This window comes from Sphingosinicella sp. BN140058, from assembly GCF_004135585.1.
Taxonomy (GTDB): domain Bacteria; phylum Pseudomonadota; class Alphaproteobacteria; order Sphingomonadales; family Sphingomonadaceae; genus Allosphingosinicella.
Genome location: NZ_CP035501.1, coordinates 3134797 through 3191159, shown reverse-complemented (window position 1 = coordinate 3191159; position 56363 = coordinate 3134797). Strand labels below are relative to the sequence as shown.

Annotated in this window: 55 protein-coding genes and 1 riboswitch (2 of these 56 only partly in view); of the genes, 35 read left to right on the top strand and 20 right to left on the bottom strand. The window is 66.9% G+C overall.

The features are described 5' to 3' along the window. Both ETR14_RS14360 and ETR14_RS14355 read left to right on the top strand, forming a co-directional pair. Positions 1-681 carry the 3' portion of a copper resistance protein B gene (locus ETR14_RS14360; RefSeq protein WP_129385608.1) on the top strand. It extends 231 nt beyond the left edge of the window, so the window shows 681 of its 912 coding nt (coding positions 232-912); the start codon falls outside the window, past its left edge; its stop codon occupies positions 679-681. Between the two features lie 80 nt (positions 682-761). Then, the gene (locus ETR14_RS14355) at positions 762-2099 is read left to right on the top strand and encodes a methyl-accepting chemotaxis protein (RefSeq protein ID WP_129385606.1); all 1338 of its coding nucleotides are present in this window, start codon (positions 762-764) and stop codon (positions 2097-2099) included. Between the two features lie 142 nt (positions 2100-2241). On the opposite strand, the gene ETR14_RS14350 is transcribed toward ETR14_RS14355, so the two are convergent. The 6 genes from ETR14_RS14350 to ETR14_RS14325 form a co-directional block, all read right to left on the bottom strand. Continuing rightward, the gene (locus ETR14_RS14350) at positions 2242-3867 is read right to left on the bottom strand and encodes an alkaline phosphatase (protein ID WP_129385604.1); all 1626 of its coding nucleotides are present in this window, start codon (positions 3865-3867) and stop codon (positions 2242-2244) included. A 14-nt stretch (positions 3868-3881) separates the two neighbouring features. After that, positions 3882-6152: a TonB-dependent receptor gene (locus tag ETR14_RS14345; protein WP_371416676.1), complete on the bottom strand. Its 2271-nt coding sequence runs from the start codon at positions 6150-6152 to the stop codon at positions 3882-3884. Between the two features lie 117 nt (positions 6153-6269). Next, positions 6270-7151 (bottom strand): aspartyl protease family protein, encoded by an 882-nt coding sequence (locus ETR14_RS14340; RefSeq protein WP_165356451.1) that lies wholly within the window; start codon positions 7149-7151, stop codon positions 6270-6272. A gap of 302 nt (positions 7152-7453) precedes the next feature. Further along, positions 7454-7900: a pseudoazurin gene (locus tag ETR14_RS14335; RefSeq protein WP_129385600.1), complete on the bottom strand. Its 447-nt coding sequence runs from the start codon at positions 7898-7900 to the stop codon at positions 7454-7456. 69 nt (positions 7901-7969) lie between these two features. Further along, positions 7970-9652, bottom strand: a complete 1683-nt coding sequence (locus tag ETR14_RS14330) for a GMC oxidoreductase (RefSeq protein ID WP_129385598.1) — start codon at positions 9650-9652, stop codon at positions 7970-7972. A 47-nt stretch (positions 9653-9699) separates the two neighbouring features. Continuing rightward, positions 9700-10248: a gluconate 2-dehydrogenase subunit 3 family protein gene (locus ETR14_RS14325; protein ID WP_165356450.1), complete on the bottom strand. Its 549-nt coding sequence runs from the start codon at positions 10246-10248 to the stop codon at positions 9700-9702. 151 nt (positions 10249-10399) lie between these two features. Between ETR14_RS14325 and ETR14_RS14320 the strand changes: the two genes are divergently transcribed. Then, positions 10400-11182 carry a ThuA domain-containing protein gene (locus tag ETR14_RS14320; protein ID WP_129385594.1) on the top strand — a complete coding sequence of 261 codons (783 nt, stop codon included), beginning with the start codon at positions 10400-10402 and terminating at the stop codon, positions 11180-11182. Between the two features lie 77 nt (positions 11183-11259). Here ETR14_RS14320 and ETR14_RS14315 read toward each other — a convergent pair whose 3' ends face one another. Further along, on the bottom strand, positions 11260-12435 hold the full coding sequence (locus ETR14_RS14315) for an alpha/beta hydrolase-fold protein (RefSeq protein WP_129385592.1): 1176 nt from the start codon (positions 12433-12435) through the stop codon (positions 11260-11262). Positions 12436-12681: 246 nt separating this feature from the next. Between ETR14_RS14315 and ETR14_RS14310 the strand changes: the two genes are divergently transcribed. From ETR14_RS14310 to ETR14_RS14300, 3 genes are all read left to right on the top strand, one after another. Then, positions 12682-13095, top strand: coding sequence for a DUF2946 family protein (locus ETR14_RS14310; RefSeq protein WP_129385590.1), 414 nt, complete (start codon positions 12682-12684; stop codon positions 13093-13095). 139 nt (positions 13096-13234) lie between these two features. After that, positions 13235-14476: a PepSY domain-containing protein gene (locus tag ETR14_RS14305; RefSeq protein WP_129385588.1), complete on the top strand. Its 1242-nt coding sequence runs from the start codon at positions 13235-13237 to the stop codon at positions 14474-14476. After that, positions 14473-16617 carry a TonB-dependent siderophore receptor gene (locus ETR14_RS14300; RefSeq protein ID WP_206185839.1) on the top strand — a complete coding sequence of 715 codons (2145 nt, stop codon included), beginning with the start codon at positions 14473-14475 and terminating at the stop codon, positions 16615-16617. The genes ETR14_RS14305 and ETR14_RS14300 overlap by 4 nt, the downstream gene beginning before the upstream one ends. Here the strand turns inward: ETR14_RS14300 and ETR14_RS14295 are convergent, their stop codons facing one another. Beyond that, positions 16618-17007: a nuclear transport factor 2 family protein gene (locus ETR14_RS14295; protein WP_129385584.1), complete on the bottom strand. Its 390-nt coding sequence runs from the start codon at positions 17005-17007 to the stop codon at positions 16618-16620. A gap of 137 nt (positions 17008-17144) precedes the next feature. Here ETR14_RS14295 and ETR14_RS14290 point away from each other — a divergent pair, with 137 nt between their 5' ends. Both ETR14_RS14290 and ETR14_RS14285 read left to right on the top strand, forming a co-directional pair. Then, the gene (locus tag ETR14_RS14290) at positions 17145-18689 is read left to right on the top strand and encodes a cryptochrome/photolyase family protein (protein WP_129385582.1); all 1545 of its coding nucleotides are present in this window, start codon (positions 17145-17147) and stop codon (positions 18687-18689) included. A 124-nt stretch (positions 18690-18813) separates the two neighbouring features. Further along, the gene (locus ETR14_RS14285; RefSeq protein ID WP_129385580.1) at positions 18814-19347 is read left to right on the top strand and encodes a GNAT family N-acetyltransferase; all 534 of its coding nucleotides are present in this window, start codon (positions 18814-18816) and stop codon (positions 19345-19347) included. On the opposite strand, the gene ETR14_RS14280 is transcribed toward ETR14_RS14285, so the two are convergent. Then, positions 19310-20302, bottom strand: coding sequence for a GlxA family transcriptional regulator (locus ETR14_RS14280; protein ID WP_129385578.1), 993 nt, complete (start codon positions 20300-20302; stop codon positions 19310-19312). The two genes, ETR14_RS14285 and ETR14_RS14280, sit on opposite strands and share 38 nt — an antisense overlap. Before the next feature lie 177 nt (positions 20303-20479). On the opposite strand from ETR14_RS14280, the gene ETR14_RS14275 reads away from it, so the two are divergent. After that, positions 20480-20920: a DUF6010 family protein gene (locus tag ETR14_RS14275; protein ID WP_129385576.1), complete on the top strand. Its 441-nt coding sequence runs from the start codon at positions 20480-20482 to the stop codon at positions 20918-20920. Further along, positions 20917-21246, top strand: coding sequence for a DUF3817 domain-containing protein (locus tag ETR14_RS14270; protein ID WP_206185838.1), 330 nt, complete (start codon positions 20917-20919; stop codon positions 21244-21246). Before ETR14_RS14275 ends, ETR14_RS14270 begins: the two co-directional genes overlap by 4 nt. Before the next feature lie 21 nt (positions 21247-21267). Here ETR14_RS14270 and ETR14_RS14265 read toward each other — a convergent pair whose 3' ends face one another. Next, the gene (locus ETR14_RS14265; protein ID WP_129385574.1) at positions 21268-22368 is read right to left on the bottom strand and encodes an endonuclease/exonuclease/phosphatase family protein; all 1101 of its coding nucleotides are present in this window, start codon (positions 22366-22368) and stop codon (positions 21268-21270) included. 73 nt (positions 22369-22441) lie between these two features. Between ETR14_RS14265 and mprF the strand changes: the two genes are divergently transcribed. The 9 genes from mprF to ETR14_RS14225 all read left to right on the top strand — a co-directional run bounded on the left by mprF (position 22442) and on the right by ETR14_RS14225 (position 30221). Then, positions 22442-25243 carry a bifunctional lysylphosphatidylglycerol flippase/synthetase MprF gene (mprF, locus tag ETR14_RS14260; protein ID WP_129385572.1) on the top strand — a complete coding sequence of 934 codons (2802 nt, stop codon included), beginning with the start codon at positions 22442-22444 and terminating at the stop codon, positions 25241-25243. Positions 25244-25315: 72 nt separating this feature from the next. Next, on the top strand, positions 25316-25846 hold the full coding sequence (locus ETR14_RS14255) for a DUF488 family protein (RefSeq protein ID WP_129385570.1): 531 nt from the start codon (positions 25316-25318) through the stop codon (positions 25844-25846). Between the two features lie 298 nt (positions 25847-26144). Further along, entirely contained in the window at positions 26145-26492 is a 348-nt protein-coding gene (locus tag ETR14_RS29750; RefSeq protein WP_371416675.1) for a DUF6491 family protein, read from the top strand. Positions 26493-26722: 230 nt separating this feature from the next. Then, a complete protein-coding gene (locus ETR14_RS14250; RefSeq protein ID WP_129385568.1) occupies positions 26723-26929 on the top strand; it encodes a cold-shock protein in 207 nt (68 codons plus the stop codon). Between the two features lie 86 nt (positions 26930-27015). Continuing rightward, positions 27016-27216, top strand: coding sequence for a hypothetical protein (locus ETR14_RS14245; RefSeq protein ID WP_129385566.1), 201 nt, complete (start codon positions 27016-27018; stop codon positions 27214-27216). A gap of 74 nt (positions 27217-27290) precedes the next feature. Beyond that, positions 27291-27500, top strand: a complete 210-nt coding sequence (locus ETR14_RS14240) for a hypothetical protein (protein WP_129385565.1) — start codon at positions 27291-27293, stop codon at positions 27498-27500. A gap of 130 nt (positions 27501-27630) precedes the next feature. Then, positions 27631-29238 carry a GNAT family N-acetyltransferase gene (locus tag ETR14_RS14235; protein ID WP_129385563.1) on the top strand — a complete coding sequence of 536 codons (1608 nt, stop codon included), beginning with the start codon at positions 27631-27633 and terminating at the stop codon, positions 29236-29238. A gap of 80 nt (positions 29239-29318) precedes the next feature. After that, the gene (locus ETR14_RS14230; RefSeq protein ID WP_129385561.1) at positions 29319-29504 is read left to right on the top strand and encodes a hypothetical protein; all 186 of its coding nucleotides are present in this window, start codon (positions 29319-29321) and stop codon (positions 29502-29504) included. Between the two features lie 99 nt (positions 29505-29603). Next, positions 29604-30221, top strand: a complete 618-nt coding sequence (locus ETR14_RS14225) for a hypothetical protein (protein ID WP_129385559.1) — start codon at positions 29604-29606, stop codon at positions 30219-30221. A 69-nt stretch (positions 30222-30290) separates the two neighbouring features. On the opposite strand, the gene ETR14_RS14220 is transcribed toward ETR14_RS14225, so the two are convergent. Next, a complete protein-coding gene (locus ETR14_RS14220; protein ID WP_129385557.1) occupies positions 30291-31298 on the bottom strand; it encodes a D-cysteine desulfhydrase family protein in 1008 nt (335 codons plus the stop codon). 132 nt (positions 31299-31430) lie between these two features. Here ETR14_RS14220 and map point away from each other — a divergent pair, with 132 nt between their 5' ends. The 4 genes from map (at position 31431) to ETR14_RS14200 (ending at position 36034) form a co-directional block, all read left to right on the top strand. Beyond that, positions 31431-32261, top strand: coding sequence for a type I methionyl aminopeptidase (gene map, locus ETR14_RS14215; protein WP_129385555.1), 831 nt, complete (start codon positions 31431-31433; stop codon positions 32259-32261). Between the two features lie 76 nt (positions 32262-32337). Continuing rightward, a complete protein-coding gene (locus ETR14_RS14210; protein ID WP_129385553.1) occupies positions 32338-33105 on the top strand; it encodes a ThuA domain-containing protein in 768 nt (255 codons plus the stop codon). 8 nt (positions 33106-33113) lie between these two features. Next, entirely contained in the window at positions 33114-33560 is a 447-nt protein-coding gene (locus ETR14_RS14205) for a cytochrome c family protein (protein WP_129385551.1), read from the top strand. 140 nt (positions 33561-33700) lie between these two features. Beyond that, positions 33701-36034 (top strand): glycoside hydrolase family 31 protein, encoded by a 2334-nt coding sequence (locus tag ETR14_RS14200; RefSeq protein ID WP_129385549.1) that lies wholly within the window; start codon positions 33701-33703, stop codon positions 36032-36034. Positions 36035-36058: 24 nt separating this feature from the next. Here the strand turns inward: ETR14_RS14200 and ETR14_RS14195 are convergent, their stop codons facing one another. From ETR14_RS14195 to ETR14_RS14185, 3 genes are all read right to left on the bottom strand, one after another. Beyond that, the gene (locus ETR14_RS14195) at positions 36059-38437 is read right to left on the bottom strand and encodes a hypothetical protein (protein WP_129385547.1); all 2379 of its coding nucleotides are present in this window, start codon (positions 38435-38437) and stop codon (positions 36059-36061) included. Between the two features lie 66 nt (positions 38438-38503). Then, positions 38504-39748, bottom strand: a complete 1245-nt coding sequence (gene nhaA, locus ETR14_RS14190; RefSeq protein ID WP_129385545.1) for a Na+/H+ antiporter NhaA — start codon at positions 39746-39748, stop codon at positions 38504-38506. A 71-nt stretch (positions 39749-39819) separates the two neighbouring features. After that, on the bottom strand, positions 39820-40215 hold the full coding sequence (locus ETR14_RS14185) for a cupin domain-containing protein (RefSeq protein ID WP_129385543.1): 396 nt from the start codon (positions 40213-40215) through the stop codon (positions 39820-39822). Between the two features lie 284 nt (positions 40216-40499). Here ETR14_RS14185 and ETR14_RS14180 point away from each other — a divergent pair, with 284 nt between their 5' ends. From ETR14_RS14180 to ETR14_RS14140, 10 genes are all read left to right on the top strand, one after another. After that, positions 40500-41489, top strand: a complete 990-nt coding sequence (locus ETR14_RS14180; protein ID WP_129385541.1) for a TerC family protein — start codon at positions 40500-40502, stop codon at positions 41487-41489. An 84-nt stretch (positions 41490-41573) separates the two neighbouring features. Further along, positions 41574-42188 (top strand): cob(I)yrinic acid a,c-diamide adenosyltransferase, encoded by a 615-nt coding sequence (gene cobO / locus ETR14_RS14175; RefSeq protein WP_129385539.1) that lies wholly within the window; start codon positions 41574-41576, stop codon positions 42186-42188. Next, positions 42185-42763 (top strand): hypothetical protein, encoded by a 579-nt coding sequence (locus tag ETR14_RS29745; RefSeq protein ID WP_371416674.1) that lies wholly within the window; start codon positions 42185-42187, stop codon positions 42761-42763. Before cobO ends, ETR14_RS29745 begins: the two co-directional genes overlap by 4 nt. A 15-nt stretch (positions 42764-42778) precedes the next feature. After that, positions 42779-43501 (top strand): hypothetical protein, encoded by a 723-nt coding sequence (locus ETR14_RS29740; RefSeq protein ID WP_371416673.1) that lies wholly within the window; start codon positions 42779-42781, stop codon positions 43499-43501. 12 nt (positions 43502-43513) lie between these two features. After that, a riboswitch (cobalamin riboswitch) is annotated at positions 43514-43705 on the top strand. Positions 43706-43845: 140 nt separating this feature from the next. Next, complete coding sequence (locus ETR14_RS14165) at positions 43846-45795, top strand: TonB-dependent siderophore receptor (RefSeq protein WP_129385537.1); 1950 nt, start codon at positions 43846-43848, stop codon at positions 45793-45795. Between the two features lie 16 nt (positions 45796-45811). Continuing rightward, entirely contained in the window at positions 45812-46348 is a 537-nt protein-coding gene (locus tag ETR14_RS14160; protein WP_129385535.1) for a hypothetical protein, read from the top strand. Next, entirely contained in the window at positions 46348-46755 is a 408-nt protein-coding gene (locus tag ETR14_RS14155) for a DUF1636 domain-containing protein (protein ID WP_129385533.1), read from the top strand. Before ETR14_RS14160 ends, ETR14_RS14155 begins: the two co-directional genes overlap by 1 nt. Continuing rightward, positions 46752-47768 (top strand): nicotinate-nucleotide--dimethylbenzimidazole phosphoribosyltransferase, encoded by a 1017-nt coding sequence (gene cobT, locus ETR14_RS14150; protein WP_129385531.1) that lies wholly within the window; start codon positions 46752-46754, stop codon positions 47766-47768. Before ETR14_RS14155 ends, cobT begins: the two co-directional genes overlap by 4 nt. Further along, entirely contained in the window at positions 47765-48334 is a 570-nt protein-coding gene (locus ETR14_RS14145; protein ID WP_129385529.1) for a histidine phosphatase family protein, read from the top strand. Before cobT ends, ETR14_RS14145 begins: the two co-directional genes overlap by 4 nt. Beyond that, positions 48331-49044, top strand: coding sequence for an adenosylcobinamide-GDP ribazoletransferase (locus ETR14_RS14140; protein WP_129385521.1), 714 nt, complete (start codon positions 48331-48333; stop codon positions 49042-49044). The genes ETR14_RS14145 and ETR14_RS14140 overlap by 4 nt, the downstream gene beginning before the upstream one ends. Here ETR14_RS14140 and ETR14_RS14135 read toward each other — a convergent pair. The 3 genes from ETR14_RS14135 to ETR14_RS14125 are packed head-to-tail and all read right to left on the bottom strand — an operon-like array spanning position 49018 to position 52386. Next, positions 49018-50484, bottom strand: coding sequence for a cobyric acid synthase (locus tag ETR14_RS14135; protein WP_129385519.1), 1467 nt, complete (start codon positions 50482-50484; stop codon positions 49018-49020). The genes ETR14_RS14140 and ETR14_RS14135 overlap by 27 nt on opposite strands. Then, entirely contained in the window at positions 50472-51410 is a 939-nt protein-coding gene (cbiB, locus tag ETR14_RS14130) for an adenosylcobinamide-phosphate synthase CbiB (RefSeq protein WP_243455521.1), read from the bottom strand. Before cbiB ends, ETR14_RS14135 begins: the two co-directional genes overlap by 13 nt. Further along, positions 51403-52386, bottom strand: a complete 984-nt coding sequence (locus tag ETR14_RS14125; RefSeq protein ID WP_129385515.1) for an aminotransferase class I/II-fold pyridoxal phosphate-dependent enzyme — start codon at positions 52384-52386, stop codon at positions 51403-51405. Before ETR14_RS14125 ends, cbiB begins: the two co-directional genes overlap by 8 nt. A gap of 85 nt (positions 52387-52471) precedes the next feature. Between ETR14_RS14125 and cobU the strand changes: the two genes are divergently transcribed. Then, positions 52472-52984: a bifunctional adenosylcobinamide kinase/adenosylcobinamide-phosphate guanylyltransferase gene (gene cobU / locus ETR14_RS14120; RefSeq protein ID WP_129385513.1), complete on the top strand. Its 513-nt coding sequence runs from the start codon at positions 52472-52474 to the stop codon at positions 52982-52984. Then, a complete protein-coding gene (locus ETR14_RS14115) occupies positions 52981-53790 on the top strand; it encodes a phosphotransferase (RefSeq protein ID WP_129385511.1) in 810 nt (269 codons plus the stop codon). The genes cobU and ETR14_RS14115 overlap by 4 nt, the downstream gene beginning before the upstream one ends. On the opposite strand, the gene ETR14_RS14110 is transcribed toward ETR14_RS14115, so the two are convergent. The 3 genes in view from ETR14_RS14110 to ETR14_RS14100 are tightly spaced (at most 3 nt apart) and all read right to left on the bottom strand, a layout consistent with a single transcriptional unit that may run on beyond the window. Beyond that, positions 53686-54303, bottom strand: coding sequence for a molybdenum cofactor guanylyltransferase (locus ETR14_RS14110; protein WP_129385509.1), 618 nt, complete (start codon positions 54301-54303; stop codon positions 53686-53688). The genes ETR14_RS14115 and ETR14_RS14110 overlap by 105 nt on opposite strands. 3 nt (positions 54304-54306) lie before the next feature. After that, complete coding sequence (locus ETR14_RS14105) at positions 54307-55551, bottom strand: molybdopterin molybdotransferase MoeA (RefSeq protein ID WP_129385507.1); 1245 nt, start codon at positions 55549-55551, stop codon at positions 54307-54309. After that, a protein-coding gene (locus ETR14_RS14100; protein ID WP_129385505.1) for a nitrate reductase crosses the window boundary here: on the bottom strand, positions 55544-56363 show its end. Its footprint extends 1769 nt past the window's final position; only the last 820 of its 2589 coding nucleotides appear in the window; its start codon lies off the right edge, out of view — the gene reads right to left on this strand; its stop codon occupies positions 55544-55546. The genes ETR14_RS14105 and ETR14_RS14100 overlap by 8 nt, the downstream gene beginning before the upstream one ends.

Sequence of the window (56363 nt, the reverse complement as noted above, 5' to 3'; positions counted from 1 at the left end):
GACCAGGTTTGGGGCACGGAAGGGATGGCCCCGTCACGCGCGACCCTGCGTGGCGAGCATGGCGGCATGGCGGTCGGCAAGATCCTGATCGACCGTGCCGAATATCGTAGCGGCGGCGGCTACGCCTGGGAGGTCCAGGCCTGGCACGGCGGCGACGCCGACAAGCTTTGGCTGAAAAGCGAGGGTGAAGGCGACGGCCGCCTCGATCGCGGCGAGGTTCAGGCGCTGTGGAGCCATGCGATCGGCCCCTGGTTCGACCTTCAGGCCGGGTTGCGGCAGGATTTCGGCCGTGGCCCGGATCGCACCCATGCCGTGCTCACCGTCCAGGGTCTCGCGCCTTATTGGTTCGAGATCGAGGCGGCCGCCTTCGTCTCGAACAAGGGCGAGCTCAGCGCCCGCGCCGAAGCCGATTATGATCTGCGCCTCACCCAGCGCCTGATCCTGCAGCCCCGCATCGAGGCGGACGTGCAGGCGCAGGACGTGCCGCGCCTGCGCCTCGGCTCCGGGCTCAGCCGCGGCGAGATCGGCCTGCGGCTGCGCTACCAGTTCGTGCCGGAGTTCGCGCCTTATGTCGGCGTCGCCTACGAGCGGGCGTTCGGCGACACCGCGCGGCTGCGGCGGGCGGCCGGCGAGGCGCGCGGCGGATGGAGCATGCTGCTCGGGGTGCGCGCCTGGTTCTGAGCGGCTGTCACGCCAGTGTCACCAAATCCTAACGGCGCCTTTACCAGCGACAGCTAGCTGCGGCGGCGAAGGAGCAGCCGGTGACCGCCAATGTCGTGCCAATCGATCGTCGCAGGAATGAGAGTGTGGAGACGGTCGAGCCGCCGACGATTGCCAGCCTGGTCTCGGCACGGGAGTCGGTCGCCGCGTCGGCGCCGTTGATCGAGGCGGTCGAACGCTTCCGAACGGCGCCGGTTCTCCGCCTGATCGCGGTGCTCGACGAGTGCGGCCGCCCAGTGGGCGCAATCTTCGAGCGCGAGATGCGGACGATCCTGTTCAATCCTTACGGCTACGCCCTGCTCAAGAATCCGAGCTTCGGCGGCTCGCTCGCGGCGCATATCCGTCCCTACCCGACGATCGAGGCCGAGGCGCCGCTCGATGCCTTGCTCGAAGTCCATGCGCGCCATGACGCCCGGGTCGAAGGCGTGATCGTCACGCGCGCCGGACACTTCGTCGGCATCGTCACCGACGAGGCTCTGCTCCGCATCGCCGCCGCGCGCCAGGTCGAGGTGGCGCTTCAGCGTGCCCGCCGCGCCGAGCGGATCGAGCAGGCAAGCGCCGAATTCCAGACCGACGCCGGGCGCCTCGGCACCGACCTGTCCGACCTCTCCGGGTCGCTCGGCGAGGCCGCCGCGCGGATGATCGTTCGCGCTGCTGCGAACCGCGAGGCCGCGGTGGGGGTCGCCGGCGCCTCGACCCAGGCGGCTGCCAACATGGACGAGGTCGCCCGGCGCGCCCATGCTCTGGCCGGAAGCCTGCACCGGGTGGAGGCGCGGTCCGGCGCGGCGAGCGCAGCAGCGCGCGATGCCGTTGCGCTGGCCGAACGCGGTGGCGACAGGATGCGCAGGCTCGCCGGCTCGGCCGAGGAGATCGTCGACGTCACCGAGCTGATCGACGACATCGCCCGCCGCACGCGGATGCTGGCGATCAATGCCAGCATCGAGGCGGCGCGGGCAGGCGAGGCCGGTCGCGGCTTCACCATCGTCGCCGGCGAGGTCAAGGCGCTGGCTGCGCAGACCCGCAACGCGGCGGCGACGATCAAGGATCGGGTGCAGCAGATCGGCACCGCGATCGGCGACGTCGCCGAGGGACAAAGCGGAATCGAGGCGGTGATTCACGCCGCCGAAGCGGTCTCGGCCTCGCTCCACGACGCGATGCAGGAACAGCGCCTCGCGACCCAGGAAATCGCCCGCAATCTCGAGGAGGCCGGCAAGGCGACCGAGGAGATCGAGCGCAATGCCGCCCGGATCAACGCCAGCGCCGCCGCCGCCGCCGACGCCGCCGGATCGATGCAGGACATCGCCGCCGGGCTTTCGGACCAGGGTCAGCGGGTCGGACGCCGGCTGGGCGAGTTCCTCGATGTGGTGCGGACGGCCTGATTACGTCGAACGTGGTGCGATCACATCCGTTCGGGCTGAGCCTGTCGAAGCCCCTTCCTTCCTTACCAGCCCGAAGGAAAAGAGGGCTTCGACAAGCTCAGCCCGAACGGGTTTGCTCGACGGAGAAGGGTGAGCCTCTCCGTCAGGCTTCCGCCAGCACCCGCGCGCCGTGCTTGACCGAGAAGCGCCTGGTCTCGGCCAGCGTCGTCCCCCGCTCCCGGATCCCCGACAGGAAGTGGAAGGCGCCGGTGACCTGGTCGGCGGTCAGCTCCAGGGATACGTAGCCGCGGCGGCTGGTGTCGGCGAAAGCGAGGCCGGGATTGGCCGCGCGCAGGCCGGCGGCGATCGTCGCCGGCGGCACCTCGGGCGCGTAGGCCTCGAAGCCCGGCGAGGTGACGCTGTGGCCGGCAAATTCCACACCGACCCTGCTGACTCCGTCGGAGAGGTTGTTCGCCCAGGCGTTGTGGCTGTCGCCGGCGAGGACGACGAGATTGGCATCGCTCTCCTGCGCCTGGCGGATCAGGCGACCGCGTGCGGCGGGATAGCCGTCCCAGGCATCGAGGTTGAACGGCAGACCGGCCCGCGATCCCGCGACCGCGACCTGGGCCCGCTGGCGCGCTTTCTCGGGCGCAGTCGGCGACACCCAATTGGTCGCGTCGAGCGGGAAGCGGAGGTTACCCATGATCACCTGCTGGGCGAGGATCTGCCAGCGTGTGCCGGCACGAGTCGAACGCGCGAGGCCTTCACCGAGCCACTTCTCCTGTGCGGCGCCCAGCAAGGTGCGGGTCGGATCGCTCCACGGCCCGGCGCGAAAGTCGTTGAGGGCCTTGGTGAGATCGGCCTGGCCCGCGAGCGCGGCACCGAGATCGAGTTGCTTGTCGCGCGCTTCGATCCTGGTCTCGAGGCGAAACAGGGTGGCGAGAGTGCCGATCTCGAACTGGTTGTAGCGTTTGTCGGCGATCGGCATCCACTCGCGATAGACGCGCTCGGCCACCGCTTTACGGACCGCCCAATCGCCTTCCGTGTCCGGCTGATGGTTCTCGGCGCCGCCCTTCCAGGCATCGTTGGTGAATTCGTGATCGTCCCACTGGGCGATCATCGGAAAACGCTGGTGCAGGCGCTGGAGATCGGGATCGGCGCGATAGGCGGCATAGCGCAGGCGGTAGTCGGCAAGCGCGACCATCTCGTGATCGGGCTGGATCAGCCTGCCCGGCACCAGCTCCTTGGCCGATGGATAGGTGCCGGCGCCATATTCGTAGAGATAGTCGCCGACATGGACCATGAGGTCGAGATCGTCGCGGGCGGCGGCATGGGCGTAGGCGTTGAACCAGCCGTAGCCGAGGTTGGAGCAGGAAAAGAGGCCGATGCCGAAGCGCGGCACGTCGCCCTGCGGCAGGGTGCGGGTACGGCCGACAGGGCTTTTCGAACCGTCGGGGGCGATGAAGCGATAGAAGTACCAGCGTCCCGGCGCGAGACCATCGACGACGAGCTTGGCGGTGTGATCGCTTTCGCCCCGCGCCTGAACGTCGCCGCCGCCGACCACCGACCTGAACCCGTCGTCGGCGGCAACCTCGCAGCGGAGCTTGCTGTCGCTGGCGGCGACGAAGCGCGTCCACAGCAGAACGGAGTTCGCATTCGGCTCGCCGCTGGCGACGCCATGGGTGAAGCCGCGCGCCGACAGCATCGCGGCGGCGCCCGGCAGCGGCAGCGCGCCGAGGCCGAGAACGCCCGCCTTCAGAAGCAGGCGACGATCGAGGTGCAAGGTCATGTCTCGTTCTCCGATCAGAAACGGGCGGTGAGCTGGAGGCCGTAGAGGCGGGGCTCGGCCGGGATGAAGGTGGGGTAGCCGAAAGCGCGTCCGGTATTGCCGGCGTCGAGCAGATAATCCTCGTTCAGCAGATTGCGGGCGAAAGCGGCGAGTTCGTAGCGCTCGGCAAAGGAGAGGCCGGCGCGCAGGTTGACCAGGGTCACCGCATCCTGGCTGATCTCCGGCGTGTTCGGGACTTCGAAATAGATGCGGCTGCGATAGGTCACGCTCGGCGTCGCGAAGACCCGCAGGTCGCCGCCCAAGGGCGCATCGATGGTGAAGCCGCCCGAGGCCTGTACCTCCGGCTGCAGGCGGAATCGGTCGCCGGCATAGACGCCGTTGGCCGCCTTGTCGTCGATGCCGCCGTCGATCCAGGCGCCGTTCGCGAACAGGCGCAGCCACGACGTGGGCCGAAGCTCGAGCTCGGCCTCGACGCCGAGATTGCTGGCGGTGCCCGCCGATTCGGTGACGGTGGTGCCGTTGTCGAGCGTGCGACTGACCTGGAAGTTGTCGTACTTCTGGTAGAACACGCCGATCGATCCGGACGCGATGCCGGCGCTGCCCTTGAGGCCCGCCTCGTAGTTCCAGACATTCTCCTCGGGAATGTTGGTGATGGCCGGCACCGGCCCCGCCGCCGTGGACCGCGCCGCAATCTGAACGGTCGGCGAGCGGCGGCCCTTGGAGATGGTGGCGTAGGCGTTCACCCGGTCGGACAGGCGGTAGAGAATGTTGAAGCGCGGCAGCAATGCCGAGAAGCTGTCCTCGACCTCGTACAATTCGCCGCGGGTGCTGACCTGGTTGGGAATGAGCGGCCGACCGTTGAGGGCGTTGGGCACATCCGACACGTAACCGGACCGCCTCTTCTCGATCAGCACGCGCGCGCCGGCGGTGAGTTCGAGCGCCGGGGTGGGTGTCCACGTACCATCGGCGAACATCGAATAGCTGTCGTTCTCACCCCGATTGGAATAGATCGAGCTGTAAGGAATCGCCGGAAGCGCCGCAGACGGGACACTGCCGTCGGCAGCGATGCAATTCGCGGGACCTGACGAACAGGCGGCGAAGATCCGCTGGTTGGACGAGAAGGGCACGGTCTGGCTGTTCATCTCGTGGAAGAAATTCCAGCCGAACGAGGTTCGGAAGCTCTCGCCATTGTCATAGGCGAAGCGGGTTTCGTGGTTGATCTGGTGGCCCTTGGCGTCCTCGGCGAATTCGAGGAACCAGGCGCGGGTGCCGTCAGCGTCGAACACTTCCAGCGAGTCGAACTCGCGATAGCCGTTGACCGTGGTGAGGGTCCAATCGTCGGCGAAGTCCCAGGCGAGGGTGAAGTTCGCGTCGTAGACGTCGCGGTGGAGGCCGAGCTTCGATAGGCCGAGCACCTCCTTCGACAACGGCGAACCGCCGAGCCAGGCCGGCCCGAATACACCTGTGAGCGAGGCCGGCGGCACCCGGTTGGTGATGAAGGCGGTGCCGGGATTGCGCTGGCGATCGTAGGTGAGGATGAGATCGGCCGTGACGTCGGGCGACGGCGTGAAGCGGAGCGAGCCACGGATGCCGAGCTGGTCCTGCCCGTTCAGATTGTCCTGCACCGAATCCAGATTTTCGACGTAACCGTCGCGCTTCTTCCAGGCGAAGGCGATGCGTCCGGCGACGGTATCGTTGCCGGCGTTGAAATGACCCGAGAGCAGGCGCTGATCGAAATTGCCGAGCCCGGCGGTGAGTTCGCCAGAGAAACCGGGCCGCGGGCGTGCCGAGATGATGCTGATGGCGCCAATCGTAGAGGCGGTGCCGAACAAGGTGGCCTGCGGCCCCTTCACCACTTCGATCCGCTCGATGTCGTAGACGTCCTGGTAGGCGCCGCGCGAGCGCGAGATGTCGACGCCGTTATAGTAGAGCGTGACCCTCGCCGCCTGCTGCGAGGAGCCGCTGTCCGAGGTGATGCCGCGAATGACGATGCCGGGATTGTTAGCGCTCTGCTCCTGGATGTTGAGGCCGGGAACGTAGTTGGACAATTCATCGAGATCGGAGACGCCGAGCTCGCGCATTTGCGCTCCGCTCACCGCGGAAATGGTGATCGGCACATCGACGGCGCGCTGCTGGATCTTCTGCGCGGTAACAAGAATCTCCTGGCCATCCTCCACGACCCCATTGGCCGCAGTGTCGGCGGCGACCTCGTCCGCGGCCAAGGCGGGCATGTGCGAGACGCCGGCGAGCAGAGCGGAAACATAAGCAATCGAACGGAACATCATTCCCCCTTGAACCCGGTCTGGGTTTGTCGGGGGCGCTGTGGCGCATCGCCGTGACGCAGCAATGACCCGGCGATTACGTTTTGGTTGCAGACCTAATTTGTCGGAGAGATGCGACGCCTAGCGAGGCTCCGCCAGCCACAGCCGCTTGCCCGGATAGTCGATGGTCAGCCGGGTGCCGGCAAGGAAATCGAAGCCGATGATGCCGTCGATGCGGCTTCCCGCAGCGGCGCCGACACCCTCGATTGTGTCGGAGATGGCGATGCCGTGAAGGCTGCGGGTGAGGCCGCCGAAAGAGACATCGGCGCTGCCGATGCCCACTCGTACGCTGCCGCCGGCCCCGTGCTGCACGCCTTCGCCGCGGCGGACGACCTGCGCCGCCGCCGCGGCGCGCGGGGAGAGCAAGGTACCGCTCGAGCCGGTATCGATCTCGAAGGTGAACGGCCCAGCGCCGTTGACCCGCGCCTCAACCAGCAGCAGCTTCCTCGCGGGCGCGAAGCGGAAGGGAATCGGCTGTGCGTCGGGGCGTGAAGCGTCGAGATCGAGCCGGCGCCTGCGGTAGTCGATCGCAACCACGCGGCCGTCGAGGAAATCCTGGCCGACGATCACGTCGACTGGGCGGCGGAGAGCCTGGCCGAGCCGGTCGACGAGCGGCGCGATGGCGACCTCGGCATCTTCGAGTTGCACCGAGCCCAGCTCGAAGCTGTCGAGCCGCGCAGTGCGATAGGATTGGCGCTCGGGCCCAATCGCCGTGCTGTCGAATGGGAAGACCTCGCTTGATGGCCTGAGCCTCAGCCGGGCGGCAAGATCGGCGCTGAGAAAGAGCGGAAAATGGGCCGTTGCGCCGGTGTCGATCACCACCGAAACGCGCCGCCGCTCCGCGCCGATCCGTCCCTCCGCGAGCAGCACTGGTGCATGCGCCGCGAAGCGAAAGCGGATCGGCTCGGCGGGCGCAGCCGCTGCCGGCGCGGCGAGCAGCAGCAACGGAAGCCAGGATCGCATTCGTCGCCACATCGAACGCTCTCTCCCTTTCGCATGGTCGTGCATGAGGCTGCGCGGCAGGAGAGCTATGCTTTCGCGGTGAACGCGCCTTGAACGGCGCCCCTTCATCCCCTCCGACTTAGGGGCGCCCCTCTATTCCCCTCCCTTTCAGGGAGGGGTTAGGGGTGGGTGCGCGGCATAGCCGCGCCTTGCTGGACGCCTCCTGCGCGGAAGGAGGCGCTTTCCGCCCCGTCGAGGGGCGAAAAGCGCACCCACCCCCCACCCCCTCCCTGATAGGGAGGGGAGTTACAAATGAAGTATTCTTACCGCGCCTGCGCGAGGAGCCCGGTCATGTTCTTCTTCCCCATGCCGGGAAGCTTGGCGGCGGCAGCGGTCGCGGCCGGCTTGTTGGCGGCATTGCCGACCTGGATCAGGCCGACCATGCCCATGCCAACATGCGGCAGGCACTTGTAGCCATAGAGCCCCTGCTGGGTGAACTTGATCACGATCTCCTCGTTGATCTTGCCCTTGAAGGTCGGGCCGCCGGCCGGGGTCATGCCGGCAACGGTCTCGGCATTATGGCCCTTCTGGGTGGCGAGGAACTTGACCGTATCGCCGGGGGCGACCTTGAGGAAGGCCGGCTCGAACACCATCAGCTTGCCGTCGCTGCCCTTGTTGAGCATCTTGACCTGCCATTCCCTGGCCGCCGCCGGCGAGGCGGAAAGCGCGAGGGCGGCGAGCAACGCGCCGGCGGCAAAGGTGATCTTCATACGCGAGAAACTCCCGGTTCATGCTGAGGGTGAAGAAGCGCGCCCCGACCCGGAAACGCGCCTCCCGGATCAGATCTTGCCTTCCTTGAGGAAGGCGGCGGCATGATGTGCGCCGCGGGCGGACATCGCCATATAGGTGAGCGACGGATTCTGACAGCCGCCCGAGGCCATGCAGGCGCCGTCGGTGACGAACAGATTGGGCACGTCATGCGCCTGATTGTACTTGTTCAGCACCGACTTGGTCGGTTCCTTGCCCATGTGGGCTGTGCCCATTTCGTGGATCCCGAGCCCGGCACCGCCATAATGCTTGCGGACCTGGATGTCGGTGCAGCCCGCCATTTCGAGCATCTCCTTGGCGTCCTGGCCGACCTGCTCGATCATCTTGCGATCATTGTCGCCGAGCGAACAATCGATGTGGACGAGCGGAATGCCCCATTTGTCCTTGCGGGTCTTGTGCAGTGTGACACGGTTGTCCGGCCGCGGCAGCATCTCCCCGAAGCCGCTGAGGCCGATCCGCCACGGGCCTGGCGAGCGCAGCTTCTGCTTGAGTTCGGCGCCGACGCCCGGCTGACCGACGCCGCGGCGCCAGTTGTCGCGCAGCACCCCGCCCTGGAAGCCATAACCGCGGCTGAATTCGGCTTCCTCGGTGACGTTGCGGTAGCGCGGGATGTAGAAGCCGTTGGGGCGGCGACCACGATGATAATGCGCCTCGAAGCCCTGATAGGTACCGCCAGCGCCCATGCCGCTCAGATGGTCGATCAGATAGCGGCCGACTGCGTCGGAGCGGTTGGCGATTCCGTTCGGAAAGGCTTCCGACTGCGAGTTGAGCATGATCTGGGCGGTGCCGATCGCCGACGCGCAGAGGAACACCACCTTCGCCTCGTAGGTGCGGCGTTCCTTGGTGTTGGCGTCGATCACCCGGACGCCGCTCGCCTTGCCGGTCTTCGGATCGTAGACGATGGAATCGACGATCGCATCGGTAACGATGGTGAGGTTGCCGGTGTTCTTCGCCGCCGGAAGGGTCGCGCTGAGGCTGGAAAAATAGGAGCCGTAGGAGCAGCCGCGCTCGCACAGGGAGCGGTATTGGCAGGAGATGCGGCCAAGCTCCTCATGCTGTGGCTGCGCTTCGGTGAGATGCGCGCAGCGGCCGATGATCAGCTTGCGGGTCGGATAGGCCTTTTCGAGCTTGGCCTTGAAATCCTTCTCGGCGTCGGTGAACGCCATCGGCGGCAGGAACTGGCCGTCCGGCAATTGCTCGAGGCCGTCGCGCGAGCCCGAAATGCCGGCGAATTTCTCGACATGATCGTACCACGGCGCCATGTCGTCATAGCGGATCGGCCAATCGGAGCCGTGACCATCCTTGGCGTTCGATTCGAAATCGATCTGGCTCATCCGGTACGATTGCCGCGCCCACATGATCGAGCGGCCGCCAAGATGGTAGCCACGAATCCACATGAACGGTCGCCCCTCGGCGGTGGTGTAGGGGTGATCGGTGTCCTTGACCCAGAAATGCTTGGTCGCGGTCGAGAAGGCATAGCACTGGCTCTGCACCGCATAATGTTCGGCGGCTTCCTCCTCGGGGACCATGCCGAAATTCTCGAGCTCCCACGGCGAAAGCGAGTCGGTATAATCGGCGCCATGCTCGACATGGCGGCCGCGCTCGAGCACCAGAGTCTTGAGGCCCCGCTCGGTCAGCTCCTTGGCCGCCCAGCCGCCGCTCATTCCCGAGCCGACGACGATCGCATCGAACATTGTTACCTCCAACCTACCCGGATTTCATATGATGTCGGCGCGGTACCTCAGACGGCCCAGGCGCGCGTGTCGGTGCCGATCGTCGTCGCCGGTTCCCACTTGCCCGGAACGAGCTCGTAGCGCAGCTCCTTGGTCGCGCCGGCTTCGGACAGGTAATAGAGCGTCATCACCAGTTCCTTGAACTTGCCGTAAACCGGATCGCCCTTCTTGAGTTTGTCGGCATCGAAGCCGCGCACGAAGGCAAGCCGCTCGGCCCCGGCCGGCCGCGACAGCAGGCCGGCGCCGCCAATCTCCTCGACGAGGGCACGAAAATCATCGCGGCGCTGCTCGGACGCCCAATGCCGCATCAGGGCATCGAAATTCTCGGGCACGCCGGCATCCTTGGCGCCAGGCGTGTCGGTGCGCGGGATCATGATGTCGGCATATTCGGCCAGCACGGCGGTCTGCGCCGGCGTGAAGAACGGCGCCTCCGCGGCTTCGGCGGCCTGGGCCAAAGCCATTTCGGGCAGGCCGGTGAGGCTTCCGCCGACGAGCAGAATGGCGCTCCGCAGGAGCATGCGGCGATCGACGTTGGAAATCACGGCGACTGAACTCATGTCCCTCTCCCCGGGCGCTCTTGTTAGCGTTCCCATAATGAAGCATGACAGCGATGTCCAGTTTGGACAGCGCGAAGGGCGACAGGATAATTCAAGCTCTTCAACACGTTAGCAAGCCACAAGAAAAGTGGCAAAATGAGAGGGGTTGCGAATGCGGAGACTGCAGAGCCTTGCGAAGGCGGTGGCGGGACTGGCCGGAGCAGCGCTGATCGGGATGATCGCGGTCGCGAGCCCGGCGGCGGCGAAAGACGCAAGCGGCCGGCCCAAGATCCTGCTCTTCTCGCACACGACCGGCTATCGACATGCGTCGATCGAGCCGGGCATTGCCGCAATCCAGGCGCTTGGTACGCGCGAGAAGATGATGATCGTCGCCAGCGAGGATCCCGCGATCTTCTCCGATGCCGGGCTCAAGGATGTCGACGCGATCATCCTGCTGAGCAGCACGACCGACCCCAAGAAGCCGGAAAGCGAGTGGCTGCAGGGCGCCGGACGTGACGCGCTGCAGAACTTCGTCCACCGCGGCGGCGGCATCGTCGGAATTCACGCCGCAGCCGATTCCCACTACCACTGGCCGTGGTACGGCAAGATGCTCGGCGGCCACTTCGCGCGCCATCCCCAGGGCACTCCGGAGGGTGTCGTCACGATCATCGACGCCAAGGAGCCGACCACGGCCGGGTTGCCCAAGACGATCCGACGCGCAGACGAATGGTATTATTTCGACGATTTCGACGTCACCGCCAAATTGCTCGTCACCCTCGATCCGGCGACGATCGGCGAGGCCGACGTCAATCCCAACCCGGTGAGCTGGCGCAAGGAGTTCGAAGGCGGCCGCGTCTTCTACACCGCCATGGGCCACACCAACGAGAGCTTCAGCGACCCCAATGTCCTGCGTCATCTGACCGCCGGACTGCGTTGGGCACTCCGCACCAAGTGACGGCAGGCGCCGGACGCGTCCAGGATCCCCCAGACGCGCACCGGCCACCGGCCACGGCCGGGCCGCCCAGCCGCCGCTCAGTCCCGGAACAGCAGCGGTGCGAATTCGCGCAGGCTCCGCCGCCACGTCAGGAATTCGTGGCCGGTGTTCGGCGACACGTAGAAGACGCTGTTGAGCCCCGCCCGCTTCAAGGCCTCCGCATTCGCACGAGGGTCCGCCTTCTGCATGCCCGGCGGCCCGACCATGCCGCCATTTTCGAGTTCGCGGCTGCCGAAGCTGACGAAGGTCAGCTTGACCTTGTCGCGATAGCCCGCGACCTTGTCGACGTCGTCGAGCGAGAACGTCCCACCGCTGAAGAGGCCGATATAGGCGAATTTGTCGAGCCTGGTCGGCGCGATCAGCTTCGTCTCGAAGCCGCCCATCGACAGGCCAGCCATCGCGCGATGCCGCGGATCGGCCAGCGTCCGGAACTCACGGTCGATGAACGGGATCAACTCGTCCATCAGAACGGTCTGGAACGGACGGATGTCGAAGCTCGCCAGACCGCCGGGACTTCCCGGACGGATATCGTTCGTCATGCCGTAGGTCATGACGATGATGAACGGCCGCGATTTGCCGGCCGCGATCAGATTGTCCATGATCAGGTTGGCGTGCCCCTGGTTTGCCCAGGCGGTCTCGTCCTCTCCCCAGCCGTGCTGCAGATAGAGTACGGGAAAGCGCGCTCCGGCATTCTTCTCATAGTTTGGCGGCGTATAGACGAAGGCGCGGCGCTGCGTCCCCGTGCTCGGTGAGGGGAACAGAACCTGCTGCACATTGCCGTGCGGAACCGCTCTGAGCGCGTAGAATTCGGCGTCATGCGCGGGGATTTCGATCCCGCTCTCCCAACGGGTCGAACCGTAGAAGTTCAGCGTCCCCGGATCGTTGAACGTGCCGCCATCGACGGTCAGCCGGTAATAATGGAAGCCCTCGTCGAGCGGGCCGGCCGTCGTGCCGGTCCAGGTGCCGTCGTCGGCCTTGGCGAGAACGGTGCCGCCGCGCCCACCCAGGCCAAGGCTGACCTTGACGTTCCGGGCCTCCGGTGCCGGAATTCGGAAGCGCACGTAGCCTTGGGAGTTGACCTGGGGATATTCCTGCCCCGGCTGGTTCAGCGATGATGGTTTGAAATCTTCCTTCACCGTTGGTGCAGCCTCCTGAGCGGAGGCTTCGCCCGCGAGAGCGGAAGCCGCCAACAGGATCGCAAAAGCTCGCTTCATGTCTCGTCCTCTCCAACTTAGGCGTGTTGTCGACGGCACCGCCTATTACTCAGACATATTGCCGCATTCGATGGCGAGATCAACACCCCGGGGCTGCACCACTCACGGCGCCGCCGCGAGCATGCGCAGCGAATATTCGACGTCTGCCGCATACCTTTGGGTACTATTGCGTTGGCGAGGCAGAGCTGGGGGATTCCGACCAACTATGCGCCTGACGGACTCGACACCATCTGCTAGGGCGCAAGGGTGACCGGAGCCCGCGCCTTCCTGCTTCAGCATCGTGCCCTGGCAGCGTTCGTGCTTGCGGGTGCGCTGCTGATGCGGGTCCTGGTTCCGTCGGGCTACATGCCGACGATCCATCATGGGGCGGTTGCGATCGTCCCTTGTTCCGGTGCGGGCCCGGTGACGATCGAGGCCCACGCAGCAGTCGCGCACGGCTCCGGTCATCATGGTGACGAGCAAAAGCCCCACGAGGGCTCGCAGGGGCCCTGCCTTTTCTCGAGTCTTGCCGCCCCCGCTCTGGCCGGGGCAGATCCATTCCTGATCGTCGCCGCCTTCCTGTTCGTTATGGTGCAGGCGCTGCGCGTGGCACAGCAGCCGCCGGTCACGAGGGCATCGCGCCTCCGCCCCCCGCTTCGCGGCCCTCCTGCCCTTTCCTGATCTTCGCGCCGGAGCGTCTTCGTCCGAATAGGAAGAAGGCGGCTGTTCTCGCATCCCTGCGGATTGCAGCCAACGGTCGCAGCACGCTCCTGTCACTACGACCGCGCGCCCTTCGGGTGCGCTGCCGGGATCATGGATCATGTTCATATCATCGGATCGGCCTGCGCCGATCGGGAGCGACAGCGCGCGGACGGCGCGCTCCACCCGACATACGGCAGCACGGCCGACGACGACGTCACGCGTACGTCAGCTGGTTCGCCGGCTGCACCTCTGGCTGGGCTTAAGTGTCGGCCTGCTGTTCGTCCTCATCGGCCTGACCGGCTCCGCGCTCGTTTTCTATGTGGAGATCGATGCCGCCTTGCATCCGGCCTCGCGCATCGAGGCGGAGCGCGGTCCAGGCTGGGACTCGCCGGTCTGGGATCGTGCGCTCGCCGCCGCGCGCGCGGAGTGGCCCGGCCCGGCCGGTAGCTGGTCGTTCGAGGCAACCGGGAAAGGCGGCGCGATCCCGGCCCGTTACTATCCGCACGCCGGGCATCATGGGCATCATGGGCATCATGCCGAACGCGAAATGGTCTGGTTCTCACCGGACGGCACGCAGGTCGTCCGGCACGCGCCCTGGGGCGGATATGCGATGAGCTGGCTCTACGAGTTGCACATGCATCTCCTCGCCGGCGAACTCGGAAGCCAGGTGGTCGGCTGGTCCGGCACGGTGATGCTGCTATTGCTGGTCAGCGGCATCGCCGCGTGGTGGCCGCGGGGACGCTGGCGCAAGGCGCTGGCGTTCAAGCAGGATGCGGCTCCGATCCGCCGCCTGCGCGACCTGCACAAGCTGTTTGGCCTGTGGAGCGCCGGCTTGCTGCTGGTGCTGGTCGGCACCGGGGTGCTGCTCGCGCTGCCCAATGTGAAGGCGCTTCTGCTGGCGCCCGACTCTGTGCCGGACCCGACGTCGAGCAGAGTCGACGGTCGTCAGATTCCGATCGTCCAGGCGCTCGCCGCAGCACATCGGGCGCTTCCCGCAGCCAGGCTCGCGTTCATCGACGTCCCCGGCCATGGCGACGGGGCAATTCGAATGCGGGTGCAAGTCCCCGGCGACCCGCACCGGCGCTTCCCCAGCAGCTTCATATTCGTCGATCAATATAGCGGGAAAGTGCTTGCCGTTCACGACGAACGTCGCGGCACTTCTGGAACCAGGCTCGGTGCCTGGATCCGATGCCTTCACGACGGCTCTGTCGGCGGACTGCCGGTGCGCATCCTCGCCGTTTTGCTGGGGCTCGTTCCCGCAATCCTGTTCGTGACCGGCTTTCTTCATTGGCGCCGCCGCCGGCGTGCCGCGCGGCCTCAGGCCACAGCCAAAGCCCATTTCGGGAGCAACATTTCGTGAAAACTTCGTTCCTCGCCATCGCTTCTGCGCTGACGGCATCGCCGGCATTTTCCCAGGAAAGCACCGGCAGCGCCGATCGCAGCGCGATCATCGTCACCGGGCAACGCCAGCTCGAGAGCGCGCCCGACGTCGGCAGCCGCCTTGGTCTCACCAACCGCGAAACGCCGGCGATCGTCGACGTCGTCACCCAGCAGGATTTCCAGAATCAGGGCCTCCGCACCGCGATCGAGGCGATGAACGCAGCGCCCGGGGTGACATCGGGGAATCTTCCCGGATCGATCGGATCCGTCTCGATGCGCGGCTTTCACCGCGCGGTGAACTACCTCTACGATGGCGTGCGGATGGCGAATTCCGACGTCGGCTTGCGCAATTGGGACGCCTGGATGTTCGAGCGCATCGAAGTGATCAAGGGTCCTGCGTCGGTGACATCGGGCGAAGGCGCGCTCGCCGGAGCGATCAACTTCGTACCCCGCCGGCCGATACTCGGCGAGACCAGCGGCGCGCTGCTGGCGAGCTTCGGCAGCTTCGACACTGGACGGCTTGCCGGCGATCTCAATCTTCCGCTCGGCCCCACCATCGCCGTCCGCGGCGACCTGTCCGTCTCGCGCTCGTCCGGATGGGTGGACGATACCGATTCCCGCACCTTCGCCGCTTCCGGATCACTGCTGTTTCGGCCGAGCGACCGCTTGTCCCTCACCGTCTCGGCCGACTATTCCGAGGATGCGTCGGACACCGCTTATTACGGCACTCCTTTGGTGTCGCGAGCAATTGCACGCCGCCCGTCCGATGCGGTCTCCGGCAGCGCCGGGCTGGTGCTCGATCGCGCGATGCGGCGCGTGAACTTCGACGTTACCGACGCGGATTTCAGCTCCAAGGCCGTCTGGATCCGCGCGCGCGGCGAATATGACGTCAGCGACAGGCTGAAGATCGTCAGCGACAGCAGCTATTATGACGGCTCTCGCTTGTACCGCGATGCCGACGAATATGGCTTCGATCCCGGCACCGGCGGCATCGACCGGGGACTGACGCTGATCGCCCACGATCACCAATTCTGGAACCAGCGCGTTCAACTCAATTTCGACGGGCGGATCGGCGGGCTGCGCAACCGCTTTACCGCCGGCGTCGAATATGGTCACACCGACTTCTTCACCAAGCGGCGGTTCGGCGCGACGCCCTCGGTCGACCCTTTCGATCCGGTGCGGGGAAGCTTCCCGGCCGACACGCCCGCCAACTTCGCCACCCGCCAGGACGTCACCGCCGACGTCGACCAGCTTGCCGTCTTCGCCGAAAATGCGCTCAACCTGACGGACGCGTGGCTGGCGGTCGGCGGTGTGCGATACGACCATATCAAGCTCGATCGGGCCGTGGCGAACGTGACGAGCGGCGCTGCGCAGACCTACGGGCAAACCTTCGATCCCGTGTCGTGGCGGGTCGGCACCGTCTACAGCATCACTCCGGCAACACAGCTCTTCGCGCAATACACCTATGCGGTGACCCCGGTCAGCGGGCTGCTGTTCCTCAGCGCATCCAATGCGGCATTCGACCTGACCAGCGGCCGCTCCTACGAGGCCGGCATCAAGACCTCGCTCTTCGGCAGCGGAGTCGAACTCACGGCATCCTTGTTCGATATCCGCCAGAAGGACATCCTGACACGTGACCCGATCAATCCGGCGATCGTCTACCAGGGGGGCACGCAGCGCTCGCGCGGCGCCGAGCTGTCGCTGAACCTGCCGATTACGGCGGAACTCAACCTCGCCGCGAGCGGCACCCTGCTCGACGCCGAATATGGAGCGTTGATCGAGGCGAGCGGCGTCGACCGCGGCGGCAACCGTCCGCCCAATGTCGCCGAGAAGATTGCCGATCTGGTGCTGACCTACGCTCCACGCGCTTTGCCCCTCACCATCACCGGCAGCGTGCGCTACAATGGCGACTTCTACACCGCCAACGCCAACGATGTGAAGGTGAACGCCTTCACCACCGTTGACGCAGCGATCGCCTGGCGCGCGTCCTTCGGGACCCTGACCTTGCGCGGGCGCAATCTGACGGACGCTTTCTACGCCGACTGGTCGGGCTACGCATCGGGGCTCGTGTTCGTTGGGGCACCGCGAAGCGTCGAGCTTTCCTTCACACGTGGTTTCTGATCAAGCCAAGGTCACGTACAGTTCGGCCTCGATCACCCAATCGCTGTCGATCTGTCGCCATTTGGCGGTGTAGACGCCGCTCGCGGCTGGCGCGCCTCCGTCGGCAGGGACGCCATGCCAACGTCCCTGCTCCAGGGCGATCGGCTCCACCGGAGAGATCGTCACCGCGTCGGCAAGGCGCGTGTAGACAAGCCGGTGGGGTGAAGCGAAGTCGCGCTCCCACGTCGCCAATTGCGGCTTGCGGCCGGCGATCACCGCGCTGTCGGTGCCGGTGACGAGGATTGCACCTTTCGCAAGCAGCGGAGCGATCGCGGCGAGATCGGCTTCGGCGATGGCCCGGTTGAAGGTGGCGCGGGCAAGACGGATCGCGAGTTCGGGTGTCGGTTTCATGGTACCGTCCGTACACCAAGGCGGCATCGGGGGCACCGGCAGGATGCAGGTACGAGCCGTTCCCGGCCCCATTGCCGGCGGCAACCCGGCCATAAGCACATCCAGACGCAGGCGATGCTCGCGAGTAAGGGTTGTGCGTGACCATTCTCATTCCCGTGCTCGGCGACCAGCTGTCGTTCGACCTTTCCTCCCTCGCCGGCGCAGACCGGGCGGACAGCGTCGTGCTGATGATGGAGGTGGCGGACGAGACGACCTACGCGCGGCACCACAAGACCAAGCTCGCCTACATCCTATCGGCGATGCGGCACCATGCCGAAGCGCTTCGCAGCGAGGGCTGGCGGGTCGACTATGTGCGGCTGGACGATGGGGAGAATGGAGGCAATTTCACCGGCGAGGTCGCGCGCGCGGTCCAGCGCCACGATCCGGAGCGTATCGTCGTCACCGAAGCGGGCGAGTGGCGAGTCGCGGCAATGCTGGACAGCTGGGAGACGCTGTTCGGACGGCCGGTGGAGATCCGACCCGACACCCGTTTCCTGTGCGCGCATCGCGAATTCGATGCTTGGGCAGAAGGCCGAACCGAATTGCGGATGGAGTATTTCTATCGTGAGATGCGGCGGAAAACCGGGCTGCTGATGGACGGCGGCAAGCCCTCGGGCGGACGCTGGAACTTCGACAAGGACAATCGCAAGCCCGCACGGGCGGACCTGCTGATGCCGCGCCCCCTCTCCTTCCCGCCCGATGCTATCACGCAAGAGGTGATCGCGCTGGTCGAGCAACGCTTCGCCGATAATCCCGGCAGACTCGACGGATTCGACTATGCCGTGACCGCGCAGGATGCGGAGCGCCAGGCGGCAAGCTTCATGGCCAACGCGCTGCCGCGATTCGGCGATTACGAAGACGCCATGCTGACCGGAGAGCGGTTCCTGTGGCACTCGATCCTGTCACCCTATCTGAATTCGGGACTGCTCGATCCGCTCGACCTTTGCCGCCGGGCCGAGGCCGAGTATCGCGCGGGGCGGGCGCCGCTCAACTCGGTCGAAGGATATGTCCGCCAGATCATCGGCTGGCGCGAATATATGCGCGGCATCTACTGGCGCGAGGGACCGGATTACGTCGACCGCAACTTCTTTGGCCACCGCCGCGCGCTCCCCGGCTGGTATTGGACCGGCGACACCGACATGCACTGCCTGTCGGAGGTACTCGGGCAGACGCTCGCCACCGCACATGCGCATCACATCCAGCGGCTGATGGTGACCGGAAACTTCGCCCTGCTGATCGGGGCGGACCCGAAGCTGGTTCACCTCTGGTACCTCGAAGTCTATCTCGATGCCTATGAATGGGTGGAGCTGCCGAACACGCTCGGCATGAGTCAGTTCGGCGACGGCGGACTGCTCGGGTCCAAACCTTATGTTTCGTCGGGCGCCTACATCGATCGCATGTCCGATTATTGCGGGCATTGTCGCTACGACGTGACCAAGCGGATCGGCGAGGACGCGTGCCCCTTCAACGCGCTCTACTGGGACTTTCTTGCCCGCAACCGAGACAAGCTCGGTCGCAACCCGAGGCTGGCCATGCCCTACCGAACCTGGGACCGGCAATCGGAGGCGGAGCAGAGAGCCACGCGGGAACAGGCGGCGGGCTTCCTCGCGCGGCTCGATGATTCCGGCGGCGCGGCGTATTAGGGCTTCGGCCCCGCTCACGAGATGAAGTGCCCTGGCTTCGAGGCCGCCGCATGAATGCACCCTTCCAGGCTGCCGGAAGTGCAGCCATCCTGCTGGCGCTGCAGAGGATCAGGAACGGTTCGACATGAAGGTCAGGCTTGCCGTTGTCGAGGACATACCGGCGATCAATGCGCTCACCCAACGCTCGATCCGTGCCCTGCACGAAGGCCACTATCCGCCCGCGACGATCGAAAGCGCCATCCGTCACGCCTACGGTGTCGATTGGCAGCTGGTCCGCGACGGCAGCTACTTCGTTGCGGAGCTCGACCGCGGGCTGGCCGGGGCCGGCGGCTGGAGTTGGCGGAAGACGATTGCCGGTGCGCACGGACCGAACGACCCGCCAGGCGACCCGCTCGATCCGAGCGTCGACGCTGCGCGGATCCGTGCGTTCTACGTCGACCCCGATCTCGCCGGGCGGGGCGTCGGCACTGCGCTCCTCAAAGCAAGCGAGCGCGAAGCGTGCAATGCCAGCTTCGCCAGAGCCGCACTTACCTCCACACTCCCCGCAAGGCCCTTCTACGCGCGGCATGGTTATGCGCTGATCGAACCATTCGAGCTTCCCCTCCCGGACGGTTCCTCGCTCACGCTGATGCTGATGGAAAAGCGGCTGAGGAACTGAATGAAGGCGCGGCGTCCGACGGTGCCGCGAAGCGCCTTCGATATTCCCGCGGGCTCACGCCGACGAGACGGCCGAAATGCTCGCGCAGAGTTGCCGTGCCGTCGAAGCCCGTTTCGTAGGCGATCCGCTCGACCGACAATGTCGAAGTCTCGAGCAGTTCCTGCGCCCGCCTTATGCGTGCACCGATCAGCCATTGCAGGGGCGTAGTGCCGGTCTCCTGGCGGAAGCGGCGGCCAAGCGTTCGCGGGCTCATCGCAGCGTGGCGGGCGAGCTCGGCGAGGCCGAGCTGCCGGTGCGCGTTCGCCAACATCCATTCGAGCAAAGGAGCAAGTCCGCCCGAGGCACGCGGTGGCTGATGGGTGATGTATTGCGCCTGGCCGCCGTCGCGGACGAGCGGCGCCACCGCGAGGCGTGCCGCCTGGGCGGCGACAGCCTGACCATGGTCTCGGCGGACGAGGTGGAGGCACATGTCCAGGCCTGCAGCGGCGCCGGCCGATGTCACGATGCTGCCGTGATCGACAAACAGCACCGAGGCATCGACTTCGATGGCGGGGTAAAGTTCGGCAAGAAGGGCGGCCGCGCGCCAGTGCGTGGTCGCACGCTTGCCGTCCAGGAGGCCGGTTGCCGCCAAAGCAAAGGCGCCAGTGCAGATCGAGGCAACGCGCGCGCCCCGCGCCTCCCCCGCACGCACCGCGTCAACGATCGCATCGGACACCGGCAATTCGGGATTCTCGACGCCTGGGAGAATGATCGTGTCGGCGCCGGTCACGGCGTCCAGGGTCCATGGGGAGCGAACGCCGAATGCGCCTGCGCGAACCTCCGCCGCTTCGCCGCACACCCGGACGCGGTAGCCAGGCTGGCCTTCCTTGAGCCGGACACGACTGAAGACCTCGCAGGGGATCGAAAGGTCGAAAGGTATGACCCCGTGCATGGCGATGACGGCAATCTCGTGCATGGCGCGAACAACTCCTTGAACGCCGTTGCAGCCGGTCAGCCGCAGCCCGTCAAACGCATTCGCGAGATTAGCGCGGCCTGGCGCGAATCCGGCGAAGATTGTCGTTCCAGCCACTCATCGGACTGGCTCAGCTGACGCTAATCGCAGATCCGACAATGCATGACGTTTGGTGCCTCGATGATTGCCACACCCCTGACGACGCCCACCCCCGTGACTGTCGGCGGCCTGATCATTCCCGTAATGATCGCAACGCTCTTCATCCTCTTGTGCGGGTTGCTGCGCGAGCCGACGCGCAGAAACTTCAGCGCTGTGTTCGTGGCGGGCGCCGGCGGGGTCTATTTCAGCGGCGGCTTCGGGCCTCTCGAGTTGCTGTTCTGCGCGGCGATCACCTTGCTGGCCTATCGCGGTCTCAGCGACGCGCGCCTGACGGGTGTTGCGTGGATTTTCCACAGCCTTTGGGATCTCGCCCACGATCTGTGGGGTAATCCGATCCTCCCGTTTGCGCCCTCTTCGTCTTTCGGCTGCTTCGTCTGCGATCCGGTAATCGCCGCCTGGTACCTCTGGGGTGCGCCGAGCCCGTGGTCCGGATTCCGGGATCGGCGGAGGGCACGCGCGTGAGCGGGCGGAGAGAAGACCTTGCCCAATTGCGCCGGCTGCGCCGCGCAGCCTTGTTCGAGGGTGCGACCTTGCTGGGCCTGCTCACCGTCGCAGTGCCGGCCAAGCACCTGTTCGGATACGCCGCGGCGACGCACGTTATGGGCCCTGTCCACGGCTTCGCGTTCCTTGTCTACGCGCACGCATTGATCGTAACTGTATCGGGCGGCGGCTGGACTCGCAGCGAATGCGCGCGTCTCGCCGTTGCCGCCTTCGTGCCGCTCGGCGCCGTCGCAAATGTCGGTTTGTTGCGCCGGAAGGAGGCGGAATTCTGGTCGAACCCGACCTGAGACTGCCCATGACGGACCTCGTTACGAGGTCCGTGGCGATCGCCGCTCCAACTGATAGCGCACCGCGTAGCCGACATGATCGGACAGCATCGTTCCATCGGCTTCAACGCCGAACGGCACCTCGATCGCCTGCGGTACGAGCGCAACGCCGCCGTTGGCCAAAGCGACCTGCCAATCCTTGTCGTGGCGGAGCGCGCGAACGGCATCGCGAGGCAGCCCTCGGCCACATCGAACGCCCGGTTCGAAGCACGCCCGCAAGACGCCGCCGGAGGACACGCCACCAGCGGAGCCAAGCCAGCGGGTCACCATGAGGTGCGCCAAGGCGCGCCGTTCGGGCGACTTGCCGACGTTGAAATCGCCTGCGACGACCACGGGCACGTCCGGGGGAACCACCGTGGTTCGGAACCGGTCGAGCGCCTGCCATTGCCGTCGATACGCCTCCAGCGCGCGGCCCGGCGTCACTCCGGAGGCCTTGCGGGCGTTGAGATGGGTGTTGATGATCGCCACCGGCGTCGCTGCGCCGGGTATCGCGACCAGAACCGCCACCATGCCCTTGTTGGCGAGGCAGTCGAAGCCGGCGCAGGCCTGGTCCGGAAAGGCGGCGCGGCGCACCGCCAGGATCGGGTAATCGGAAAGGATCTGCAAGCCGCTGTCCGCGAACTTGCCCACGCCTTCGCCCTTGAACGGGCTTGCGGCGGCAAGGAAGGCGGCTTCGGACGGGGGAAGTCCGCCGGCCGACGAGGGCGCCTCAATGGGAGGCCCGGAGACGATGTGGCGGTAGCCCGCATCCCGGCCGATCCGCTTGGCGCTGTCGGTAAAGGCTTCCTGGAGCAGGACGATATGCGGATGCCGGTTCATCGACCGCAGCCGACGGAGCCGTGATCCAATCCGGGCGAGCGCTTCGTCCCGACCGGATGCGACCGGCCAGGGCAGGCCGTTCACATTGTAGGTCAGAATGGACAGGGCGTCCTCTCCCAGCGGCTCCCCCACGGGGGCGGAGGCGGCGGCCGGCTGAACCTCGACCGGCTGCGGCGGCAGTTGGGCGGCGCTGAGCGCGAGGATCGCCAGCACCAGGATCGCCTTGCGGCCGAAGAGCCGCCGTCCGGAGATGGAGATCACCATGGCCGTAGAATAAGCACACCGCGATGCGCAGCGATGACGGCACCGTTGTCGATTTGCGACTGCGGCAAGACAGATGTGTCACAATCGCTCGGGACCAATGATCCGTAGTAATGCGGGGGCGAGGATCAACGCGGCTGCCGAGGACCGGGCCTATAAGGAAATCGAACGTTCAGACCTTGCCAGGGACTTCATGCACCTCGAACAATCTCATTCGCCCGTCGGAAGTCGCGGCGGCATCGGCGCGGCACGTCACTGGTGCGGGACACATCGTGAGTTGGTGGTCGGGCTGGCGGGGATCGCAGTGCTTCTGCTAGCCTTTTCCGGATTGAGCGCGAGCTTGCGCGAGATCAGTCTCGGCGACATCCAGGCGACGTTCGCCACGATTGCGCTCCCGCGCTGGCTGGCCGCTTTGGCGCTGACCGCGCTCAGCTTCGCCTGCCTGATCGTGTTCGACCTCGCCGCGCTCCGCACCCTTTCTCTTCAACTGCCGTTCGTCACCGCCGCCCGCGCTGCCGTCACCAGTTATGCGATCTCGAACATGCTCGGGCTGCCGCTGCTGACCGGAGGCGCCGTGCGCCTGAATTTCTATGCGCGCGCCGGGCTGCGCGAGACCGACGTGCTGCGCGTGGTGACCTTGGCCGGGCTGAGTTTCTGGGTCGGGCTCATTGCCGTGATAGCGCTCGCGCTGCCGCTGCCGCCCGCGGAGCTTCCGATCGCCGGAACGGCGCTTCCGGCAGCGTTGCGGTGGGGCGCCCCTCTGCTCCTGATCGGCGGCCTCGCCGTCTATCTGCTCTGGACGGCGCGTGCGCCACGCAGCCTCGTGCTCGGCGCGATGCGCCTGCCCCTGCCAGGCCCGGGGCTGACGCTCGCCCAATTGCTCGCCGCAGCGCTCGATCTGATCTTCTCGGCCGGTGTCATTTACGTGCTGGTGCCGTCGCTAACGCTCGCCGATTTCCCGCTACTTCTCGGCGCCTTCGCGTTGGCGCTGGCCATCGCCGTTCTCACCCATGCGCCGGGCGGTCTCGGTGTGTTCGAGGCGATGCTGTTCCTCCTGCTTCCGGATCAGCCGAAGGCCGAGCTTGCCGCGGCCTTGCTCGGGTATCGCCTCGTCTACTTCGTGCTGCCGTTCGGACTGGCGCTGGTTTATCTCGCCGCCCGCGAGGCGGAACGGCTGCACGGCAAGGCACTGCCCGCGGTGCGTCTCGGCGGCAGCATCGCCCGCTCGCTGGCACCGCTAACGATGGCGGCGGCGGTGTTCGGCGCCGGCGCGCTCCTGATCGTGACCGGGGCGATGCCGCTCTTTCCCGATCGCGTGGCAGCGATGACAGGCCTGCTCCCCTCGGTCCTCCTCGATCTGTCGCATTTTACCAGCAGCATCGTGGGCACCTTGCTGCTGTTCATGGCCTATGGCCTCTATCGCCGCGCCGACTTCGCCTGGATCGCGAGCATGGTGCTGCTCGGCGCCGGCGTCATTCTCGCGCTGCTGCGCGCTTTAGACCTTGCCGAGGCCGGAGCGCTGGGACTGGTGCTGGTGCTGCTCGCCTGGACCCGGCCGGCTTTTTACCGGCGCACCGCCTTTAGCGGGGAGCGCTTCGGCGCGGGCTGGGCGATTGCCATCGCCGGCGTGATCGCCGCCAGCCTGTTCCTGGGCTTCTTCAGCTATAAGGACGTCGCTTACGATGAGGCGCTGTGGTGGCAGGTTCAGCCTTCGGCCGATGCGCCTCGCTTCCTGCGTGCGTCGCTGGGTGCCGGATTGGTCGCGTTGCTGCTGGCGATCCGCCGTCTCGTCCGCCCGATACCGCCGGCCCAGGCGCAGGTGCTGCCTGAGCACGTCTGGCAACGGGCGCTTGCCGGGACGGCATCGAGCGAAGCGCATCTGGCGCGCACCGGCGACAAAAGCTTCATCGTCAGCGATGCCGGCGACGCCTTCCTGATGTACCGCGTTCATGGGCGCAGCTTCATCGCGATGGGCGCGCCGGTCGGCCCTCCGGAGCGCTGGAAGGAGTTGGTGTGGAAGTTCCGCGAACTCGCGGACCGGCATGGCGCCCGCACCGTCTTCTACCGGTGTGGCCCGGAGATGCTGCCGCACGCAATCGCGCTCGGGCTCGGCATCATGAAGCTCGGCGAAGCCGCGTGCGTGCCGCTGGCCGACTTCACTTTGGACGGAAAGGCGCGCGCCAAGTTGCGCGGTGCGGTGAACCGTGCGGAACGCGAAGGCCTGCGCTTCCGAATCGTCGAGGGCGCCGCTCTGCGTGCGCTGCTTCCGGAACTTCGATCGGTGTCGGACGAATGGCTCACCGTCAAGCGACAGCGCGAGAAGCAGTTCAGCCTCGGCCGCTTCGACCACGATTATCTCACGGGTGGCAAGGCCGCACTGGTCGAACGCGACGGGCGGGTCCTCGCCTTCGCCAATCTCTGGATCCTGCCGAACGGAGCCGAAGCGTCGTTCGACCTGATGCGATCGCGCACCGACATGCCCCACGGCACGATGGATTTTCTATTCACCAGATTGATGCAATGGGCGCGCGAGCAGGGCTGCGCCACGCTTTCGCTCGGGACCGCACCGCTGTCCGGTATCGAGAACCGTCGGCTGGCGCCGCGCTGGGCACGGCTTGCAAGCGCCCTCTTCCGGCATGGTGAGGGCCTTTACGGCTATGCCGGACTACGCCGCTACAAGGAGAAGTTTCTTCCCGAATGGAGCGACCGCTATTTCATTGCCCCGCGCGGAATCGGCATGGCGCAAGCGCTCGTCGACGTGACCATGCTGGTCTCGGCACCGCCGCGACGCGACGCCCGCAGCGTTCGTCTCCTGCAGCCGGGCGGAGCTGAAATGCGCACTGCCGCCCCAGCATGGCGGCTGCTGGGCGCGCGCTGATCGCGTCAGAAGGGCGACCAGGGCAAGCAGGCAGAAACAATCTGGTCGCACCAAGCGTATCGTCGGCGCACCATGCCCCTGCCCTTCTACACGATCGGCCATTCGACCCGCTCCATTCCTGAGTTCATCGCGCTGCTGCGCGTCGGCGCCGTCGAGGTGGTGATCGACATTCGCACCGTACCGCGCTCCCGTACCAACCCACAGTATAACGCCGACGCGCTCCCCCTCGCGCTCGCCGAATTCCAGATCGACCATCACCGTATCGCCGCGCTCGGAGGGTTGCGGAAGCGGGTGCATGAGGTGCCGCCCGAAACCAACGGCTGGTGGGACAATCGCAGCTTCCACAATTACGCCGACTACGCATTGTCGCCCGAATTCACGGCGGGCCTTGCGGAGCTGGTGACGCTCGGCCGCGTTCGGCGTACCGCGATCATGTGCTCCGAGGCCGTGTGGTGGCGATGTCATCGACGGATAGTTGCCGACCATTTGATTGCCGGCGGCCAGACCGTGTTCCACCTGATGGGCGGTCTCCGTGCCGAGCCCGCGCGCCTCTCCGCAGGCGCTGCGATGACCGATCAGGGCCTGATCTACCCGCAGCCGTGAATTTCGATCCGCGACCGGGCGGCACGGGCAAATTCCACAGGCTGCAATGGTCGGGCAATCCGCGCTTCGGGGTTCTTCCCGATGGCGGCAAATGGCCGATTTCCTAAACTTGCCGGCGGTGAGGGTTGGTGGCGACGCGGCAGGTGGAGGCTCTCAATCCTCACCACATCGATGGGCCAGATCGTCCGGCCTCCGCGCCGAGGCGAGGACCATCATGCCGAGCGCCGAAGGGAGATGACGATGCCACGATCCTGGCCATGCGCTGCAGCGACGATCGCGCTTCTGGCGCTGGCGGGTTGTGCGGGAAGCGATCCGGGCCCGGGCGACGCGTCGGCATCGCGCCAGCCCAGACGCTGCTTCTCCCCACGCGAGGCGCGATTTCACGGCGGTCAACTCGAACATTGTCCACGTTCGCGCCGGCCGGGATGTCTATCGTATCGAGACGATGGGGCTTTGTTCGGACCTCAACTGGACCAATCGCATGGCCCTGGTGTCACGTGGCAGCTCGATGATCTGCGTCGGCTCCGGCCTTGGAGGCTCGATCGTCACGCGCGGCCCGACGGGGCGCCAGCGTTGCCAGGTGCGCTCGATCACGGGGCTCACCTCCGAACAAGTCGCTGCGCTCCCGGCTCGCGAGCGCCCCTGACCGATCGCTGATATCCCCCATCGTCGACGGCCTTGCTGCCGAGACGCTTGCAAGCGCCCGAAGAAAGCGGATGTCGCGAAAGGGGCTTACAATCCGGCGCTCAAGGTCCATATAGGGAATGCTACAGTCGCAAATAGACGGTCTTCGGCGCTTTGCGGCTCCTTCTTCCTTCTCTCGCTTCCAAGGCACGTGGGGACCATCCCGGTTCCTGCATCATGAAGGAATTAGATATGCCGATCGGCAACGTGAAATTTTTCGACGAGACCAAGGGCTACGGCTTCATCGCGAACGAAGCCGGCGGTGCCGACGCGTTCGTCCACATCAGCGCAGTCCAGGCTGCCGGCATGCACACGCTCGAGAAGGAGCAGCGCCTGTCGTACGAGCTCGAGACCGATCGTCGCGGCAAGACCAGCGCCGTCGATCTGCAGGCTGCTTGATCATTCGGCCCCTGCGCTTGCAGGGGCGAGACGGGAGGCGGGTGCGCATGCACCCGCCTTTTTCATTTCCAACCGGAGAGCCATCGATGTCACAGCACGAATTCTACCTGGAACGAGCCGAGGAAGCGCGCACCAGTGCCGGCGCGGCGACGCTCGACAATGTTCGGGACCGTTGGCTCAGATCCGAAGCGCGCTGGACCGAGATGGCCGCCCGCAGCGAACGTGGCGACGCGATGCGCGCGAAGCTGGTTGCCGAAAAGGCCGCCGACGCCGACGCCAAGGCCTGACGCGGCAGCGATCGCCTAAGCTTCATCCGGCCGGGACGTTCGATTCTGCGCCACCCTCGCTCCGGAGAGACATCATGTCCAGAATTCCCCTTCGCCCGTTCCTGATCTGCAAGGACGAGGACGGCCATGTCCGGCTAACCGTGCGCGAGACCCGCTATAACTCGCAGAACTACCCGCTGATCACGTCGACGTTGCAGCAGGAGACGTTCGCGACGGCCGCGGCCGCGCGGGCGCATGCCAAGATGCATTTCGGCGCCGAAGCGGGACAATTCGCCTCGAAGTAACGCGCCGGGCGCAATCGTCCGCGTTCCGCCGGCCGGACCAGGCGCTCCACGACCTCTTGTCCCTCTGCGAGGCCGCTGCCGGGGCCCGGCGTCGGCATAAGCGGCACGCAGGCGTAGACAGGAAGAGACAATGCCGAAGAAGAGTCCCGCCACGCTCGAGGTGCGAGTCGCACGTCCGGGCGACGTTCCCGCCATCCTTGCGCTGATCGGCCGCGCCTATCCCGGGATGGGCAATTACAATGCCGGGCAGGTGCTGGGGCAGATCAACAATTTCCCGGAGGGCCAGTTCGTCGCCGTGTTCGAGGAGGCGATCGTCGGCTATTGCGCGTCGTCCCGGATCGACGAGGACATCGCCCTTTCTCCCCATGATTGGTCGACGATTACCGGCAACGGCTTCGGCAGCCGTCACGATCCGACCGGCGACTGGCTTTACGGCATCGAAATGGCGGTGGACGAGCGCCAGCGCGGCCTGCGAATCGGCAAACGCCTCTACGATGCACGTCGGGCCCTTGCCGAACGACTGGAATTGCGCGGCATCGTGTTCGGCGGCCGAATGCCCGGCTATGCCCGCGTCAAGGCGAAGGTCGATGGCCCCGAAGCCTATTTGGAGGGCGTCAGGGAAGGACAATATCGCGACCAGGTGATCGGTTTCCAGCTTGCGAACGGCTTCACGCCGATCGGCGTGCTTCGCAATTACCTGCCGTTCGACAAGGCTTCGGACGGCTTTGCGGCGCACATGGTGTGGCGCAACCCTTATGTCGATCCGAACGAGCCGCCTGCCTTCCGGGTCCCCCGCGACGTCGAAAGCGTTCGCCTCGCAACCGTCCAGTTGCAGGCGCGCGCCGTCAAGGACTTCGCCGAGTTCGTGAAGAACGTCGAATATTTCGTCGACGTCGCCGCCGATTATCGATCGGACTTCGTCGTCTTCCCCGAATTGTTCACGATGTCGCTGCTCTCGTTCGAGACCGAGACGCTGACGCCGATGGAAGCGATCGACCGGATGACCGCGCACCGGGCGCCGATCGTCGCCGAATTGTCGCGCATGGCGCTGCGCTACAACATCAACATCGTCGGCGGATCGCACCCGACCCGGATCGAGGACGGCAGCGTTCAGAACGTCGCTTATGTCTGCCTGCGCGACGGCTCCGTCCACGCCCAGGAGAAGATCCATCCAACTCCGAACGAGGCCTATTGGTGGAAGATCAAGGGCGGCAGCTCGGTCGACGTCATCCAGACCGACATCGGACCGATCGGCGTGCTGATCTGCTACGACAGCGAGTTTCCGGAACTGGCCCGACGCCTGGTCGACGAAGGCGCACGGATCATCTTCGTTCCGTTCTGCACCGACAACCGCCAGGGCTATATGCGGGTGCGCTATTGCGCACAGGCGCGGGCGATCGAGAACCAATGTTTCGTCGTCCTGTCCGGCAATGTCGGCAACCTGCCGGGTGTCGACAATATGGACGTGCAATATGCGCAATCCTGTATCCTGACGCCGTGCGATTTCCCGTTCGCTCGGGACGGGATCGCCGCGGAGGCGAGCGAGAATATCGAGACGCTGACCATCGCCGACGTCAACCTCGCCGATCTCACCTGGGCGCGTGCCGAGGGCACCGTTCGCAACCTGGCCGACCGCCGCTTCGATCTTTACCGGATCGATTGGAACCGGGGGCAGCGCGGCGATGCGGAACCCGCGCCGACCGGCCCGACCAAGTCGAAGGCGCCGGGCGGAGGCTGACCCGTCGCCGAGGCATCGGCAATGCCGGAACCAGGCCACCGAACGCTCATTGAGGGTTTTCACAGCCGGAGCCCTGAGCGATGAGCCGTCGCCGTTTCTGCATGATCAGCGACCGCGACGGCTTCATCGAAGAGCTCGCAGCCGAATTGTGGGAGGAGCGCCACGGCCCCGACTGCGCCTGGGCGCAGGCAGGCGCTGAGGAACAGCACAGCTTCCGCAACCTTGCCGCCGACACGCTGCGCTTTCTCGAGCATGGGCACGGCTAGGCGCTCCGGCAGCCGGGTCTGCGCCTTGGCGCTTCTCGACGACAGATTGGCTGGGCTCCCGACCATTGCCACCGCCGTGCCGACCGTTATGGGAGCGGCATGATCATGCCGCTTGCCGCCGCCGCTTTGCTCCTCGCCGCGCCTACCGAGGCTGTGGAGGATTTCGATGCCACGCAGGTCAGCGAGGTGGATGCCATCAACTGCAAGCTGGACGTGCCGCAATATCTCAGTTTCGCTCTCGGCCTGGAGCAGGACGGGATCGCTCGCAGCCGCGGCTGGAAGACCATCAAGTCGCCCAACAGCTTCATGGCGGAATATGAACTGCCGGAGCCGGTGGTCGTCGCGGGATCGCACAGCACGCGCCGGATCGCGTTCACCTCCGATTCGATCCTCGCCATCCTCGACGTGCCGGATCCGGCCGCCGTCGCCGGCCCCGAGAAAGTCGAGAGTGCCTTGAACTTCGACACTTTTATTGACGAGATGGTCGCCACCGGAAAGGTCGACCGTGCTCAGGCCGAAGCCTCGATCAAGTTTCGGAAGTTCATCGGAGAGCGCATCATCTCGGACGAGGTCGAGCCGGCCGCCGAAGGCCAGAGTTTCGGCAGCCGCATGATCGTCGCGCGCACCATCTCCAACGTCACCAGCCATCCCGGCAAGACCCTGTTCGGCTGCTCCTACCGGTTCGAGATGATCGACGAGAATGGCGATCGGCTCTGATCCTGGGCACCGGCGCACCACGCCGCATCTTGCCCATCATCAGATGATCTGGCCCGGGCTGTTGCCGCTTCAGGTGGCTCGAAAGGCGGGTTCATAGGCGAACAGGCCCGGGGTGCCGCCGGTCATGATGAAGAGGGTGGGAGCGGTGCCTTCGCCGGCACGAAGGGCGGCGATCACGCCCGCGAACGCCTTGCCGCCGTAGACCGGATCGATCAGCAGGCCCTCGTGCCGCGCGAGGAAGCGCACCGCTTCGAGCATCGCCTCCGTCGGGATGCCGTAGCCTTCGCCGCGCTGACTGCCGTCGATGACGATATCCTCGTCCGCGATCGCCCGGTCCGCCCCGAGCGCGGCAAGCGTCGCACGCGCGAGGTCGCGCGTGGCACTGAGCGCCTGAGCCAGCGGCGCCAGCACGGTGTAGGACTGGACGCGGGAAGGATCATCACCGGCGGCCGCGAGGCCTGCGGCCAGCCCGGCATGGGTTCCGGCGCTGCCGTTCGGCACGACGATTCGCGCGAAGCGGATCCCGAGCGCCTGTTCCTGCGCCAGGATCTCGGACGCACAGGCGACGTAGCCGAGGCAGCCGATCGGTGACGAGCCACCCGCGCCGACCACATAGGCCTTGCGGCCGGCCTCTTGCAGCGACTCGGCGCGGGCATGGGCCAGGGCAAGCGTATCGCTGTCCCCCGGCACGTGATGCAGTCGCGCCCCGAACAGGCCATCCAGAAGGACGTTGCCGTTATGGCGATAGCTCTCGTCGTCGCGCGGCACCATGTCGGCCAGAACCAGTTCGCAGGCGAGCCCCGCCCGTGCACAGGCCGCGGCCGTGAGCCGCGCATGGTTGGACTGGCGCCCGCCGGTGGTGATGAAGGTATCGCAACCCTGCGCCTGCGCATCGCCGATCAGGAACTCGAGCTTGCGCAGCTTGTTGCCGCCGCCGCCGACCCCCATCAGATCGTCGCGCTTGACGAACAGGCCCGGCGACGTGCCGCCTGGGGCCAGCGCGTTCTCGAGCCGCTCCAGCCGGGCGATCGGTGTCGGGCCGCCCAGCAGCGGAAAGCGAGGCCTGTCTTCGAGCATCGGTACATCCCTGACCATCATCCCCGCGCGATCCTATAATCGCCGGCCGCCGAAATCGACCGGCACGGCGATCCCGCGCTCCTTTCGCCGCAGCCTCTCGCAAATCGGCCTGCAAGCGCCTAGCTGATCGTCATGACTCATTATGTTCAGGTTACTGCGGCCACGCCGGCCGCGCGGACCCAGGCGATCAAGCTCTACGGCCCCGAGGGCTTCGCCGGCATGCGCAAGGCCGGCCGCCTCTCCGCCGAAATCCTCGACGCCCTCGTCCCCCTGGTCGTGCCGGGCGCAAGCACCGCCGAGCTCGACGACTTCGTCCGCGAGCGGATCGTCGCCGCCGGTGCGATCCCGGCGAACATCGGCTATAGCGGCTATGCTCACGCGACCTGCATTTCGGTCAACCATGTCGTCTGCCACGGCATCCCCGGCGACAAGAAGCTGAAGGCCGGCGACATCCTCAACATCGACCTGACCTCGATCATCGACGGATGGTACGGAGACACCAGCCGGATGTACCTGGTCGGCGACGTCTCGGTGAAGGCGCGCCGGCTGGTCGACGTCACCTACGAATGCCTGATGCTGGGCATCGAACAGGCCAAGCCCGGCAACCATCTGGGCGACATCGGACATGCGATCCAGCGCCATGCGGAGAAGCACCGGATGGGCGTGGTCCGCGACTTCGTCGGGCACGGCGTCGGGCTCGTCTATCACGACACGCCGGACGTCTTCCATTATGGCGAGCCCGGCACCGGTCCCGAGCTTCGCCCCGGGATGATCTTCACCATCGAGCCGATGATCAATGCCGGACGGGCCGACACCAAAGTGCTGGACGACGGCTGGACGGCGGTGACCCGCGATCGCAGCCTGTCGGCGCAGTTCGAACATTCGATCGGCATCACCGACACCGGCTGCGAGATCTTCACGCGAAGCCCGGCCGGGCTCGACCGCCCGCCTTATTCAGGCTGAGTGAGCGCGCCTGGCTACGCTGACCGGGCGCACGCCAGCTGGCGTGCCATACATCCGGGGACCAGAGGGAGAGAAGATGAAGTCCATCGCCATGGCGCTCGGCGCCGCCCTCGTGCTCACTTCTCCCTCGGCCGCCGCCGCCGAGAGCCAGTTCAAGATGCTCGTGCTCGCCATCCCCAACAAATATCATTACGAATACATTCCGATCGCGCGCGACAGCCTGGAGCGGCTGGCGAAGCTGCACGCCTTCGAATTCACGTGGACCAACAACACCGAGGCGTTCGAAGGCGACCTCAAGCAATATGCCGCGGTCATGTTCCTCAACACACCCGGCGAGGAGCTGAACCCTGCCCAGCGCGCGAAGTTCGAAGCCTATATGCGCAGCGGCGGCAATGCGATCGTCGTCCACCGCGCTGCGATCACGCCGGCCGAGGCATGGCCCTGGTACGAGAAACTGGTCGGGCGCCGAGTGGGCGTGCACCCGATGCTGCAAACCGGCGTCGTCACCACGGTGGACAAGAGCTTCCCGGCGACGTTCGGAATTCCGCAACGATGGATCTGGAGCGACGAATTCTACGTCACCACCAATCCGTACAAGGTGACGATCGATCCCGTGCTGAACGTCGATGAGCGAAGCTACGACCCGACCAAGATCTGGCCACGCCAGGTGGCGGTGCCCATGGGCCGAGATCATCCGGTTGCCTGGCATCATCGCTACGAGGGCGGACGGGTGTTCGTGACGACGCTCGGCCACAATGGCGAGATGTATCGGGATCCGACCTACCTCAACCATCTGATGGGCGGGATCTACTGGACCGCCACCGGCCTTGGACAACAAAACTGAGCAGGACCATGCCCTACGCGCCACGCGCGCTCTGGCTTCTCGTCACCCTGGCGGCGCTTTCCGCCTGCTCCGATGACGACAAGGCGGAACGCCTTCGCGCGGCTGGCCCGAACCCCTCGCCCGAGGCTCTGCTGCGGGTTGCGAAGCCGGCGGCAGGCGCGCGCCTGTTCGGGCGCTGCGCGGCGTGCCACACGATCGGCCAGGGCGCTCCGAACCGGGCCGGTCCGAACCTGTACGGGGTGGTCGGCAGGCCCGTCGCCGCGATTCCGACGTTCGGCTATAGCCATGCCTTGAAGTCGGCGGGCGGAACCTGGAACCCGGAGCGCCTGGACACATGGCTCGCGGCGCCGGCCAAGTTCGCGCCCGGCACCAGCATGACCTTTGCGGGGCTCGGCGATCCGCTCGATCGAGCAGACGTAATCGCCTATCTGCAAAGTCAGGGCGTACCGCGGTAACCGGTTTCATCGCCGTGTCGCACCGCCTCGACAGCCAGCCATCGGCCGGTATAGCCGTTCACTTATCAGACATAATGCAGGGGATGATGATGGGCTCGACGAATTCGAAGGCGCGCAGGGCACGGGCACGATCGTGGGCAATGTTCGCCTTCCAGGCCGCAGCCATCTCCCTACTCGCAACCGCGGCGGCCGAGGCCGAGCCGCTCGCCATCCTCGATCGACACGGCGCCGCCGTCTCGGTCGAACCTTATGCGCCCAATATCGTCCGGGTCACGATCGCGCTCGACAAGGGCCTCGCCACCGAGGCGGCCGGTTACGGCATCAGCGGCAAGGCCGATGCGACCGGCTGGACGATGCGGAGCGAGCAGGCCGGCGACGTCTTCGCCTCCCCCGCCCTCAGCCTCACCGTCGATGCCAAGCCATGGCCGAAGGCGCCGAGCCAAATGGAACGCTATTTCGCCCCGTCACTGCCGGGCGTGTCGTTCAGCCTGCGGGGCGCCGACGGCCAGACCCTGCTGCAGATGAAGGGCTGGGAGATGGCGCCGCACGTGGTCAACGGCGAGAAGACCTTCCAGGTCGGCGCCAGCTTCGATGCGCCGCTCGACGAGCATTATTACGGCCTCGGCCAGAACCAGGAAGGCACGCTCGACCTTCGGGGCCGCACGATCGATTGCCGCCACTGGTATGACGCGCCCGCCGGCGAGACGGTCTGCGTGCCGTTCCTGGTCTCGAACAAGGGCTATGGCATCGTCTGGGACAATCCGTCCGCGACCAGCGTCTCGCCGGGCCTCCACAATGCCACCCGCTTCCAGAGCCAGGTCGGGGAGCGCGTGTCCTTCTTCGTCATCACCGGCAAGACCAGCGACGAGCTTTATGCCGGCTATGCGCGGTTGACCGGCAAGACGCCGCTGCCGCCCAAGGCCGCCTTCGGCCTGATCCAGTCCAAGGCGCGCTACGAATCGCAGAAGGAGCTTCTCGACGTGGCCGAAGGCTATCGCAGCCGCGGCTATCCACTCGACGTGATGGTGCTCGACTGGTTTTACTGGACCCGGATGGGGCAGCTCGACATCGATCGCACCTATTTCCCGGATCCGAAGGCGATGAACGACACGCTCCATTCCCAGGGCATGCACTCGATCATCAGCGTCTGGCCGCGGTTCGAGCGGGAAAGCCGCTATTTCGACCTGCTCGACACCAAGGGCTGGCTACTCAAGGACAAGGACGGCAATTCGGTCGATGGCCTGCCATTCCGGTCCGATCGCGCCGGCGCACTGCTCGATACGACCAATCCGGATGCCCGTGCGTGGTTCTGGGGCAAGATCCGTGACAACATCCTGTCGCAGGGCTTCGACTATACCTGGCTCGACGAGACCGAGCCCGACCTCGTGCCGGACGATTATTTCTACTCGATCGGATCAGGCGCCCGCTACCACAACGTCTACCCGCTGCTGCACACCTCGTCGGTGGCGGACGGCTCAGCGAACGACATGCCGAACAAGCGCAACATGATCCTGTGCCGTGCCGCCTATCTCGGCACCCAGCGCAACGGCTGCCTGTTCTGGTCATCCGACGTGCAATCGACCTGGGAGGCGCTGCGGCGCCAGGTGCCGGCCGGTCTCGGCTTCACGGCGTCCGGCATGGCCTATTGGTCGAGCGACACCGGTGGCTGGCAATGGCCGAACGGACCGAAGGCGCAGCGGCCGGTGCTGCTCGACCCGGCAGGGGCGGTGTCGACCTCCGCGGGCTATGACGATTATCCGGAGCTGTTCACGCGCTGGTTCGCCTACAACACGTTCACGCCGACCCTGCGCATCCACGGTCAGCGGCCGGGCAGCAGCGCGATCTGGGACTATGGCAAGGCGGCCGAGCCGGTGCTGGCCGGCTTCCTGAAGCTTCGCTACGCGCTGATGCCCTATCTGTATTCGCTCGGCTACCAGACCTATCGCACCGGCGCCCCGTTCATGCGCGCTCTGTTCATGGACTTCCCCAACGATCCGAAGGTCGCCACGATCGGCGACCAATATATGTTCGGCCCCGCCTTCCTGGTCGCGCCGGTGACCGAGCAGGGCGTGACCAGCCGCCCCGTCTACCTCCCGGCGGGCAGCGACTGGTACGATTATTGGACCGAGCAGCGCTACACGGGCGGCCAGACGATCGATGCGGCCGCGCCGATCGACAAGATCCCGCTGTTCGTTCGGGCAGGCTCGATCGTGCCGATGGGCGCGCCGGTGCAGAATACGAGCAGCCGCCAGCCGATCGAGGCGATCCGCGTCTATCCCGGCCGCGACACCAGCTTCACCCTTTATGACGACGATGGCACCACGAATGCCTATGTCAGCGGCAAAGGCAGCAGCGCGACGCTTCGCTGGGACGATCGCGCTGGCCGGCTCACCGCTTCGGGCAAGCTGCCGACAGCCCAGGGAGTCGACGGGCTGGTGCGCGTGATCGGTGCCGGGGGGCGCGCCGGCGACTGAGCAAGCGCACGCCCCACCCGGATCTCAGGACGCCTTCGCGACCTTCACCGTCACGTCGGGGGCATCACGCAGCTTCAGGTGGAGCGTGCCGTCTGTGGCACGCGGCACGGTGACGCTGGTTGCGGTATAGCCGGGCGGAACCACCGCGGCGGTAGCGAAAGAGGGATCGGCCGAGACGGACTCGATCAGGTAGAGATCGGAGCCGCTGAGCGTGCACGCCGTCTCGCCGTCCGCGCAGGCAAGGCTGCGCAGATCCGGCATGCGCACCAGAGTTGCGAGTGGCGTCCAGTCGCCGGCCGCGTCCCCTTGCACGAGCCGGAAGCGCAGCGGCCCAAAAGCGGCCGCGCCAAACGATTCAGCGGGTCGCAGGCGCGCAACCAATGTGGTCGCATCGACGCGGGTCAGGCCGATGCCCGGCTTCAGGTTCGCCACCGTGCCGCCCGGCCCTTCGATCTCGATCGTCTCGCGTCCGTCGAAGCGGGTGGCGCCCTGCGCCCGCAAGGCAAAGGTCAGCAGGCCGGTGCCGGGCAGCGCTCGATCCCCCAGCAGCTCGATACGCATCGCCCCGGCCGAAGCGGGTATCTCGACCGTCCGGTTGACGATCGCTGCCGACGGGCGCGGTTCGGCAACCTGGACCCGAACATTGACCGAGCGGCCGTCCTTGAGCGTCACCTTCGCCCGGGTCTGCTGACCGGAACGGAGGTTCTCCAAAGACTCCTCGGTCGACAGCGCCAGTTGGTCGAGGTCCTTCACGCGGCTTAGGGTGCCCGGGCGAAAAGCAGTGCCGTCGAGATCGAGACCGGCAACCTGATCGAGACGGGTGCCGCTGAGCGTTCCGATCCGGTCACCGGCATGGAGGACGAAGGAATCGATTCGGCTCCCCTCGGTATAGGCCGTGAGGTCGAGGCGCTCGGGCGCGATGCCGAAGCGCTTGATGCGGAGTTCGACGCCGCCCGGTTTCGTGTTCTGCAGCGGCAGCGTAACGGCGATGGAACCGGCACCGGTCGGCTTCCACCCGGCGGGCTGCGGCGGGGCGTCGCCCTGCGCGAACGACACTGCCTCGACGCAGGACGCGGTGCCGCCGTCGAGCAGGATCTCATTGGCGCGGCCCACCACCGGCGCGCCGCCGGCGGCGACGCGCCATTCCCCGGCGGCCGCGCCCTGCACCTTGAAAGCGGGCCCTTGTATCGGGTCGAAACCCCAACGCCCCAGCAGGGTCGCTTCGGCGACCGGCCCCAAGCTGGTCGGGAACGGCGTTCCCGCCAGCATCAAGCCGCCCCGCGCGGCATCGGCACGCACCGGCACTTCGACGATAGCGCCCTCTGACGTGCGGGCGCGCAGCCTGAGATCGTGCGCGAACCCCGCCGCATAGAGCAATGGCGCCCCCTCGATCGGCAAGGCGAGGCCAGGCCGATCGACGCAGGCGATCGCCGCCGGCGCTGCGGCACGGATCGTCGGCAGCTCGGCCGGCTCGATCGACGGCAAGGGTGCAACGAGCACCGAATGCGGCTTCTGGAAGGACGGCGCAGTGTTGAGCAGCAGCCTGACCCCCTCGCCCCGGCCGAGCGCGAGCGCCGGAATATACTGATATTGAGGCGACCGGAACGCACCTAGCAGCCGCGCGACCTCACGCACCAGGGTGATGTAGGGATTGTAATAGCCGGCGCCGCCTTCCGGCGTGGCGCTGACCTGATAAGCAAGATCCACCGGAGCGCCGGTGAGAGTCTCGGCGAGCGTCGCCTTTCGCCCGTCGTTCAGGATCAGGGCTTCGCGGCTCTGGGTGAGGCAGGGCGCCTGCAGGCTGCGCTCACGCTGCAGGCATTCCGGAGTCCAGCGGATGGCAAGGCTGCGGGCAAGCACCGGCGACAAGGCTTCGAGCGTCTGGCCCCCGGTCACGTCGGCAGCGTGGATGCCCTCGAGAAAAGCTTCGAGGCGCGCACGATCGAGCGAGGCCTGGCCGAGATCCCGCGCGGCACGAATGAACACGCCGGGGCGGCCACGAACGGCGCTGACCAGCGCGCCGTAACCGCCGCCGACCTCCGGCGCGAGCAGCACAACCGCCTCCTTCGCACCGTCGGGGACGGTGGCGACGAGGGTATCGGCCTTCCTGGTCAGTGTCAGCCGGGTAAACCAGTCCTTGGGCGGCGGGGTCGCGGCGTCGCGCAGGAAGGCGACGACCAGCATATGCCGCCCCGACCGGTCGGCCGGCAAGGCCGCCTCCATCCTGATGCGATCGCCGGCCTGCAATTGCGGGACGCGGCCGAGCGGCAAGGTCTCGCCCGCGCGCGTAACCGTTGCTTCGAGCTCGGGGCCAGGCAGATCGAAGGCGCCGGTCTGGGCACGCGCCGCGCCGGCGGCGGCCAGGCCGGCAAGCAGCAGCAACAAGGCACGCATCATCTTCATCGACCGCCGATCCGTATCGCTGGGCGCCTGTTGCACCGGCTGTCGGCTTCGATCAACCTGTGCCTCCTACCGGCGATCGTCGCGTGAAGGCCGCGCTGGAGGGTGCCTATCCTCCTCGGCGCAGACGCGCGGATCACGATCGAAGTCTTCGCCGAATACTTCCTCCGCTTCCGCCACGTCGTGCGCAGTCGAGGGCATGGGGCCGGCGAAACGCAGCAGAAGGAAGCCGAGAAGACCGGCTGCGGCGGATCCGGCAAGCGTTCCGATCTTTGCCGAGGCGATAAACGCCGGCTCGGCGAAGGCGAGCTCGCCGATGAACAGGCTCATGGTGAAGCCGATGCCGCACAGCAAAGCCGCGCCATAGATGTGCAACCAGCGCAAGTGAGGGGGCTTGGGCGCGAGACCGGTACGATCGGCGATCCAGATCGCGCTGAACACGCCGAGCTGCTTGCCGACGAGCAGACCGAAAGCCACCGCGAGCGGCAGAGGGGAGAACAGCGCGTCGAAACCGGCGACGGTGACGCCGGCGCTGGCGAAGCCGAAGATGGGGACGATCCCGAACATCACCCACGGATGGATCGCATGTTCGAGCCGCTTCAACGGGCTGTAGGCTTCGCCGCGCCCGAGCGGGACGGTGAGCGCCGCGAGCACCCCAGCAATGGTCGCATGGATCCCGGATTGCTGGACTGCGACCCACAGGAAGACGAAGCCGATCAGATAGGGGCCAAGGCGCCGCACCCCGAACATGTTCATTGCCGCCATCACAGCCACCAGGCCCGCGCTTGCCGCAAGCGCGGCTGTGTTGAGATCCGCGGTGTAGAAGAGCGCGATGATCGCGACCGCACCGATGTCGTCGATGACCGCGATGGTAACGAGCAGCAGCTTGATCGAAGCCGGGACACGCCCTCCGATCAAGGCGATGACGCCGAGCGCGAAGGCAATGTCGGTGGCAGCCGGGATCGCCCAGCCGCGGCTCAGCTGAGGATCAAAGCCGCTCACCAGCAAATAGACGAAAGCCGGCACTGCCATGCCGGACGCAGCGGCGAGCATCGGCAGGCGCCGGGCCGCCGGCGTTGCCAACTGACCGTCATACCATTCGCGCTTCACCTCGAGACCGACCAACAGGAAGAACACCGCCATCAGCGCGTCGGCGATCCAATAGTGGACCGAAAGCGGCCCGAGTTCTGCGTGCAGGAGCTGGTCGTACAAGGAGGCGAACGGCGAGTTGGCGATAATGAGCGCAAGCGCCGCGGCGGCCATCAGCAGCAGACCGGCATTGCGTTCGGCTCTGGCAGGATCGTGGGCGGACATGGCACGGCCCTGCACAGCTACTTCTACTCACGCAACCCGCCTTCGGAGCGCTCCCTGCCTGTCCTCGGTTGTCAGCGCGGGCGGTGGTCGGTGCCGAGGCCCGACGTGATGAAGATGCAGGTCGCCTCCGCTTCGGGATCGCCATCGACCGTATGCCAGACACCCGGCGGATTAATTGCATAGTCGCCGGCGGCCAGCGTTTCGCGGGAATGGCGGCCGTCGGGGAATTCCTGGAGGAGCGTGATCCGACCGGCAATGCAGATCACCACCTCCGCCCCGTGCGGGTGAACTTCCCAGTTCGTCCAGCTTCCGGTGAAGCTGTATTGCATCACCAGCCTTCCCTCCGCGCCGTCTGCCGCATGCCGTTCGCCGTAAGCCGCATACCATTCCGGTCCGGTCAAAGGCGGCTGGACCAGGGCGGAAGCGCCGTTGCCGAGATGGATCGGGTGGGTTGCAAGGCTTGGCATCGATCGCTCCTTTGGCCGTGAATGCGCGGTCGGGGCCTACTGGTTCCACAGCGAAGGCGGCTGACGCAAGCCGTCGACGTCCCGGATAGCGCAATCTTCGCTCTTGAAATCCACGGCCGCTGCACTCACCTGCTTCGCCATGCGGGCCGGGCCCCTCTGGCGGCGCTCCTCGGAGCGTCGTGATGTCGGACCGCATCGAGTGCGCTCGATGCCTGGCCTGGTCTCCCAATTTCCGGTTGCCGTGCACCGTGCGCCCTCGCGAGGACACTCAAGAGGAGAGGCACATGGATTTCCTGATGCACGCCTGGCTCGGCACGCCGATCTGGTTCTGGGCGGCCTTCATCGGCCTGGTGGTCGCGCTGACCGCCTTCGACCTCGGCATCCTGCACAAGCAGGATCGCGAGATGGGTATCGCCGAGAGCCTGAAGCTCTCCGCCTTCTACATCAGCATCGCCCTTCTTTTCGGCGCCTGGGTATGGGCCGAGAAGGGCGCCGATCTCGGCATGAAATATTATACCGGCTTCTTCATCGAGAAGGCGCTGTCGATCGACAACGTCTTCGTGATCAGCCTGATCTTCACCTATTTCGCGATTCCCCGCATCTACCAATATCGGGCTCTGCTTTGGGGAATTGTCGGCGTGATCGTGCTGCGCGGGCTGATGATCGGGGTCGGGGCCGCCGTCGTTCAGCAATATCATTGGGTTCTCTACATTTTCGCCGCGTTTCTGATCGGGACCGGCATCAAGATGCTGTTCACCAGCGACAAGCCGATCGATCTCGGACGCAATCCGATCCTCCGCTTCATCTCGCGGCACATGCGCGTGACGCCGGATCTGCACGGGCAGAAATTCCTCGTGAAGGTGCCCGACGGGAAAACCGGCAGGCTGGTGGTCGCAGCGACGCCGCTGCTGCTCGCCCTGGTGGTGATCAACCTTGCCGACCTGGTGTTCGCCGTCGATTCCGTGCCGGCCGTGTTCGCGATCACCACCGACACGTTCATCGTCTACACGTCGAACATCATGGCGATCCTCGGCCTCCGCGCCCTGTATTTCGCGCTGGCGGCGATGGTTCATCGCTTCGACTATCTGAAATATGCGCTCGCGCTCGTGCTCGTGTTCATCGGCACCAAAATCTTCGTCGCCGATTTCATGCTCGACAGCGGCAAATTCCCGCCGGTGCTGAGCCTTGCCGTCACCTTTGCGCTGATCCTCGGCGGCATTCTTTATTCCCTTTGGAAGACCCGCAAGGATGGGCCGGCAGCCGGCGGCACCTGAGCGGGCCTTTGAATGGGCGGATGGGCGCGGCTATAGGCGCCGCCCATCCGGCCCTTCGGCCGCCCTCCAGCCTGGGACGTACCAATGAGCAGCTCGGACGAGGCGCTGAACGCGCGGCATAACGAGAAAGCGAAGAAGCGGCAGGCCGCCCGCGCCAAGATCATGGCCGACAAGACCCAGGAGAAGGGTCTGCTGATCGTCCACACCGGCAAGGGGAAGGGCAAGTCGACTGCCGCATTCGGGCTGGTCGCACGGGCGATTGGCCACGGCATGAAGATCGGCATCGTCCAGTTCATCAAAGGCAGCTGGGCGACTGGGGAGAAAGCGGTCTACGCCGCGTTCCCCGGGCAGGTGGAGCACAAGGTGATGGGCGAAGGCTTCACCTGGGACACGCAGGATCGCGAACGCGACATCGCCTGGGCGCGACAGGGCTGGGAGGAGATGCTTCGCATGGTGCGCGACCCTGCTTACGACATGGTGCTCGCCGACGAACTCAACATCGTCCTGCGCTACGAATATCTGCCCGTGGAAGAGGTCGTCGCCGGGCTCAGCGAGCGCCCGCCGATGAAGCACGTCATCGTCACGGGCCGCAACGCGCCCGATGCGCTGATCGAGGCGGCGGACCTCGTCACCGAGATGGTGCAGGTGAAGCATCCGTTCCGGTCCGGCGTGAAGGCGCAGAAGGGCATCGAATTTTGAACGAGCAGGCGGCGCTCGGCCGCGGGCTGATCGTCGCGGCGCCACGTTCCGGATCGGGCAAGACGATCCTGACGATCGCCCTGCAACGCGCCTTCGCCCGGCGCGGCATCAGGGTGCGCGGCGCGAAGTGCGGACCGGACTATATCGATCCGGCTTTCCACTCGGCCGCCACCGGCGAGTCCTCGATCAACCTCGACGGCTTTGCAATGGCGCCGGACCTGGTGCGAGGTCTTGCCTCAAGCATCGCCGCCGACGCCGAGCTGGTGATCGGCGAAGCCGCCATGGGATTGTTCGACGGCGCAGTCGCGGAAGGCCGCTCCGGCGCAGCCGCGGACGTCGCCAACCTGCTCGACTGGCCGGTGCTGCTGGTGATCGACGCGTCGGGCGCCGCGCAGTCCGTCGCGGCGGTAGCGCACGGCTGCGCCACCTTTCCCGGAGCGCCGCGTATCGCCGGGATCATTGCCAATCGCGTTGCGAGCCCGCGCCACCGCCGGATGATCGAAGATGGGCTGGCGCGGATCGGAATGCCCCTGCTCGGTGCACTCTCGCCCGACCCCGGCTTCAGTCTGCCCTAGCGCCATCTCGGCCTCGTGCAGGCCGGCGAGCATTCCGATCTCGGCGACCGTATCGATGCGATGGCGGAGCTGGTGACGGCGCAATGCGATCTGGACGCCATTCTGACCATGGCCGCGCCGGCTCCTCGCGCGCCGATGCCGCCCTCCTCGCTTCGTCCGCCCGGGCAGCGCATCGCAGTTGCCCGCGACGACGCCTTCGCTTTCTTCTACCCGCATCTGGCGCGCTGGTGGCGAGACGCCGGCGCCGAAAGCACTTTCTTCTCGCCGCTTGCCGACGAAGCGCCCGCCGACCATTGCGACAGCTGCTGGCTGCCCGGCGGCTATCCGGAGCTCCACGCCGGAAGACTGGCGGGGAACGGCCGCTTTCTCGCCGGTCTTCGTCACTTTGCCGAGACCCGGCCGGTTCATGGCGAGTGCGGCGGATATATGGTGCTCGGCCGCTCGCTCGAAGACGCCGACGGTGTCCTCCATCCTATGGCGGGGCTGCTCCCGGTCGATGCCAGCTTCGCCCGGCGCAAGCTCTCGCTCGGCTATCGCCGAGCAATCTTGCGCCGCGATACGAGCTTCGCCGACGCCGGGCGGACGATGTTCGGCCACGAATATCACCATGCCACCATAGTGGGCGAAGGCGGCGGAGAGGCGTTCGCCGATATCGCCGATGCCGCGGGGGCACCGCTCGGAGCCGCCGGCCATCGCCGGGGCCTCGTCTCCGGCAGCTTCTTCCACTTGATCGCCTGAAGCGTCGCCCGTAAGGGCGGGCTTGCGACAGGTTCCCCGAAAGGGGATCAAAAGGGAACGGGGTTCGAGACCCCGGCTGCCCCTGCAACTGTGAGCGGCGAGCCACTGGGCCAAATGCCATTGGGATCGAAAGATCCTGAGAAGGCGGCCCGGACCGGCACTGACCCGTGAGCCAGGAGACCTGCCCGTCGCGGTCGTCCTTCGTCCGGACAGGGTGTTCCGGTCGAACGAGGTTACTCGCGTGACGACATTCTGCCGCTGGACCGCGGTGGTGATGTCGTGCGCATCCAAGCGCATCCTCGCCCCGTGGACCTGCGGTCGTTGTCACGATCGAGGATCCAAGGATGAAGCTTCACTACCTGATTTTCCCATACGCGTTGCTGTCGTCGGCGGCGTTCGCCGCCGAGGCAGCCGATGCAGGCGGCGACTCCGAAATCGTCGTCACCGCCCTCCGCGCGCCGATCGCCGAAGATCGCGTCGCCGCCTCCGTGACCGTGCTGACGCGCGAGGATATCGACCGCAGCCAGGCACCGATCGTGTCCGACATCCTGGTCCGCACCCCCGGAATCAGTATCGTCCGCAACGGCGGCTATGGCACCTCGACCTCGATCCGCATCCGCGGTGCGGACAGCGATCAGACCGTGCTCGTCCTCGACGGGGTGAAGCTTGCCGACACGTCCTCGACCGGCGGGGGCTACAATTGGGCCAATTTGCTGACCGGCGACATCGACCGGATCGAAATCCTGCGCGGACCGCAATCGATCCTGTGGGGCAGCAACGCGATCGGCGGCGTGATCAACGTCACCACCACCACAGCCGAGCGTCCGCTCGAAGCGGCGATCGACTTGTCAGGAGGCTCGCGGGAAACCGCACAGGCGCGCGTGGCGGTGGGCGGACGCAGCGGCCCGCTGGATTGGCGGATCGCCGGACGCACCTTCACAACCGACGGCATCTCGGCGATCGGACCGGATTATGGCGGCCGGGAAACGGATCCGTATCGCAACACCGGCGGCAGCGGCCGGATCGGGCTTCGGGTCAGCGACGCGGTCTCGCTCGATCTGCGCGGATCCTACGGACGGAGCCGGGTCGGCATCGACAGCGCCGGCACGGTCCCGGACAGTCCGGAGCGTTCGGAGACCGAGGAATGGACCGGCTATGGCGCGGCGAACGTCGCGCTGTTCGACGGGCGTTTGTCCAACCGCCTGGCCTTCAGCCAGGCCGAGATCGCGCGGACCAACGTCAACCCCGCGCGCACGGTCCGGCCGACCAGCTTCGACGCGAAGGGGCGTACCCGCCGGTACGAATATCAAGGTACCCTGACGGTTTCGGACCGGATCGGCGCGGTGTTCGGCGCCGAGCGCGAGGAGCAGAGGATGCGCTCCGCCTCGCCTCCCAACAGCAATGCCGCCTATCGGACGATCCGTGCCGAGGCCGACATCGACAGTGTGTACGCGCAGGTGAATGCCGAACTGATCGAAGGACTGACCTTGAATGGCGGCGTACGGCATGATCACCATGATCGCTTCGGCGGCAACACGGTGTTCGGCGCCGGCGGCACCTGGTCGATCGGCACCAGCGGAACTCGGATCCGCGCCAATTACGGCGAAGGCTTCAAGGCGCCGACTCTCTACCAGCTCTACAGCGAATACGGGAATGATGCCCTGGCGCCGGAGAAAGCGCGGGGCTGGGAAGCCGGCATCGAGCAAAGAACGCTCGGCGAGAAGCTGGTCGTCGGTGCGACCTGGTTCGAACGGACCACGCACAATCTGATCGTCTATGCGGGATGCCCGGCCACCAATCGGCCGCCGCTCTGCTTCGCACCCGGCACAACCACGCCGCGCGCCGGCTATTACGACAACGTCCAGAAGAGCATGGCGAAGGGCATCGAGCTCAATGGGGCCCTGCAGCTCGGCGGTTTCCGCGCCGATGCCAATTACAGCTGGATCGCGGCCGAGGATCGATCGGGCGGATTGAACCACGGCAACCAGTTGGCCCGCCAGCCGCGCCATCTCGCCAACGGCACGCTCGCCTACGGCTGGCGACCGGGCGCCGAGGCCAGCCTCGCCGTGCGCCACGCCGGGTCGGCGTGGGACACGGCACGGACCAGCGCCACCGTCACCCCGTTCCGAAACGATGCCTATACGCTCGTCGACGCGCGGATCGAGCTCCCCGCCTCCCGAGCCGTGAGCGTCTACGCCCGCATCGAGAACCTCTTCGACGAGCATTACGAAACGGCGCGCCGCTACGGCGCGCTCGGACGCAGCGCCTATGCGGGCATTCGGGCCCGGTTCTGACACCAAGGAGAATCACATGACGCAATCCTCCACGACTGCCCGCAGCCTCTGGATCGCCAGCATGACCGGGGCGAGCACGATCATCAGCATGGCGCTGGCATGCGCCACGCCTTTTCCGGCCCTCGCCGCGCTCGCCGCCGGAGCGCCGCGCAAGCGCGACGGCCTGCTGCTGGTCGGCGCCGCGTGGGCGGTCGCGCAGACGATCGGGATCTGCGTGCAGGGTCAGGCGGTCAATGCCGAGAAGGCGATCTGGGCCGCAACCCTGCTCGCCGGGGCGCTGATCTCCGCGATGGCCGCGCACATGATCGGGCAGAGCCTGCGCAAGACCGGCACGATCGCTCAGGCGGGCGGCGCCTTCGTGGCGGCGTTCGTCGGGTTCAAGGCGGTGGTGCTGGTCACCACCCTGATGCTCGACAGCGGCCATGGCGCCTTTGCCGCCGACGTGCTGGCCCGCCAGTTCGTGCGCAACGGCCTGATCTTCGCCGGTCTGCTGGTGCTGCAGCGAGGCCTGGCCGTGATCGGCCTGCCGACATTGCGGCCGGCGCACGCCTGATGTTCCGGCCGGTTCCGCCGCGCGCCTCCGTCATCGCCTGCAACACCTGCCGCCTATCCGCGGAGAGGCGGGAGGATGACGACGGCGTTCGCGGCGGAGCATTGCTTGCCGGAGCGCTGCGGCGGCTGGCGGCAGAGGAGGATCGCTATGGCGATATCGGCGTCGAGGAGATGCCGTGCCTGTTTGCCTGCACCGCCTTCTGCACCGTCTATCTCCGAGCCCCCGGCAAGGTCGGCTACGTGCTCGGCAAATTCGGCGCCGACGACGCGGCGGCGGAGGCGATACTCGAATTCACCCGCCTCTATGCGGAAAGCGCCCATGGCCAGGTACCGTACAAGCAGTGGCCGGAGGGCGTGAAAGGCCATTTCCTGGTCCGGGTTCCGCCGGAGGGACAGGTGGTCGCATGATCCGCTTCCGCACGATCGAGGATTTCGAAGCCGCCCTCGCCGACCTGCCGGCGCCCGATGGGCAGAGCGTCGCGGCCGCGGGCGCCCGCCAGGCGAGCCTTACCAAGCCTGCAGGGTCGCTGGGGCGGCTCGAAGACATCGCCCTGTTCTTTGCCGGTTGGCAGCGTTGCATCCGTCCTGTCCTCGCTCGCGGCCGCGCTACGATCTTCGCCGGCAATCATGGCGTCGCCGCTCGTGGCGTGAGCGCCTTTCCGGCTGAAGTGACCGCGCAGATGGTCGCGAATTTCCAGCGCGGCGGGGCCGCAATCAACGCTCTGGCGGCGGCGGCCGGTCTCGAGCTCAAGATCGTCGCGCTCGAGCTCGACCGGCCGACCGCCGATTTCACCCAGGCACCGGCAATGACTGCTGAGGATTGTCTGCAGGCCCTGCAGGCCGGTGCCGATGCGGTGGAAGGCGAGATCGACCTGCTGGTGGTCGGCGAAATGGGCATCGCCAACAGCACCGCCGCGGCCGCACTGAGCTGCGCGAGCTTCGGCGGGGCCGCGGAAGATTGGACGGGACGCGGCACGGGCATAGACGACGAGGCCTTGTCGCGGAAGATCGAGGTCGTCGAAGCGGGCGTTTCGCTGCATGGCCCGCACGCGAAGACGCCCTTCGAGATGCTGCGCCGGCTCGCCGGCCGGGAGATTGCGGCAATCGCCGGCGCGGTTCTCGCCGCCCGCCGCCGCCGCATTCCGGTGATGCTCGATGGCTTCATCGCCTGCTCGGCACTCGCCCCGCTGGCCCGCGACGTTCCGCAGATCAGTGCGCATTGCCTCGCCGGACACGTGTCGGCCGAGCCAGGTCACAAGAGATTGCTCGCGGCGCTGGCATTGGCCCCTTTGCTCGATCTCGACATGCGGCTCGGCGAGGGCAGCGGCGCCGCGGTGGCGGTCGGCCTCGTCCGCGCGGCGCTTGCGGCGCATGCAGGGATGGCAACGTTCGAGGAGGCGAGGGTCGCCACGGCATCGTGAGCGCCCGCATCGTCCATCTGTTGCGCCATGCCGCGGTCGAGCGCCCCGGCCGTTTCCTCGGCCGCTCGGACGAGCCGTGCACCGGCGCAGGTCTTGCGACCTGCCTCGACCGTGCCGCCGAAGTCGAGTTCGACACCATCGTCACGTCTCCGCTGATCCGCGCTGCGGAAGTCGCAGATGCGCTCGGCGCTCTGCGCCGTCTACCAGTGGCCCAGGATGCAGCCTGGCTCGAGCTCGACTTCGGGACGTGGGAGGGCAAGACCGCCGACGAGATCGGGGAAGAGGCGCTGCTCCCCTTCTACGGCCAGCCCGACCGGCACGCGCCGCCCGGCGGCGAGCGCTGGAACACTCTGGTGCGGCGGGTCGCCGGCGCGATCGATCGCCTGGGCGAGGGAAGCAGCCTTGTCGTCACCCACGGCGGCCCGATCCGGGCGGCGCTTGCCCATCTCTGCGGCTTCGACCCGCGCCAGTTGTGGGCGTTCGATCTGCCCTATGGGGCGTTGCTGTCGCTGCGTCTGTTCCCCGGCGACCCGGTCTCTGCGCAGATCACGGCCCTGCACACGTGAAGCGCATCGTCCTGGCAATACAGTTCATGACCCGCCTGCCGGTGCCGTGGCGGGGCGCGATCACCGCGGACGATTTCGCGGCGTCGATGCGCTGGTTCCCGGTCGCGGGGCTACCGGTCGGCGCCGCCGTCGCCGCGGCGGCATGGCTCGGCGCCTGCCGCGACCCGCTGCTCGGCGCCCTCGCGGGAACGATCGCCTGGGCGGCGATCACCGGCGCGCTCCATCTCGATGGGCTGGCCGACATTGCCGATGCGGCAGGAGCGGCACACGGCGACGAGTCGCGGCTGCTCCGCGCCCTCGCCGATCCGCATGTCGGCAGTTTCGGCGTCACCTGCCTCGTCCTCCAGCTCGCCGCGAAGCTGGTCCTGCTCGATCGACTGATCGCGGCCGGAGCCTGGGCATCGATCCTGCTCGTGCCGCTCGCCGCGCGAATTGGCATCCTCGCCTGGCAATATTGGCTGCCGCCACTCGGTAACGGCCTCGCCCTCCGCTTCGCGGGAGCCGTGCGCCCGCATCATCTCTGGCTCTGGGCCATGGTGCTGGTTTGCACCGGATTCGCGGCTCCCTCGATCTGGTTCGCGCCCGTGCCCATCCTGCTCTGGGGCTGGTGGCTGAAGCGCCGCATCGGCGGTATCTCCGGCGATGGCCACGGCGCCGGGATCGAGCTGACCGAAAGCGTGCTGCTAAGTGTCGCTTTTTGCCTCACGTGAAAGGGCGATGAGCCCGTCGACATCAACGACCTGCTCGAGCGAGGCGGCGATTTCGTCGAGCGCGTCGCTCACCGAGGCATCGTAGTCGCGTCCGGATCCGTCGACTCCGATCCGGTGCAGCCAGACAGCCCGCTGCTCGGCACGGGTGAACAGGCCATGGAGGTAGCAGCCGGCCACGCGTCCGTCCACGGAGGCCGCGCCATCGATGCGACCGGCGAAGCGGCCGAGCGGGCGCGCAGTATCCGGACCGGTGGTCTCGCCCATATGCATTTCATAGCCTTCGACGGGCGCGCCGAGCATCTCGCCGCGCACCCGCTCCAGATGCTTGCCGGGGGTAAGGACGGTGTCGACGTCGAGCAGCGCGAGCCCTGATACGGTAGCGGGCGATCCTTCGAGGCCATGCGGATCGGCAATGGTGCGGCCAAGCATCTGGTAGCCGCCGCACAGGCCGAGGATCTGTCCGCCCCGCCGGTGGTGGGCGAGAATGTCGATGTCCCAGCCTTCGCTCCGGAGCGCCGCGAGATCGGCGATGGTCGCCTTCGAGCCGGCGAGGATGATCAGCCGCGCCTCCGCAGGGATCGGGCGTCCGGGCGGCACCATCACCAGATCGATGCCGGGCTCCAGCTTCAGGGGATCGAGATCGTCGAAATTGGAAATGCGCGGCAGCACCGGACAGGCGACGACCACCCGCTTGCCGCTCGCCTGGGAAAGGCCGTGCTCCAGCGCCACCGCATCCTCGCTCGGCAACCGCGCGGTCGCGGCGAGCCAGGGGACGATCCCGAAGCCGCGCCAGCCGGAGCGGTGCTCGATCTCGCGATAGCCGTCCTCGAACAAGGCGGGATCGCCGCGGAACTTGTTGATCAGGAAGCCGCGGATCATCTCCGCGTCCTCGGGATCGATCACCGCCCTGGTGCCGACGATGGCCGCGATCACGCCGCCTCGATCGATATCGCCGACCAAGAGGACCGGCACGCTCGCGGCCCGGGCGAAACCCATGTTGGCGATATCGCTCGCGCGCAGATTGATCTCCGCCGGCGAGCCGGCGCCCTCCACCAGCAGGATGTCGCATCGCGCACGCAGGCGCTGGTAGCTGGCCAGGACGTCCTGCAACAAAGCCGCCTTGGCGGCCCGGTAATTGCCGCCCGACAGGGTGCCGCGGACCTTTCCGTGCACGACCAGCTGCGACGAGCGGTCCCCCTGCGGCTTCAGCAGCACCGGGTTCATGTCGACGACCGGTTCGACGCGGCAAGCGAGTGCCTGAAGCGCCTGGGCGCGGCCGATCTCGCCGCCGTCGGCGGTCACCGCCGCATTGTTGGACATGTTCTGCGGCTTGAACGGGAGCACCTTGAGGCCGCGGTTGGCGAGTGCCCGACAGAGGCCTGCGACCAGCACGGACTTGCCCACGTCCGACCCAGTGCCCTGGAGCATCAGAGCGCCCATGCAGCGCCTCCCGCAATCAGCCAGAGCAGCAGACAGGCGCGCCGGTAGACGCGGAGCGCCCGTCCGATATCGCGTGCCGTGGCGGCCTCGGTGCCGGACCCGATCCAGGCTTTGTCGTGCACCACCCGATCATAGGCAACCGGGCCGGCAAGGCGCAGCCGCAGCACGCCCGCCATCGCCGCCTCCGGCCAGCCGGCGTTGGGCGAGGCGTGGAGACGGTGATCGCGCAGCATCGTCGCCCATCCGCCTCGGCCGGCAAGGCAGAGGAGCAGTGCCGACAGCCGTGCCGGAGCCAGATTGGCAACGTCGTCGGTACGTGCGGCCGCCCAGCCGAACGCGCGCCAGCGTTCCTCCTTGTGGCCGATCAGGCTGTCGGCGGTGTTGATCGCTTTATAGGCCCACAGCCCCGGCAGGCCGCCGATCAGAAGCCAGAAAGCCGGTGCGACGATCCCATCGCAGAAGCTCTCGGCAAGGCTTTCGATCGCGGCGCGGGTCACGCCGGCTTCGTCGAGCGCGGCGGTGTCCCGGCCGACGATCATCGCCACTGCGCGCCGGGCGCCCTCTAGATCGCCGGCAGCGAGCGGGTGGAAGACCGCCCGGACATGATCGTCCAGGCTGCGCTGTGCTAGCCCCGGGACGGCAAGCAGGGCGACGGCCATCCATGCTCCGTGGCCGAGCCAGAGGCGGGCGAGCCATTCGAGCGCAACCGCGATGCCGGTGGCGACGGCCACGACGAGAAGGAGCGTCAGCGCTCCCGCCAGGCGCCTGGTCGCGAAGCCCGTGTCGGCGGCGTTGAAGCGGCGCTCTCCGGCGGCGAGGATCCGGGCGAACAGGCCGACGGGATGGCCGACGGTTCGATAGAGCGGCGCCGGCCAGCCGACTGCCGCCTCCACCGCCAAGGCTGCAAGCGCAACCGGTTCAGCCACGTGCGAGCGCCCGATCGAGACGTTCGAACGCCGCGTCGTCTCCCGGCCGCCCGAAGCGGAGCCAATCCGGGGCATAAGCGAAAGGACGGGTGAGGATGCCAGCAGCAGCCAGCCGTTGGAACAGAGTTTCCGCGTTGGATGTCGAAACCAGCCGGAACAGCGGGCAAGCGCCCGATGGCTCGAAGCCATGGCAACGCAGCAGAGCGTCGAGCCTGTCGGCCTGCTGCCGAAGCCGAGCCCGGGTTTGTCCGATCCATGCCCCGTCACCGTAGGCGGCTTGGCCGATTGCCAGCGCCGCCGAGTTAACCGGCCAGCTGCCGAGTTGCCGGCGCAGCGGCGCAAGCCGCTCGGGCGCGGCGAGGACGAAGCCGAGCCGCACGCCGGCGAGGCCGAAGAACTTTCCAAACGAGCGCAAGGCGATGACCCGTTCACCGAGACGCGCGGCAGCGGAGGGCTGGTCCTGCGTGTCGGCGAACGCCTCGTCCACGACCAGCACGCCTCCCGCGGCTTCGAGGCGGCCGGCAATATCGTGCAGGCCGGCTTCGGACAGAACGGCACCGTCGGGATTGTTGGGTTGCGCGATCAGGATCGTACCGCCGCGGCTTGCTTCCTCCTCGAGATCGCGCTCCGCGACCGGGCGCGCCTCCCCGATTTGCCCGTAGGTGCCGTAGCTTGGCGCCCGGTAGCGCATCGGCAGAGGAAGGCCGAGCGTGCCGAGCAGGCGAAGCCCGATTTCGGTGCCTGGCACCGCACAGACCCGCTCCGGTGCGACGCCGAAGAAGCGACCCGCGGCGGCTTCGAGCGCTTCCAGAGCCGCGACATCCGGCAAGGCGGCCCAGTAGACCGCTCCCGCACGGCTTACGTCCCAGGGCTGCGGGTTGATGCCCGTGGAGAGATCGAGCCACGGCGTCGGCGCATCCGGGAAGGCCGCGCGCGCCGCCGCGACGTTCCCGCCATGATCATGCCAAGCGCCCACGCGTCCCCCTTGCCCTTCCACCCGAAAGGATCAGGCTCTAGGGCCATAGCGCCCGCGCCGACCTGCGCCAGACGGAACTTGCCTGTTGTCTCACCCTCTCCTCTTCGTTCTCGGCGGCGCCCGATCCGGCAAGAGCCGCTATGCCCTCGAGCGGGCCGAAGCGCGCGGGCTGGAGCCGGTGTTCATTGCGACGGCGCAGGCGTTCGATGCCGAGATGCGCGAGCGCATTGCCCTCCACCAGGCGGAACGCAGCGGCGCCTGGACGAGCATCGAAGCGCCGCTCGCGCTTACCGGGGCGATCGAGCGCACGGCATCGCCGCACCGGATCGTACTGGTCGACTGTCTTACCCTCTGGGTCTCGAACCTGATGCTGGCGGGGCAGGACAGCGCAACAGCGTTCGTCGGGCTGGTCTCGGCACTCGACAAGAGGGCCGGCCCCGTGATCCTGGTCTCGGACGAGGTTGGCCTCGGCATCGTGCCCGACAACAAGCTGGCGCGCGACTTTCGCGATCTCGCTGGCACCCTCAACCAGCGCGTGGCCGCAGTGGCGGACGAGGTCCAGTTCGTCGCGGCGGGGTTGCCGCTGCGGATGAAATGAGCGAGGTCGAGGTCGCCTGCGCGGCGCTGGGGCTGTCTCCCCGCAGGATCGTCCCGTTCGTCGACGGCCGCAGCAACCGGGCCTTTCATGTCACGGATCGGATCGAAGGCGACTTCAGCCTCATCCAATTGGTCGGTCATTGCCGGGATCGCGCGGGCTCGCTCCGGCTGACGCTCGATCATCTTGCCGCCCACGACTTGCCCAGCCATCGTCCGATCGCGCTGTGCGAAAAGGGATCCTGGCCATGGCTGCTGGCGCGGTTCCTTCCCGGCGAGAGCCTGGCAAGAGCCCGCCAGCTGCCGATCGAGAAGATCGCAGCGTTGCTGGCCCGTATCCACGCCCTTGCCGTGCCGACGCACCTCGCCGAGCGGCGACGCCGCATCGAGCGGGACTGGCGGCATCTGGTCCGGGCCGAACAGTCGCCGGACCTCTTCGATGCGCTTGCACGCGCAGAGGCGTTGCGGATCAATGATGACAGGGTGCTGATCCACGGCGATCTGTTCCCCGACAACCTTCTTGCCGATGGCGCCCTGGTCCCGATCGATTGGGAACATGCCGCAGTCGACCACCCATTGCTGGACGTCGCTATTGCGGGCCTCGGCATTCTCACCCACCCGTCCGGAGACCGGCGCCAGGTCGATCAACTGTTCGAGGTTTATCGACGGATCTCCGGGCGTTCGGTCGATCTCGTGGCGATCACCTCATGGATCGACTACGCGGCCGCGCTGCTCGCGCTGCACAGGTACGCTCGCGCTCGAAAAGGGCTCCGTGCCGGGGCCTACCAGGATTTGCTGGCGGCGGCTTAACCGTTCGAGATCTTCGGGACGATTAAGATTGGTCATCGCGAACCTGCAATCTTCGACCGTCTCTGCCGCGGAGACGCCGATCCAGCTCCGCAGCGACCGGTAACCGGCCTCCAGATGGCGATCCAGCGCTGCGGCGAGCGACGCCGGCCAGAAGCCGATCGACCACTGCCTCCCGAGCACGCGCGGGCCGTAGCCTGCCAGGCCGGCACGCAGATCGCCGGGCAGCGGATAAACGTCCACGGGCGCACACAAAACGGCATCGAACCCTCGGGCGTGGGCATGATGGAGCGCTGCATTGAGACCGCCGAGCGGCCCGAGGTCCGGTGCGGGGCGATCCGGCAGGGCCATGAGGCCGGTCCAGGTCCGTCCGCAGAGGACGAGTTCATCACTCTGCGGCCGCAAGGCATCGGCGGCGTGATCGAGCAGGCAGCGCCCATCGATCCGCGCCTCCGCCTTGTCGCTGCCAAAGCGGGTCGAACGACCCCCGGCCAGGATCGCGCCGAGCACGCGCATCGGTCAGAAGCGCAGCGTGTCGACGAATGCGCCCGCTTCGCATGCGGGCCTGCGCGGCGCGAAACGCACCAATGTGTCGGCATCGGCGAGCAACGCCTGCGCGGAGGCGGTCTGCCCCTCGATCACGCGCACACCGTCACCGGTCTCGCTGGCACAGAGGAACGTCTCGCGATCGCCGGTTTCTGGAACGCGGGCCGCAAGCGGCGCCTTCGTCCAGGCAAGGCGCGGTGAGCCTCCGCCGAGACCGGCAAGAAGCGGCATCAGGAACAAACGAGCGATCGTGAACGCCGCAACGGGATTGCCGGGCAGGCCGAGCACGTGCCTGCTCCCGATCCGCCCGTACCAGACCGGCTTACCCGGCTTGATCGTCACGTCAGCGAAGACTCGCTCGAGCCCGAGCGGCACGAGCGCCGTTTTGGCGAAATCGCGGTCGCCGCGCGAGGCGCCGCCGATCATCACCACCAGATCCGCGTCACCGAGAGCCGATGCGGCCGCCTCGCGGATCGCGACCGGATCGTCGGCGATCCGAGCCGCGCCGGCGACCACCCCGCCCCATGCGTCGGCCATGAACGCAAGGGACTCGCCGAGGCTGTCGGGAATGGCGAGCGGGCTTCCCGCAGCCGAACCCGGGGCGGCGAGTTCGTCACCGCTCGCAACGATGGCCACTCTCGGCCGGCGCCACACCTCGACGGCCGCGGCATCTCCGGCGGCGGCGACCGCCAGCGCTCGGCCATCGAGCAGGCGCCCGGCGGGCAGCAGGCACCGTCCCACAGCGAAATCGGAGCCTCGGGATCGAACATGGGCGCGGCCCGGCCCGCCCTCGAACAGGATCGTGTCGCCCGAGGAGAGGACCTGTTCCCGCATCAGCACCCGGTCGCTGCCCGCCGGCATCGGCGCGCCCGTCATGATGCGGACAGCCTCGCCTGGCCCGATCGGATGGCGATGCGGGGCAGCCGGGTAAGAGGATCCGACCACTCGAAAGCGCGTGACCCCCGCGACGAGATCATCCGCCGCCACGGCGAAGCCGTCCATGGCGGCGGCGTCGTAGCGGGGTGCGTCGATCTTTGCATGGACCGGGGCGGCGAGCACATGGCCGCCGGCCTCGGCAAGCTTCATGGTCTGCGTCCCGAGCGGGCGCGCACAGCCGACAAGCAAGGCCTGCGCCGCGTCAAAGGACATCGACGCGGAACAGGGAACGGACGGACGGTCGCATCCCGCATCCGCGACCATGAGGGCCAGATCATCCATGAACGGACACTCCTTCGATCAGGCGGCGGATGGCGGGACGGCAGGAGCCGCAATTGGTGCCGGCCGACAGTGCGCTCCCAACCGCCTCGACGGTCGTCAGGCTCTGGCCTGCAATCGCATGAACGATCGTCTTCACGCCCACATCGAAGCAGACGCATACGATCGCGCCTCGATCCTCGCGCGGACCCGCCGGCGCCCCTGCGAGCAGCGCCGGCACCGGGGCCGACTTGCCGAGCTGCTCGATAAGCCAGTCGCGTCCGGGCAGCGTTCCGGTGCGAGTCACGAACAAGGCGGCGGCCAGACGCCCCTCGCGCAGGATCGCGACACGGCGCAGCCCGCGGGCGCTGTCCACCACCTCGACGCGGTCGCCGCGCGGCAACACGGCCTCCAACGCTGCGGGCTCGCCGGTGCCGGCGAGTTCGTGGAGCGTTCCGCCAGGCACCTGGACGCGCGTAGCCCACAAGCAGTCCGGCCTGGCGATCTCGCCCGTCGCAAGCAGAAAGCCGGTCCACTCTATCGGTACCGCCGCGATCGCCGCCGGTGTGCGCTTGAATCCGGGCTGCCCCGAATGCGGATCGGTCGAGGGCCGGAGCAGCAGGCCGGTGCGGCCGCCGCTCGCATTTCGATCGGTCCAATGGATCGGGGTGAACAACTCGCCGTGCCGTTGCCCCTCGCTGAACGCGACGCGAAACAGGCTCTCGCCCTGCGGGGTTGAGACGCGGGCGATCGTCCCGTCCACAAGGCCGAACGCCGCTGCGTCGTCAGGATGAATTTCCACCAGCGGCTCCGCCCGGTGCCGCGCGAGCCTGGCG

Coding starts and splice junctions, on each gene's coding strand:
- ETR14_RS14110 (WP_129385509.1), bottom strand. CDS start 54,303: ATGCGCGTGCTCGGCGCGATCCTGGCCGGGGGTCGTTCGACCCGCTTT.
- nhaA (WP_129385545.1), bottom strand. CDS start 39,748: ATGTCCGCCCACGATCCTGCCAGAGCCGAACGCAATGCCGGTCTGCTG.
- ETR14_RS14335 (WP_129385600.1), bottom strand. CDS start 7,900: ATGAAGATCACCTTTGCCGCCGGCGCGTTGCTCGCCGCCCTCGCGCTT.
- ETR14_RS14305 (WP_129385588.1), top strand. CDS start 13,235: ATGTTCATATCATCGGATCGGCCTGCGCCGATCGGGAGCGACAGCGCG.
- cobO (WP_129385539.1), top strand. CDS start 41,574: ATGAGCAGCTCGGACGAGGCGCTGAACGCGCGGCATAACGAGAAAGCG.
- ETR14_RS14250 (WP_129385568.1), top strand. CDS start 26,723: ATGCCGATCGGCAACGTGAAATTTTTCGACGAGACCAAGGGCTACGGC.
- ETR14_RS14195 (WP_129385547.1), bottom strand. CDS start 38,437: ATGAAGATGATGCGTGCCTTGTTGCTGCTGCTTGCCGGCCTGGCCGCC.
- ETR14_RS14235 (WP_129385563.1), top strand. CDS start 27,631: ATGCCGAAGAAGAGTCCCGCCACGCTCGAGGTGCGAGTCGCACGTCCG.
- mprF (WP_129385572.1), top strand. CDS start 22,442: ATGTGTCACAATCGCTCGGGACCAATGATCCGTAGTAATGCGGGGGCG.
- ETR14_RS14285 (WP_129385580.1), top strand. CDS start 18,814: ATGAAGGTCAGGCTTGCCGTTGTCGAGGACATACCGGCGATCAATGCG.
- ETR14_RS14105 (WP_129385507.1), bottom strand. CDS start 55,551: ATGGATGATCTGGCCCTCATGGTCGCGGATGCGGGATGCGACCGTCCG.
- ETR14_RS14185 (WP_129385543.1), bottom strand. CDS start 40,215: ATGCCAAGCCTTGCAACCCACCCGATCCATCTCGGCAACGGCGCTTCC.
- map (WP_129385555.1), top strand. CDS start 31,431: ATGACTCATTATGTTCAGGTTACTGCGGCCACGCCGGCCGCGCGGACC.
- ETR14_RS14340 (WP_165356451.1), bottom strand. CDS start 7,151: ATGCGATCCTGGCTTCCGTTGCTGCTGCTCGCCGCGCCGGCAGCGGCT.
- ETR14_RS14275 (WP_129385576.1), top strand. CDS start 20,480: ATGATTGCCACACCCCTGACGACGCCCACCCCCGTGACTGTCGGCGGC.
- ETR14_RS14205 (WP_129385551.1), top strand. CDS start 33,114: ATGCCCTACGCGCCACGCGCGCTCTGGCTTCTCGTCACCCTGGCGGCG.
- ETR14_RS14160 (WP_129385535.1), top strand. CDS start 45,812: ATGACGCAATCCTCCACGACTGCCCGCAGCCTCTGGATCGCCAGCATG.
- ETR14_RS14330 (WP_129385598.1), bottom strand. CDS start 9,652: ATGTTCGATGCGATCGTCGTCGGCTCGGGAATGAGCGGCGGCTGGGCG.
- ETR14_RS14155 (WP_129385533.1), top strand. CDS start 46,348: ATGTTCCGGCCGGTTCCGCCGCGCGCCTCCGTCATCGCCTGCAACACC.
- ETR14_RS14280 (WP_129385578.1), bottom strand. CDS start 20,302: ATGCACGAGATTGCCGTCATCGCCATGCACGGGGTCATACCTTTCGAC.
- ETR14_RS14240 (WP_129385565.1), top strand. CDS start 27,291: ATGTCCAGAATTCCCCTTCGCCCGTTCCTGATCTGCAAGGACGAGGAC.
- ETR14_RS14320 (WP_129385594.1), top strand. CDS start 10,400: ATGCGGAGACTGCAGAGCCTTGCGAAGGCGGTGGCGGGACTGGCCGGA.
- ETR14_RS14220 (WP_129385557.1), bottom strand. CDS start 31,298: ATGCTCGAAGACAGGCCTCGCTTTCCGCTGCTGGGCGGCCCGACACCG.
- ETR14_RS14315 (WP_129385592.1), bottom strand. CDS start 12,435: ATGAAGCGAGCTTTTGCGATCCTGTTGGCGGCTTCCGCTCTCGCGGGC.
- ETR14_RS14245 (WP_129385566.1), top strand. CDS start 27,016: ATGTCACAGCACGAATTCTACCTGGAACGAGCCGAGGAAGCGCGCACC.
- ETR14_RS14345 (WP_371416676.1), bottom strand. CDS start 6,152: ATGATGTTCCGTTCGATTGCTTATGTTTCCGCTCTGCTCGCCGGCGTC.
- cobT (WP_129385531.1), top strand. CDS start 46,752: ATGATCCGCTTCCGCACGATCGAGGATTTCGAAGCCGCCCTCGCCGAC.
- ETR14_RS14325 (WP_165356450.1), bottom strand. CDS start 10,248: ATGAGTTCAGTCGCCGTGATTTCCAACGTCGATCGCCGCATGCTCCTG.
- ETR14_RS14350 (WP_129385604.1), bottom strand. CDS start 3,867: ATGACCTTGCACCTCGATCGTCGCCTGCTTCTGAAGGCGGGCGTTCTC.
- ETR14_RS14165 (WP_129385537.1), top strand. CDS start 43,846: ATGAAGCTTCACTACCTGATTTTCCCATACGCGTTGCTGTCGTCGGCG.
- ETR14_RS14225 (WP_129385559.1), top strand. CDS start 29,604: ATGATCATGCCGCTTGCCGCCGCCGCTTTGCTCCTCGCCGCGCCTACC.
- ETR14_RS14115 (WP_129385511.1), top strand. CDS start 52,981: ATGAGCGAGGTCGAGGTCGCCTGCGCGGCGCTGGGGCTGTCTCCCCGC.
- ETR14_RS14255 (WP_129385570.1), top strand. CDS start 25,316: ATGCCCCTGCCCTTCTACACGATCGGCCATTCGACCCGCTCCATTCCT.
- ETR14_RS14200 (WP_129385549.1), top strand. CDS start 33,701: ATGTTCGCCTTCCAGGCCGCAGCCATCTCCCTACTCGCAACCGCGGCG.
- ETR14_RS14210 (WP_129385553.1), top strand. CDS start 32,338: ATGAAGTCCATCGCCATGGCGCTCGGCGCCGCCCTCGTGCTCACTTCT.
- ETR14_RS14230 (WP_129385561.1), top strand. CDS start 29,319: ATGAGCCGTCGCCGTTTCTGCATGATCAGCGACCGCGACGGCTTCATC.
- ETR14_RS14180 (WP_129385541.1), top strand. CDS start 40,500: ATGGATTTCCTGATGCACGCCTGGCTCGGCACGCCGATCTGGTTCTGG.
- ETR14_RS14295 (WP_129385584.1), bottom strand. CDS start 17,007: ATGAAACCGACACCCGAACTCGCGATCCGTCTTGCCCGCGCCACCTTC.
- ETR14_RS14135 (WP_129385519.1), bottom strand. CDS start 50,484: ATGGGCGCTCTGATGCTCCAGGGCACTGGGTCGGACGTGGGCAAGTCC.
- ETR14_RS14265 (WP_129385574.1), bottom strand. CDS start 22,368: ATGGTGATCTCCATCTCCGGACGGCGGCTCTTCGGCCGCAAGGCGATC.